The sequence below is a fragment of the Sporolactobacillus sp. STSJ-5 genome, assembly GCF_024385605.1.
GTDB lineage: Bacteria > Bacillota > Bacilli > Bacillales > Sporolactobacillaceae > Sporolactobacillus.
The window spans coordinates 57,672-109,735 of the sequence record NZ_JANFOJ010000009.1; the positions used below are offsets into that span (position 1 = coordinate 57,672).

Annotated in this window: 51 protein-coding genes (1 of these 51 only partly in view); 15 read left to right on the forward strand and 36 right to left on the reverse strand. The window is 43.7% G+C overall.

What is annotated here, in order from left to right; all coding sequences use genetic code 11:
- A protein-coding gene (locus NOM01_RS10150) for a heavy metal translocating P-type ATPase (RefSeq protein ID WP_139692311.1) crosses the window boundary here: on the reverse strand, window positions 1-2,321 show its 5' portion. 79 nt of this gene lie to the left of the window's left edge; only the first 2,321 of its 2,400 coding nucleotides appear in the window; it begins with the start codon at window positions 2,319-2,321; its stop codon lies beyond the left edge, outside the window.
- 545 nt (window positions 2,322-2,866) lie between these two features.
- Between NOM01_RS10150 and NOM01_RS10155 the strand changes: the two genes are divergently transcribed.
- Both NOM01_RS10155 and NOM01_RS10160 read left to right on the forward strand, forming a co-directional pair.
- A complete protein-coding gene (locus tag NOM01_RS10155) occupies window positions 2,867-4,537 on the forward strand; it encodes a multicopper oxidase family protein (protein ID WP_155217833.1) in 1,671 nt (556 codons plus the stop codon).
- A 60-nt stretch (window positions 4,538-4,597) separates the two neighbouring features.
- Window positions 4,598-4,837: an SHOCT domain-containing protein gene (locus NOM01_RS10160; protein WP_155217831.1), complete on the forward strand. Its 240-nt coding sequence runs from the start codon at window positions 4,598-4,600 to the stop codon at window positions 4,835-4,837.
- Between the two features lie 174 nt (window positions 4,838-5,011).
- Here NOM01_RS10160 and NOM01_RS10165 read toward each other — a convergent pair whose 3' ends face one another.
- Complete coding sequence (locus NOM01_RS10165) at window positions 5,012-5,578, reverse strand: YdhK family protein (RefSeq protein ID WP_010027048.1); 567 nt, start codon at window positions 5,576-5,578, stop codon at window positions 5,012-5,014.
- A gap of 167 nt (window positions 5,579-5,745) precedes the next feature.
- Here NOM01_RS10165 and NOM01_RS10170 point away from each other — a divergent pair, with 167 nt between their 5' ends.
- The gene (locus NOM01_RS10170) at window positions 5,746-6,015 is read left to right on the forward strand and encodes a hypothetical protein (RefSeq protein WP_155217829.1); all 270 of its coding nucleotides are present in this window, start codon (window positions 5,746-5,748) and stop codon (window positions 6,013-6,015) included.
- Window positions 6,016-6,238: 223 nt separating this feature from the next.
- Here NOM01_RS10170 and NOM01_RS10175 read toward each other — a convergent pair whose 3' ends face one another.
- From NOM01_RS10175 to NOM01_RS10250, 16 genes are all read right to left on the reverse strand, one after another.
- Window positions 6,239-7,135 (reverse strand): conjugal transfer protein, encoded by an 897-nt coding sequence (locus NOM01_RS10175; protein WP_255748380.1) that lies wholly within the window; start codon window positions 7,133-7,135, stop codon window positions 6,239-6,241.
- Between the two features lie 17 nt (window positions 7,136-7,152).
- Entirely contained in the window at window positions 7,153-8,160 is a 1,008-nt protein-coding gene (locus tag NOM01_RS10180) for a bifunctional lytic transglycosylase/C40 family peptidase (RefSeq protein WP_255748381.1), read from the reverse strand.
- A complete protein-coding gene (locus NOM01_RS10185; protein ID WP_370646042.1) occupies window positions 8,157-10,433 on the reverse strand; it encodes a CD3337/EF1877 family mobilome membrane protein in 2,277 nt (758 codons plus the stop codon). The genes NOM01_RS10180 and NOM01_RS10185 overlap by 4 nt, the downstream gene beginning before the upstream one ends.
- A complete protein-coding gene (gene tcpF, locus NOM01_RS10190) occupies window positions 10,434-12,884 on the reverse strand; it encodes a conjugal transfer ATPase TcpF (RefSeq protein ID WP_255748383.1) in 2,451 nt (816 codons plus the stop codon). It abuts the gene before it with no gap.
- Complete coding sequence (locus NOM01_RS10195) at window positions 12,853-13,260, reverse strand: conjugal transfer protein (protein ID WP_010023712.1); 408 nt, start codon at window positions 13,258-13,260, stop codon at window positions 12,853-12,855. The genes tcpF and NOM01_RS10195 overlap by 32 nt, the downstream gene beginning before the upstream one ends.
- Before the next feature lie 36 nt (window positions 13,261-13,296).
- Window positions 13,297-13,797 carry an antirestriction protein ArdA gene (locus NOM01_RS10200; protein WP_010023710.1) on the reverse strand — a complete coding sequence of 167 codons (501 nt, stop codon included), beginning with the start codon at window positions 13,795-13,797 and terminating at the stop codon, window positions 13,297-13,299.
- 186 nt (window positions 13,798-13,983) lie between these two features.
- Window positions 13,984-14,205 (reverse strand): hypothetical protein, encoded by a 222-nt coding sequence (locus NOM01_RS10205; RefSeq protein WP_010023708.1) that lies wholly within the window; start codon window positions 14,203-14,205, stop codon window positions 13,984-13,986.
- A 64-nt stretch (window positions 14,206-14,269) separates the two neighbouring features.
- Entirely contained in the window at window positions 14,270-15,472 is a 1,203-nt protein-coding gene (gene mobT / locus NOM01_RS10210) for a MobT family relaxase (protein WP_010023706.1), read from the reverse strand.
- Between the two features lie 190 nt (window positions 15,473-15,662).
- Window positions 15,663-17,063 carry an FtsK/SpoIIIE domain-containing protein gene (locus tag NOM01_RS10215; RefSeq protein ID WP_188804623.1) on the reverse strand — a complete coding sequence of 467 codons (1,401 nt, stop codon included), beginning with the start codon at window positions 17,061-17,063 and terminating at the stop codon, window positions 15,663-15,665.
- Window positions 17,064-17,093: 30 nt separating this feature from the next.
- Window positions 17,094-17,462, reverse strand: a complete 369-nt coding sequence (locus NOM01_RS10220) for a YdcP family protein (RefSeq protein WP_093674659.1) — start codon at window positions 17,460-17,462, stop codon at window positions 17,094-17,096.
- A 12-nt stretch (window positions 17,463-17,474) separates the two neighbouring features.
- Entirely contained in the window at window positions 17,475-17,789 is a 315-nt protein-coding gene (locus NOM01_RS10225; RefSeq protein WP_093674660.1) for a YdcP family protein, read from the reverse strand.
- Window positions 17,790-18,199: 410 nt separating this feature from the next.
- Complete coding sequence (guaA, locus tag NOM01_RS10230; RefSeq protein WP_255748384.1) at window positions 18,200-19,741, reverse strand: glutamine-hydrolyzing GMP synthase; 1,542 nt, start codon at window positions 19,739-19,741, stop codon at window positions 18,200-18,202.
- A 180-nt stretch (window positions 19,742-19,921) separates the two neighbouring features.
- A complete protein-coding gene (locus tag NOM01_RS10235; RefSeq protein ID WP_255748385.1) occupies window positions 19,922-21,202 on the reverse strand; it encodes an ArsB/NhaD family transporter in 1,281 nt (426 codons plus the stop codon).
- A gap of 273 nt (window positions 21,203-21,475) precedes the next feature.
- The gene (locus NOM01_RS10240) at window positions 21,476-22,636 is read right to left on the reverse strand and encodes a cation:proton antiporter (RefSeq protein WP_255748386.1); all 1,161 of its coding nucleotides are present in this window, start codon (window positions 22,634-22,636) and stop codon (window positions 21,476-21,478) included.
- 203 nt (window positions 22,637-22,839) lie between these two features.
- On the reverse strand, window positions 22,840-24,189 hold the full coding sequence (locus NOM01_RS10245) for a TrkH family potassium uptake protein (RefSeq protein ID WP_255748387.1): 1,350 nt from the start codon (window positions 24,187-24,189) through the stop codon (window positions 22,840-22,842).
- Between the two features lie 4 nt (window positions 24,190-24,193).
- The gene (locus NOM01_RS10250; RefSeq protein ID WP_255748388.1) at window positions 24,194-24,850 is read right to left on the reverse strand and encodes a potassium channel family protein; all 657 of its coding nucleotides are present in this window, start codon (window positions 24,848-24,850) and stop codon (window positions 24,194-24,196) included.
- A 380-nt stretch (window positions 24,851-25,230) separates the two neighbouring features.
- Here NOM01_RS10250 and NOM01_RS10255 point away from each other — a divergent pair, with 380 nt between their 5' ends.
- Window positions 25,231-26,007, forward strand: coding sequence for a carbon-nitrogen family hydrolase (locus NOM01_RS10255; protein ID WP_255748389.1), 777 nt, complete (start codon window positions 25,231-25,233; stop codon window positions 26,005-26,007).
- A 425-nt stretch (window positions 26,008-26,432) separates the two neighbouring features.
- Window positions 26,433-27,830 carry a GH25 family lysozyme gene (locus tag NOM01_RS10260; protein ID WP_255748390.1) on the forward strand — a complete coding sequence of 466 codons (1,398 nt, stop codon included), beginning with the start codon at window positions 26,433-26,435 and terminating at the stop codon, window positions 27,828-27,830.
- A gap of 371 nt (window positions 27,831-28,201) precedes the next feature.
- Here the strand turns inward: NOM01_RS10260 and NOM01_RS10265 are convergent, their stop codons facing one another.
- A complete protein-coding gene (locus NOM01_RS10265; RefSeq protein WP_255748392.1) occupies window positions 28,202-28,897 on the reverse strand; it encodes a DUF3298 and DUF4163 domain-containing protein in 696 nt (231 codons plus the stop codon).
- Window positions 28,898-29,027: 130 nt separating this feature from the next.
- Here NOM01_RS10265 and NOM01_RS10270 point away from each other — a divergent pair, with 130 nt between their 5' ends.
- Together NOM01_RS10270 and NOM01_RS10275 are read left to right on the forward strand one after the other, a co-directional pair.
- Window positions 29,028-29,321 carry a putative quinol monooxygenase gene (locus tag NOM01_RS10270; RefSeq protein WP_255748393.1) on the forward strand — a complete coding sequence of 98 codons (294 nt, stop codon included), beginning with the start codon at window positions 29,028-29,030 and terminating at the stop codon, window positions 29,319-29,321.
- Between the two features lie 95 nt (window positions 29,322-29,416).
- Complete coding sequence (locus NOM01_RS10275; RefSeq protein ID WP_255748394.1) at window positions 29,417-29,587, forward strand: hypothetical protein; 171 nt, start codon at window positions 29,417-29,419, stop codon at window positions 29,585-29,587.
- A gap of 96 nt (window positions 29,588-29,683) precedes the next feature.
- On the opposite strand, the gene NOM01_RS10280 is transcribed toward NOM01_RS10275, so the two are convergent.
- The gene (locus NOM01_RS10280) at window positions 29,684-30,040 is read right to left on the reverse strand and encodes a hypothetical protein (protein WP_255748395.1); all 357 of its coding nucleotides are present in this window, start codon (window positions 30,038-30,040) and stop codon (window positions 29,684-29,686) included.
- A gap of 383 nt (window positions 30,041-30,423) precedes the next feature.
- Between NOM01_RS10280 and NOM01_RS10285 the strand changes: the two genes are divergently transcribed.
- Entirely contained in the window at window positions 30,424-30,816 is a 393-nt protein-coding gene (locus tag NOM01_RS10285) for a hypothetical protein (protein ID WP_255748396.1), read from the forward strand.
- Window positions 30,817-30,950: 134 nt separating this feature from the next.
- On the opposite strand, the gene NOM01_RS10290 is transcribed toward NOM01_RS10285, so the two are convergent.
- Both NOM01_RS10290 and NOM01_RS10295 read right to left on the reverse strand, forming a co-directional pair.
- Window positions 30,951-31,301 (reverse strand): YolD-like family protein, encoded by a 351-nt coding sequence (locus tag NOM01_RS10290; protein WP_255748397.1) that lies wholly within the window; start codon window positions 31,299-31,301, stop codon window positions 30,951-30,953.
- Entirely contained in the window at window positions 31,298-31,474 is a 177-nt protein-coding gene (locus tag NOM01_RS10295) for a hypothetical protein (RefSeq protein ID WP_255748398.1), read from the reverse strand. Before NOM01_RS10295 ends, NOM01_RS10290 begins: the two co-directional genes overlap by 4 nt.
- 208 nt (window positions 31,475-31,682) lie before the next feature.
- Here NOM01_RS10295 and NOM01_RS10300 point away from each other — a divergent pair, with 208 nt between their 5' ends.
- Entirely contained in the window at window positions 31,683-32,216 is a 534-nt protein-coding gene (locus tag NOM01_RS10300) for a flavodoxin family protein (protein ID WP_255748399.1), read from the forward strand.
- Window positions 32,217-32,247: 31 nt separating this feature from the next.
- On the opposite strand, the gene NOM01_RS10305 is transcribed toward NOM01_RS10300, so the two are convergent.
- From NOM01_RS10305 to NOM01_RS10315, 3 genes are all read right to left on the reverse strand, one after another.
- Window positions 32,248-32,775, reverse strand: coding sequence for a hypothetical protein (locus NOM01_RS10305; protein WP_255748400.1), 528 nt, complete (start codon window positions 32,773-32,775; stop codon window positions 32,248-32,250).
- 178 nt (window positions 32,776-32,953) lie between these two features.
- Window positions 32,954-33,343, reverse strand: a complete 390-nt coding sequence (locus NOM01_RS10310) for a hypothetical protein (protein WP_255748401.1) — start codon at window positions 33,341-33,343, stop codon at window positions 32,954-32,956.
- A gap of 176 nt (window positions 33,344-33,519) precedes the next feature.
- Complete coding sequence (locus NOM01_RS10315) at window positions 33,520-33,717, reverse strand: hypothetical protein (protein WP_255748402.1); 198 nt, start codon at window positions 33,715-33,717, stop codon at window positions 33,520-33,522.
- A 434-nt stretch (window positions 33,718-34,151) separates the two neighbouring features.
- Between NOM01_RS10315 and NOM01_RS10320 the strand changes: the two genes are divergently transcribed.
- The gene (locus NOM01_RS10320; RefSeq protein ID WP_255748403.1) at window positions 34,152-34,787 is read left to right on the forward strand and encodes a LysE family translocator; all 636 of its coding nucleotides are present in this window, start codon (window positions 34,152-34,154) and stop codon (window positions 34,785-34,787) included.
- A gap of 567 nt (window positions 34,788-35,354) precedes the next feature.
- Here the strand turns inward: NOM01_RS10320 and tnpA are convergent.
- Window positions 35,355-35,786 (reverse strand): IS200/IS605 family transposase, encoded by a 432-nt coding sequence (gene tnpA / locus NOM01_RS10325; protein ID WP_255748404.1) that lies wholly within the window; start codon window positions 35,784-35,786, stop codon window positions 35,355-35,357.
- Between the two features lie 380 nt (window positions 35,787-36,166).
- Complete coding sequence (locus tag NOM01_RS10330) at window positions 36,167-37,408, reverse strand: IS110 family RNA-guided transposase (protein WP_255748405.1); 1,242 nt, start codon at window positions 37,406-37,408, stop codon at window positions 36,167-36,169.
- Between the two features lie 348 nt (window positions 37,409-37,756).
- Here NOM01_RS10330 and NOM01_RS10335 point away from each other — a divergent pair, with 348 nt between their 5' ends.
- On the forward strand, window positions 37,757-38,071 hold the full coding sequence (locus tag NOM01_RS10335) for a hypothetical protein (RefSeq protein WP_255748406.1): 315 nt from the start codon (window positions 37,757-37,759) through the stop codon (window positions 38,069-38,071).
- A gap of 212 nt (window positions 38,072-38,283) precedes the next feature.
- On the forward strand, window positions 38,284-38,463 hold the full coding sequence (locus tag NOM01_RS10340; protein ID WP_255748407.1) for a hypothetical protein: 180 nt from the start codon (window positions 38,284-38,286) through the stop codon (window positions 38,461-38,463).
- Window positions 38,464-38,863: 400 nt separating this feature from the next.
- On the opposite strand, the gene groL is transcribed toward NOM01_RS10340, so the two are convergent.
- Window positions 38,864-40,489, reverse strand: a complete 1,626-nt coding sequence (gene groL, locus NOM01_RS10345; protein WP_255748408.1) for a chaperonin GroEL — start codon at window positions 40,487-40,489, stop codon at window positions 38,864-38,866.
- A gap of 63 nt (window positions 40,490-40,552) precedes the next feature.
- Window positions 40,553-40,837 carry a co-chaperone GroES gene (gene groES / locus NOM01_RS10350; protein WP_255748409.1) on the reverse strand — a complete coding sequence of 95 codons (285 nt, stop codon included), beginning with the start codon at window positions 40,835-40,837 and terminating at the stop codon, window positions 40,553-40,555.
- Window positions 40,838-41,113: 276 nt separating this feature from the next.
- On the opposite strand from groES, the gene NOM01_RS10355 reads away from it, so the two are divergent.
- On the forward strand, window positions 41,114-41,776 hold the full coding sequence (locus tag NOM01_RS10355) for a CPBP family intramembrane glutamic endopeptidase (RefSeq protein WP_255748410.1): 663 nt from the start codon (window positions 41,114-41,116) through the stop codon (window positions 41,774-41,776).
- Between the two features lie 117 nt (window positions 41,777-41,893).
- On the opposite strand, the gene map is transcribed toward NOM01_RS10355, so the two are convergent.
- Both map and NOM01_RS10365 read right to left on the reverse strand, forming a co-directional pair.
- Window positions 41,894-42,649 carry a type I methionyl aminopeptidase gene (map, locus tag NOM01_RS10360; RefSeq protein ID WP_255748411.1) on the reverse strand — a complete coding sequence of 252 codons (756 nt, stop codon included), beginning with the start codon at window positions 42,647-42,649 and terminating at the stop codon, window positions 41,894-41,896.
- Window positions 42,650-42,762: 113 nt separating this feature from the next.
- Window positions 42,763-43,407, reverse strand: coding sequence for a redox-sensing transcriptional repressor Rex (locus tag NOM01_RS10365; RefSeq protein ID WP_255748412.1), 645 nt, complete (start codon window positions 43,405-43,407; stop codon window positions 42,763-42,765).
- A gap of 280 nt (window positions 43,408-43,687) precedes the next feature.
- On the opposite strand from NOM01_RS10365, the gene NOM01_RS10370 reads away from it, so the two are divergent.
- Window positions 43,688-45,637, forward strand: coding sequence for an ABC-F family ATP-binding cassette domain-containing protein (locus NOM01_RS10370; protein ID WP_255748413.1), 1,950 nt, complete (start codon window positions 43,688-43,690; stop codon window positions 45,635-45,637).
- 350 nt (window positions 45,638-45,987) lie between these two features.
- On the opposite strand, the gene tsaD is transcribed toward NOM01_RS10370, so the two are convergent.
- From tsaD to NOM01_RS10395, 5 genes are all read right to left on the reverse strand, one after another.
- A complete protein-coding gene (gene tsaD, locus NOM01_RS10375) occupies window positions 45,988-47,016 on the reverse strand; it encodes a tRNA (adenosine(37)-N6)-threonylcarbamoyltransferase complex transferase subunit TsaD (protein WP_255748414.1) in 1,029 nt (342 codons plus the stop codon).
- Complete coding sequence (gene rimI, locus NOM01_RS10380; protein ID WP_255748415.1) at window positions 47,013-47,468, reverse strand: ribosomal protein S18-alanine N-acetyltransferase; 456 nt, start codon at window positions 47,466-47,468, stop codon at window positions 47,013-47,015. The genes tsaD and rimI overlap by 4 nt, the downstream gene beginning before the upstream one ends.
- A 2-nt stretch (window positions 47,469-47,470) precedes the next feature.
- Window positions 47,471-48,160, reverse strand: coding sequence for a tRNA (adenosine(37)-N6)-threonylcarbamoyltransferase complex dimerization subunit type 1 TsaB (tsaB, locus tag NOM01_RS10385; RefSeq protein ID WP_255748416.1), 690 nt, complete (start codon window positions 48,158-48,160; stop codon window positions 47,471-47,473).
- Complete coding sequence (gene tsaE / locus NOM01_RS10390; RefSeq protein WP_255748417.1) at window positions 48,141-48,608, reverse strand: tRNA (adenosine(37)-N6)-threonylcarbamoyltransferase complex ATPase subunit type 1 TsaE; 468 nt, start codon at window positions 48,606-48,608, stop codon at window positions 48,141-48,143. The genes tsaB and tsaE overlap by 20 nt, the downstream gene beginning before the upstream one ends.
- Window positions 48,609-48,912: 304 nt before the next feature.
- Complete coding sequence (locus NOM01_RS10395) at window positions 48,913-50,586, reverse strand: alpha-keto acid decarboxylase family protein (RefSeq protein ID WP_255748418.1); 1,674 nt, start codon at window positions 50,584-50,586, stop codon at window positions 48,913-48,915.
- A gap of 235 nt (window positions 50,587-50,821) precedes the next feature.
- On the opposite strand from NOM01_RS10395, the gene NOM01_RS10400 reads away from it, so the two are divergent.
- Window positions 50,822-51,283, forward strand: coding sequence for a MarR family winged helix-turn-helix transcriptional regulator (locus tag NOM01_RS10400; protein ID WP_255748421.1), 462 nt, complete (start codon window positions 50,822-50,824; stop codon window positions 51,281-51,283).
- Window positions 51,284-52,064: the final 781 nt, after the last annotated feature.

Here is a 52,064-nt window from a genome sequence, read left to right on the forward strand (position 1 = left end):
CAAGGCGCAAGCAGGCCGAGTGCGGCCACTGGAATGCCAACCGTATTATAGAACAGTGCCCAGAACAAGTTCTGACGAATGTTCCGCATCGTTTTCCGACTCAAATCAATCGCTTTTGGAATATGAAGCAGATCGCCACCGACCAATGTGATATCAGCTGCCTCAATTGCCACGTCTGTTCCAGTGCCAATTGCCATGCCGATATCTGCTGTAGCCAATGCCGGAGCGTCATTTATTCCATCACCAACCATGGCTACCTTCAGTCCCTTTTCTTGAAGAATTTTCACTTTAGCTGCTTTTTCCTCGGGAAGGACCTCGGAAAACACATGGTCAATGCCTGCCTGTCTGGCAATCGCCTGAGCCGTCCGCTCATTATCGCCCGTAATCATATACACCGAAAGACCACGTGTCTTTAATTCTTCAATGGCTTGCTTCGAAGATTTCTTGATCGTGTCTGCAACGGCAATGATCCCCTGAAGTTTGCCATCGTAGGCAACAAACATTGCCGTTTTCCCTTCAGATTCAAGCTTCTTCATCCGTTCCTCAGTCTCAGAATAAGAAATGTCTCCCTCTTTCATCAGCCGCCGTGTGCCGATTGCTATTTCCTTCCCGGAAACAGTTGCTTTAATACCATAACCGGCAAGAGCTTTGAACTGATCCGGTGATGGGAGATCCGGGCTGCTTTGCTTTCCATAGGTAACAATCGCCTGCGCCAGCGGATGTTCACTGGCTGATTCTGCTGAAGCAGCAAGCGTTAAGAGTTCTTCTTTTGCTGCGCCATTCAGTGCAATAATGTCAGTAACTTCAGGTTTACCATTAGTAATTGTCCCCGTCTTATCGAACAGAATAGCCTGCAGACTTTGGGTTGTTTCGAGATATTCACCTCCTTTAAAAAGAATGCCGTTCTCAGCCCCCTTGCCGGTTCCAACCATGATGGATGTCGGCGTTGCCAAGCCTAAAGCGCAAGGGCAGGCAATCACAAGGACACTAATAGCCGCAATCAGTGCTGGGGCAAACTGACCGGGAGTGACAAACAGAATCCAGACAAGAAATGCCAGCACCGAAATACCGATCACAATCGGGACAAAGATACCCGAGATACTGTCAGCGAGCCGCTGGATCGGTGCTTTTGATCCCTGGGCTTCCTCAACAATCTTGACAATCCCGGCAAGTGCCGTATCTTTCCCTACTTTTTCAGCCTTCATGGTCAGCGTTCCATTTGCATTCACCGTTGCGCCGATTACTTTGTCATCTTTTCCTTTTTCGACAGGGATGGATTCACCAGTAATCATTGATTCGTCAACAGAAGAACGGCCGTTGACAACGATACCATCTACAGGTATTTTTTCTCCAGGTTTGACACGTAACAAATCACCGACAGCAACCTGATCGATCGGTACTTTTCGTTCCTTCCCGTCCTCAATGATTGTCGCCTCTTTGGCCTGCAGTCCCATCAGTTCAGTAATCGCCGCAGTCGTCCGCCTTTTTGCACGTGATTCAAAATATTTACCCAACAGGACAAGCGTAATTAAAATCGCACTCGTTTCAAAATACAGCTCAGGACTGGTGAGTCCGCCAAACTGATAACGGAGTGTCTCGAACGCGCTATAAAAGTAAGCAGCACTCGTACCCAGTGCAACCAGAACATCCATATTGGCACTCTTATTTAATAGAGCCTTTGTACCACTGATATAAAACTGGCCGCCAATGTAGAACTGCACAATACCAGCCAAGATGAGCTGGAACCATGGATTCATCAGCAACTGAGGGATCGGTAGGCCTGTGTTAAAGGGCAAGTGTGCAATCATGGTGTAAAGCAACGGCAGCGAAAGAACAGCGGACAAGACCAGTTTCTGCAGCTTTCTTTTAAGTTCCTTCTCTTTTTCGTCCGTCGCCTGTTCTTGTTTCGGGACAGCCTTGTAACCGAGTTTCTTGACTTGATCATAAATCGCAGTAGGTTCGGTGATCCCGGGCTGAAAGATCACAGTTCCAGACTCAGTCGCTAGATTAACCTGGGCTGATACTACACCTGCCATACGGCTCAATCCCTTTTCAATACGCGCGGCACAAGAGGCACAGGTCATACCAAGAATATCCGTATCCAACCTTTGCGTTCGCACGCCGTAACCCAGCTTTTCAATCTTTTGTACAATGTCCGTGGGTTTTGCTTTTTCCTCATGGATGGTCACCTTCGCTTTTTCCAATGCGAGGTTGACATTCGCTTCGACGCCATCCATCTTATTGAGCGATTTTTCAATCCTTGTCGAGCAGGAAGCACAGGTCATCCCTGTAATCCCAATCTGCATTGCCTTTGAACTCATCCATTTCATCCCCTTATATCCGTTCATCCAGAAGTCAATGTGAACCCCCAGAATAAATGATTTGTATTTATTCCAACTAAAGATTCAGGTTAGCAGCTCCTGCCATCTTCTTTCAGCTTTATTATACCCATGGGGGGTATACGTGTCAAATGATAAATTGAGCGATCTGTTATACCTAGTCGTGGGGCTTTTCGTAATTAAATGAAGGCACTGCTTATCCCTTGGTCTCATTTATTCTAATAAACAGATGTGTAGTTTTTGTTAGGATATGAAAAATATCATATCTTTTTTGAAATCATTTGCGAACAAGCACGAATAGAAATGGAAAATCAGAGAAACATCAGGTTTCCTTATTCCCTCAGTTCTAAGGAATGATACGATCTCTGCCTTTTATATTTAACATTTAATAGCTATAGATTTCTTGATCATTACGATCTCTAGATACATTGATTTAAACTTTATTTTTATTGAGTATTTATAAATCTTCACAGTTTCTCCACATTTGTTCGATACACTTGTGGAAACGAGATAAGGAGAGTGTACCCATGAAAAAGTTTCTTTTCGTCGCACTGGCAATTTTCACACTACTCATCATTACTGCGTGCTCTGCGACTACAGAAAATAGCAACAAAACAGCCAACAAGCAGGCTGCGAGCAGCGAATCAGCTGCTTCAGAATCACCCAAAATATTGAGAGGGCCAAATATTACGCTTGTTGCCGAAAAAGGGACACAAAAATTGAGCAACGGCGTTACTGTCCCAGTTTGGACGTTTAACGGATCAGCACCCGGACCGGAAATTCATGTACAAAAAGGCCAGAAAGTGCGTGTCACCTTAAAGAATGAGCTTTCTGCACCCGTTTCGATTCACTGGCACGGTTATCCAGTTCCTAATAAAATGGATGGTATCCCAGGTGTCACACAAAACGCGGTAGCCCCAGGAAAGAGCTTCACTTATGAGTTCGTTGCTGACAAAGCAGGCACTTATTGGTATCACTCTCACCAGGATTCAGTGAATCAGGTGGACCGAGGGTTATATGGAGCCTTCATTGTTGAAGATCCTAAAGAAAAATATGATAAGGATTACACCCTAATGCTGGACGAATGGATGACCGATAAAAATCAGATCAACAGTCAGATTAAAGCGATGACACCTGCGGGTCAAAGCAATAAAAACAACGGAGATTCCGGAATGGGCAGCATGCCCGGCATGGATATGGGCGGTTCAGATCAAGGCAGCTCAAATAGTGGTGGCAGTAGTGGAATGAATATGGATAATATGGACAACAGCAGTTCAGATAGCGGAAACAGCAACGGCATGAATATGCCCGGGAATATGATGGCCGATAATATGAGCATGTACGACTTGTACACGATTAATGGAAAAAGCGGCAGTCTGGTTAAACCTCTGACGGTCAAGAAAGGGGATAATGTTCGGCTGCGTTTCATTAATGCCGGCTACCTCCCGCATAACATTCATATCCATGGTCACAACATTAAAGTAATTGCAACTGATGGTCAACCTATAAACAATCCGCTGGCCGTTAAAAACCAGGTCATTTCCATCGCACCAGGTGAACGATATGATGTAGCCTTTACTGCGGACAATCCGGGAAAATGGTATATCGAAGATCATGGAACAGCAAAGGGTACGAACGGGATGAAGGCCTTAATTGACTATGAAGGTAGCAAGGCTACAACCGATCAACCTAATGCAAGCACACAATTGCCGGCTATAAACTTTGCTGACTACGGGTCTAAAACAAAACCTGAGTTTACGCTGAATCAAAAATACGACGTCACCTATACCATGAACCTTAATGCAGGTATGAACAATAATGGGATGATCTATACGATCAATGGGAAAACCTTCCCAAATACAGATCCGATTAAGGTTAAAACGGGTGATCGCGTGAAGGTCAAGCTGGTCAATCGTGATCATATGAATAACCATCCAATGCATCTCCATGGCCACTTTTTCCAGGTTTTGAGCAAAAATGGCAAACCGGTCAGCGGTTCCCCCATTTACAAAGATACGTTGAATGTAAAACCGGGTGAAACTTATGAGGTTGCCTTCCTGGCCGATAATCCGGGTAACTGGCTGTTTCACTGCCACGATCTGCATCACGCGAACGCAGGGATGATAACCGAGGTCCAGTATACAGATTTCCATTCAAGTTATGTTCCAAGTTCTTCGAGTAACAATAAACCAGAGTAAGTATTCTTAAAATAGAGGCTAAACGATCATGTTACAATAGTCTCAGAGGTGGTGGTAGATATGATGGGATGGAATGGTGGTATGATGAATGGTTTTGGTTTAGGTATGGGTTTTATCGGATGGCTTGTGCAACTATCACTGTTTATTGCCGTGATCTATCTAGTAGTTACCCTAATTAAAAAATTGAATCACCATTCAGACACCAATAAACAAGGGTACGTGATTTTAAAAGAACGATTTGCCCAAGGTGAAATCACAGAGGATGAATACAAAAAAATGAAAAAGATTTTGGATGACTGAACATGTGATAGGTCTTAAATAAGTGTAAGGGGGAAAGTCAATATGACTTTCCCCCTCACTTTATTGCATGAGTAGCTACTAATTCATAGAAAAATTAAAATCTGCAAAATGAGCATCGGTATACCTTGAATAAAAGGAGAGGAAAGAACGAATAATGATCAAAATATAGATGAATTATCGAGATATCAATTCATCTTCAGTCACCCATTTATGGTTTTTTATCACTTTTCCAGTCTTAGTATCGGTATAATTGACCATATAAATATTCGTTTGCTTAGCACTGTCAATTGTTGCTTCTGCGCCCATCATCCCTGGCATATGGCTGGCATTTAGCTTAACCTTTGTCCCCGTTTTGAGAAGTCCTTTGTTGTGAGTCTGTAACTCTTGCTGGATAACCCACTTATGATTTCTAACCACCTTCCCACCATTAGTTGGATGATAAGTAACAGTATACACATTAGTAGTATAAACTCCGGCAACCGTTCCTTTAGCATTCATCATACCGGACATATGATCTGTTTTCAGCGTCACTTTACTCCCCTTTTTAAATTCAGGATTCATTGTTGCCACAAGGCCCTGTGGAACATCGCGATCCGACATAGCGTGCTGATCATGATCTCTATTCATATCATGGCTCATGGAGCTTGAACTGTCATTTGTTCCCTGGTTTGTGCTACACCCAGTTAACGCTACAACAAGAACTAATAAAAAAAAGGATACGCAAAATTTTTTTATTGCCAAAGCTGATCACTCCTGACACAATAAAAATTAATCACATCAGGTAATATACCCTATAAGATGAAAATAAATCGTATGCCCTGTCAGATTTGGGAACTGCGATGTCCCCCCTTCCAGGGCTTGTACTTACGTTATAATAAGGTTATTGAGTTCCTACGGAGGTATGCCAGTTGGCTAGTAAAGAGCAGATAAAATCATTGAGGGATACAAATACATACGAGATGCGGAATCAGTTTATCAATGATGAACGCCTTAAAGCATTTCGTACCATAAAAAAAGCATTACTAAGGTGGTTACTGAAATTGAAAACAGTACCTTTGGCAATGATTTTAAGAGATACTTTAGTCCACCTAATAAAAGAAAAAAAGCCCGAAAGAAAAATGCATTCTCTCGTTTCCCCTCATATTTTTCCTGTCAAGACAAAAAGACAGCCCGAATAAACTCTTCTTTTATAATGCTACGAAGTTGAACCATTAAGACTGTATGAGAATATTTCACCGAGTCCTGAAAAAACCTACTGGCAGCCGGTGGGTTAATATTAGGCACTTATTGAAAAAAGTAATCAAGAAGCTAAACTTCTTTTTTTCATCCAATACTTCTACTGATATTTTTAGCTTTTCTGAGATAAATGGCTTAACTTCTTTGAACTAACCGAAATATTTTTTATTTAACAATCATCCAATTTTTATCTTTTTGCAGAGTCAAATCAAGCTGTGAAATCTGCGTCGCCTTTGTTTGCTGATCGAGATACTTCACGGATACTGAAACCTGCACTTGATTGCCCACTTTCCGATACACCGGATTGATCATCTCTGAAAAGACATAGTCCTTGCCAATCGGTTTCAGCACATTGTCTTTGACATAGTAGGACAGTTCTTCTTTACTTGCAGTAGGATATAGTTTAAAGAACGTTTTTAAAAATACGTTGATTTCTTCTGTCGTACCTCCATTCACCGTACCATCATTTTCTACTGCTTTTGGCTCATAACCTGACTTCACAGGAATCTCGCAAATGGTGGGATTTCTGACGATGACCATGTTTCCGGCTTTATCCATATAGACTCCCACCTCATAAGAGGCATTCACCGCCTTTTTTGTGTCGCCCTCCGTTATCAGCTGATCAACGGAAAAAATGACGGCATACTCGTGTTCATCGATTTGCCTTACCTTCCAGATTTCCACGTCGTTAACTGAAGAAGAGGTAGGAATGTCCCTGCGAATGGTGTCGATGTTTAAATCCTGTAATTCTTTAGTCAGATACCCTTTGAGAGCTTCTGTCCGTTGGTCGATTACATTCTGGTTGTTTTTCCATGAATAATAGACTTTGGCAAAGTTTTTGATGAAATTTTCGATCGGGTTGATATCTATCACTTGTTTTTCAATCACTTTTGTTTCATGAACCGTGTGCCTATTGATGGCGGTAAAATTTTTGTAGATGCCAAAAGCAACACTGCTTATCAGCAGAATCCACAGAAAAATGACCCATTTTCTGTGGATTCCGACTTTCATCACGTGGATCTTTGGGGACTTGAGCTGCTTTTCTTTTTTTCTTATTTTCATAGCTTAAATCTTCCTTTCTATTTGTTTTTGATCCGACCGGCGCTGACTAGGTGTTTCTGCCAGTATGAGGTTGTAAGATCGGCATACCCAATCGGATCACCAGCTTGATACATGCGATTGTTACCGACATAAATACCGACGTGTGTGATATAAGTAGCTGCATTATAGGTATCGTGAAAAAAAACCAAATCTCCCGGTTTCGCTTCCGATAGCGGAAGATGCTGCGTGACGTCATACTGTTCCTGAGCTGTCCGAGGCAGTCTAATGCCCGCTTTTCCAAAGCTCCATTGCGTCAATCCACTACAATCAAAGGACGTGTTGGGATTGTCTCCCCCAAACACATAGCGCCAGCCTTTATATTTCAAGGCTTCGTTCATGATTGCCTGAACGGTGGCATTGTCGAAATGTGCCACGGTCAAATATTGCGAAACCAAAGCGACATAGAACATATTCCCGTAACGGTATCGCCAGCCACTATTTTTCTTCAATGCAATCGGGTTTGTGTAAGAAACTTTTTCCCCATCGGATTTTTCTTTCGCAAAGTTCTCCGCAAGTTCAAAGGTGTATTTTTTACCGTGACTCGCCACGTAATCGATGAAATTCCCTCCATAGTTGTAAGACTGAATCACGGTATTGATGTCGCCTCCTTTTTTCCTAGAAGACTGTAGTAAAGCCGCAAAATATTTGCACCCTTGCTGAATCGACTTCTCCACAGTAAAGGAATGCTGAGGTTGTCCGGTCGAGGCCATCGACTGCATGACATCTGTGCCACGACCTCCGCTTTCCACCTGCATGATGGCAAGCAAATCACCGACATAGCGCTCGATTTGATATTTCTTGGCATACTTTTCCACCATTGGCTGGTGGGCCAGTACTTCCTGTGACAGATTAGCGCCTGCAAGATCGATCCCATTGCTGATGCCATCTCCATCCTCTTCATTTGAAATGAAAACAGCGACAAAAATTAGTAGGGAAATCAGCATAGCGAAGACGGCACCGAAGATTAGCCAAACGTTTAATCTCATTTTTGGCTTCCTCTCTGCCTACGAGTCACGCGTTGCCTTGTCTGTTGACCCGTTTCTGTCCGATTATGCCTGAGGGTTGCCTCTTGTTTTTTGATCATCGGGGCCAGTTGTCGGCTCTTTTTTGGTGTAAACGGTTGTCGCGTTGCGTTTGGATGAGTCGGTGCGTGCTCTTTCTGCGTCGCAACTGGGCTTCTCCTGTTAAGATCCTGCTTGGTGAGATCTTGGCGTACTGTAGAATCTGGCATCTGGACGACCGGACGATTGAGCTCGGTATTTTTTGCTTGGCTTTTTTTCGCCTGATCCTTGAATGAGTGGATTGAGTTTATCGTCCTTTTGTTTGTCTTCAGCGTGGAATCAGGCATTACAGACCGTGCAGGTGCCGAATGAGGCCTTGCCGTTTTTTGCTTCTTGGCTGGTTTATCTTTTGTTAATTTGGTTTTAGGCCGTTCAACGAAATCCTGTTCGGTTGCCTTTTGTTGACGGGTCCGGTTAAATTCCAGTCGGCGTTGCGCAATCGTCGGACGCTGCTGCATTTGGTTCTTTTCACGGTTCTGTTTTTTGTCCGCGATTTTTTGCACTGTACGACTTTTGGCGTCCTCTGTCTTTTTTGTCATCGTGTCGTGCTTTTCTGTCTTCCCATGAATCAAGACTTGGCGGGTATTCAAAGGTAAAGCCGCTGTTTGCTTCTTTCTTGGATTTGGGTTGTCCGTGCTTCGCTTTATTGTCTCTTTGCCCGCACCCGCTGACCGACCCGTACGAGGCTCAAGCTGGGATTTCTTTGATCCTTGTGTTGGACGTTGGCTGCGGGTTTGCGTCTGTTGGGAAGCTCCGGACCTCGAAGCTTTTGCCCTTGCCCCAGGGCCAGCTGCCGCACCGGTTGCTCCGGCCGTAAAAAAGCGACCCATTTTCCGCTTCCATCGCCGCGTCTCGCGATGTAAGAACCGATAAGGCCGTTGCAGGATTGGGCTTCCCATCTGCTGAGAATCACTCGCCTGCAAGTGGAATAGACCCATAAGGTCACCCAGTTTGGCGTAAATACCCGCAAAAGTCACAATCTGTAAAAAGGCAATCAGGAAAAACGGGAATTCTCCGGATAGGGCGTAAAGCATGGTGGAAATGGAAAAGGCAATCGTGACAATTAGCGTAATGCCTGCCCGTGTCATGATGACATTGAAAAGCTTCATGATGGCCTGTTTGCCCATGCCATTAAAGCCCGGGATCATGGAAAGCAGAAAACTGATGGGCAGGAAGAGGGCATAGATGATGAACAAGATCTGCGAGAAAATCATGATCCCCGAAAGTAGAAACACGAAGATGGAAATCCCGATATTGAATAGAAACAGGAAGAACACCATCCCCAAACGTGGGGTCGTCTTGGTGAGTGTCAGGTTCTTATTGCCTTCTTTTTCAATTTCCTCTTTAACAACCGCTTCCCGGTCTGCGCCGTTGTTTGCGTCCGGATCTGCGGACAGCAGCTTTTCCACCCGTTTCTGTCCGATTTTAGTCATATCAGAATTGCCATACTGTAGAAGCAGCCAGGGCTGCTGCACTTGTATCGAAAACAAGTTATCCCGGATGAGGGCTGCGCTGTCCTGACCATGACTTCCCGAGTGTGGCATCACCATTTTTGTCCCCAGCGACAGACTAGCCTTGCTGATGTCCGCCGAAAATCCATTGATTTTGCCGATATAGTCTGGGGCATAGGCAATAAAGGAAGCGGACAGAAGAAAAACCACCAAAAAGTTCATCACGGCGTGAATCACTTTGGTGGTCTCTCGCTTGATCAGCCCCACATAGGCCACATAGATCCCGAGGATTAAAATAAAAATCAGCAGGAACCCTGGATAAAAGCCAGAACTATGAAAGCCGCTGGGCGAAATACCTGCCAATGTTTGCATGTTTTTTCCAATCGCGTTTGCAGTCTTGGAAACGAAATCTAAGGAATAGGCTTCCTGTACGAGATACCCTGTCGCATTGGACAGGTAGAGGGAGAGCGTCCAGATAAAATTCGTGATGGCGTAGAGTCCATACATGACCTGTTTGCCAATACCATCGGTCCAATTCCACGGCAGCCAGTCCCATGAATTATCCACATAGAAATCGAGCTGGTAATTGCCCAAAGGATATTTAGAGTAAGCATTCTGAGCACTGACCGTATCATCGACAAGACCGGCCGCATGGGCAATCGTTCCAAGCAGTGCGAAGAAAAGCAGCGATCCAACCGTGACCAAAAGAACAGCCATGAAAATTTTACGTCTCTTTTTCAGGTGCATTTAGGTCACCTCTTTTCTGACCGGTGGACGGGTGTCAAAGGCATGGAGCAGTTCCTCAAAGACCGGATGAATCTGGATGACACCTACACGGCCATACAAGTCAGAGATAAGGCACTGGCCATTTTCAAGTTCACGTAATCGTTTCTGGTTTTGTTCATCCTCCTTGTCCACGCCGAAGAATTCCAGTGTCTTCTTGATTTCGTGTATATCCGTCGAACGAAATGCAAATTTCAGACCGATATTGTTTTTCATCTTCTCATCCAGTAAATCATCTGCGTTCTGGGTTACGAAATAAACACCGGCATTCATGGCGCGACCAGCCCGCACCAGCTTGTTGGAAAGGGTCTTCCCCTGTGCCACCTGCAAAAAGCTCCAGGCTTCATCCAAGTCCACCATTTTAAACACGCTGCGGTTGGAGTGAATGAAATCAAGGGCAAAGGTGCTGATGACAATTAAAATCGCCACACTTAAAAGTTCCACAGTCGTGTATTCCTTAAATTCGGTTTCAGCATCTGGAAGCACCAAGTCCGCCACTTGGATGATGTTCAGCTGCTTATCCAGGCTAATCGACTGAACGGTCATGCCATCAGAGAACAACAAGTGTCCCAGGTTACTGTCCTTAATGCTGTCGATATGGTCAGCCATGCTGCTCGCGACCGTAGTGCCTTCCTTGTAGAGCTCGTCAATCACGCATAAAAGACCTCGCCGGTTACTCTGCGTCACCCGACGGATGGCCTTACGAAGCGTTGGGAACTTCTCACCATCTCGACTTGAAATGCCCGTGAGAAAAGTCAGAATGTCGATGGCGAGGCTTTCTCCATCCTTCGTCTGCTTCATAATCACGTAGGGATCGAGCAGACCTTTATTCCGTTCTTCTCTTGTCAGATTAATGATGTTAATTTCCTCGACCATTTCCGGCAGCGTTTCCTTCCACCCACCACGCTCAGATTTGGGGTCGACGATCACTGCCTGTCCGCCGTAGAGGACGGCATAATAGACGAGTAGGTTGTTCGAAAAGGATTTGCCGCCGCCAAGGGAACCGAGAAAAGCGGCCGCAAGGGCGTTAGTGACGGAGCCCTTCACGCCTTGTGCCGCAAGGCTCGGCTTTAAGTAAACGTTGCGCCCGGTGTCAAGATTGTAGCCGATATAGATCCCCTCTGTTTCCCCAAGCATCTGCGCCGCACCAAAGCCTAAACCGGCGAGAAAATCACTGGTTACATACTGGATGTAGTCATTCATATACCGCTTGCTGGCAGGAAGGAACTCACCATGCAGCCCGATCATGTCCCCGAACGGTCGCACGAGTTTAATGCTTAAATCGTCGTAGAAGTCCATGACTTCGTTACACCGACGCTTTAATTCGTCCAAATCCGGGGCTGCTACCCGTATCACATAACTGAGTTTATACATCGCTTCCTTGGTCTGGTCGAGATTCGCTTCCAGCTCGCTGACACTATCCAGGGCTTCCATCACGTCGTTACCTGACTCATTGTTGGACTGCCAAGCATGGTTGTCTAAGTCTTTCAGCTCTTTTTTCTTGTTTCGAACCGTCGTTAAGGCTTTCTTATTCGTGACAATCTCCACATTCATTGACGTGTCAATCGGGAACGTAAATTGTTGTTGTTGATAGTAAAAGATTTCTGAGGAAGGGAAGTCCAGCTCCCGCACAATTGAATTGATCGTGAAATAGGAAACATAAGTTGTCTGATCTTCCTGTTCGATTTTCAAATACCTCTGATTTTCCTCGACGAGGCAGCGGGTCGGCTTGATCAGGTCATATCGTTTTACCAGCGTTTCCTGCTTCAACTTTTGGGTTGGCAAATGGTAGGTGTATGCCTCATAGGACGCACCCGTCTTCCCATAGAGATGTTCAATCAGATAGCCGAAGTCATCTTTATCAATTCTGCGGACTTTGAACCTACGGGAGATTTTGTTTTCCAACAAGCGTTCCATTTTCATAAACCGGTTAATCTCTTTCGTACTCATGCTGACGAAATCGCCCATCAGTTTGTGATTGACCTCGTAAAGGAAATCAGAAAAGGTCATCAGAATGGATTCACTGATCACCTTAAGGCTGACTTCCTGTTCGTTTAAAAGCAGTTTGAAGCCAATAAAAAAGCGATAGTCGATTTGGTTTTCACCAATCATTCCGACTAACGCTTCAGTCTGTTCATCAATTTTCCGGCAAGCAATGTCTCTCAATCTTCCAGAGATTTCTTTCTTGCTTCGCTCCTGCGTGGCCCGAATACTTGATTCTGTAGCAATCTGCAAGGCATGAATTTTCCCGTCACGGCTCTGGGCGACCAACTGACGAAAATGCTCATGCACCTGGTATTTTTCTTCTGGACTCAGAAAGGAGTAGTTGTAGGGAATCAGTTCATAATAGGCGAAACATTCCCCGTCGTGATTAAAAACGAGGTTATTTTCGATGTACTTGATCGGATACAGCATAACGTTCCCTCCTCACGGCGGTAATCGCTCCACCGACGGTCTCTTTTTTCAGCTTCACAGACTTTCCAGCATAGGTGACTTTGGGACGGAGCATATAGGAAAATACGGATTTCAGAAAGCCATAGGGCTTTTTCCCATCAAAGGTCTTCTGTGACATGAACCACGTGAAGCCAACCGGAAGACCCACATATTTCAGCAGGACGCCATGAATGAAAGACAACGGTGGCACGTTCGCAAAGAGCACCACCAGCAAGAGCGAGCAGACAAACCAAGCCATTTGCGTAAAAGTGACCGGAAAGGGTAGTTGGAAGTCATTGATGGCGTAGATCACCTTCTCCACGTTCCAGATGCTAGTATAGCTTCTGATTTTTTTCATCTGTCACTATTCCTTTCTGTTTAAGAGACTTTTTAGTTAACTGACGTATTCAAAAACACCGTGGGAAGTGACGAGAAAATTTCCTTCCAACTCCAAATCCCGTCCATAAGCTTCATAGTCAATATAGTTTTGCAAATGAGAAGGGACTTCACCAAGGGTACCTGACTCTTCCAATAGGTAACGGGCCACATTCTCCATATCATCACAATCGGGATAACAGATGATGTCATCCTTATGCTCCACCATTTCTTCAAAACTGCCAAAAAAGGCGTTCTGGATTTCTCTCATTTCCTCCTCAATCGGTGTTCCTTCTAATTCCTTCGCTAGAGAACACAGACGGTTGATTTCCTCAATGGGCGTGTATTCATCAATATCAAAGGGCAATTCGTAATCGTGGATGGCATATTCTTCATATTCATGATTCAATCCGATACGCTCCTTGACCTCCTCAAAGTCAACGGGTGGAGTGAACCATGCACCGACTAATTCGCCCTCATTGTACTTGCCAAGATTGGCTATATAGACTTTCATTTCCATCTATATATCACTTCCTTTTCCTAAAAATAGATACAAAAAAAGCAGTGGTTTTCGACTGCGCAATGGCTACCCATTAAATTTATTTAGATAAAAGTGCATTTCCCTGTCGCACTACCGTTTGACGTACCTGTTTTTTGGCATGCATAAGAAAAGCCCTTATACATGCCAAAAGAACAGGTGTTAAAGTTACGCACCCACGACTCTGTTAAACAGATTCAGTAAGACATCTTTGACACCTGCCGCATTGAAGACTAATCCCACGGCAATCAAAGCAATCACTAGAAAACCAATCAGCTTGGAAAATTCCCGTTTAAAACCGAGATAAAGCCCGATGACCACAATCGCCATCAAGACGAGAGACTGAGCATTATTTAAAAACCAAGTGTATAAATTCCGTCCAAAATTCATGAGCGATTTCTCCTTTTATACATCCAATTTGTGATTAAAATTTCGTTGATGCATTGTTTAAAGATCATTTTTGCCGATGATGATTCGTGACCATCTGTTCGGCAGCATCGGCCTGCTGCTGGACTATTTTTTCGTGGCGTTTCGTGAGCTTGGCATGCCGGATCATGTCATCAATGACGGTAGTATCTTTGATCTGGTCGAGCCAAAGCGCCACTTTTAATGTCGGGGCCACCTGTCGCTGTAACCAGCCTAAGGTCCGGTCAAAAGAATACGGCTCCGGTTGGGTGGTTAATTTCAATTTCTCCCGGTTTTTTCCGATAAACCAGGCCCAGTTTTCGTTCATTTTCCATGTGCTGCGTCGCTTATTTTCCACTTTGTCCACAAAACGCAGGTAACGGTTGATGATGGAAAAAGCCGTACGCTCCGCATCGTGGTAAGCCATCAGGTCAAGGATGGCGTGATCGGCACGTTCGTTTTTCAGGCGGATTTCAAATCGGTTTTTGACTTCGGCTTCGTCGATAGGGATGTCACTCTTTGCATACTGCTCGTAGTCCTTTTCATAAAGGCAGAAATAGATTTCACTTTTTAGAGAACCGATATAGAGCGTGTGCCCCATGGCTTCCTTTTCCTCTCGGCGGATGAGCTCGCCGCTACGGTAACTTTTAAAGCTGCGAAACACAGAAATACATTCTTCATGTCGGCATTTTTCCGTCAGCTGCGGAATATCCAAAATGTCTGCCTTGTCATTGATCGCTAAGTCCAGCCTCTTGAATACACCGCCCTCGCAGATGGCATCCATGAAAAAGTCGGTCCAGCTTCGGTGTTGGGCTAAAAGGAATCCCTCAAACTGGCGGCAGCCTCGTCCTTTCAGTTCCAGCAGCACACCTTTTTGTTCATCAGGAGAGACCATCACAAAAATATCTCCCAAAGCGTAATGTTCCGTGTAGGAATAGAAGCCATAGTCTTCATGAAGCATGTAGTTCATTTTCAAAAGCAGAATGTCTTCAATGACATGCTTCACATCCGTGGTTGGGAATCGTATCCGCACATAGTCAAACAGCATCTCAAGTGGTGCATCGGGATTGAGCCGTTCCAATGCTTTTAGTAACGCCGTTTTGATGTCATCCGATGGGGAAGCCCTGCTGTTTTCAATATCGTTGAGATACTGTCTGGTCATTCCGGCAACAACCGCCAGGCGATTTTGTGAAAGGCCGTATGAAAGCCGCTTTTCCTTCAGATGTTGTACCCATAAATCATTTTCGCTCAATGATTACCCTCCAATCAAAAAGAGGATGTCAACTGAAAGGGGCATAGTTGACATCCTCCAAAAATTCCAGAAACCTAGACAGAATAGGGTGTTTACTGGATTTTGAAACTGTTTTTTATTGTATTTGTGCCCCCCTGTTAGATACGGGGGGCTAAATCGCTGGCGTGGCTGACGCCACACCAGCAGCAGGCTAGTCCGTCCCTTCGGCTTTCGCTTCGCACGCCGCCTGTCCGTCCTGCCTGCTTCTTATCAGTGTTCCAATCTCTTTTATAAAATTGTGTCCTTTAGGGACTAAAGGGGTATAAAACTCTGAGATGACACTTGTCCCTGTATCCACATAACCTCGCCCTTTGATTTGTTTTAGGAAAAAATCCTTTTCCACCTCACCAAACATCATGCTGTAGCCCATTTCCGACATGCGTCCCAAGGCCACACGGAAGTTGAATTGGTCACGAATCCCATCGCCTAAAAATTTAGCGTCTGGACGCTGGCAGGCAAGGATCAGGAAGTACCCGGCCTGTCTCCCAAGCATGACGATCCGTTTCAACTTGGTTAAAACAACAGAACTCTCTTTCCCAAGCATTTCCATGAACGCCACGTATTCATCAAAGATGAGGAAGTGAGCGGGCAATCCCAGATAAGCATAGTTCTCTCCGGTCTTGTAGCCAGTCATCTGTTTCATGGCTTCACTGCGTTCCATCATACTGTCATAAAACTGGTTCAGACAGGCCATCATGTCTTCTTTCTGATGATGGACATTCGGCATGACTTCAGAAAGATCAGCAAGATCCGAATTTTTTGGGTCAAGGACATAAAGCATGGCGTTTGTGCGCGCTAAGGCTTCAATGAGTGAGAAGATGAAGTAGGTTTTTCCTCCGCCTGTTCCCCCAGCAATGAGCATATGAGGTAACTTATCATACTCCCAATAAACAGACTTCATCAGCTTTAAGCGCCCGTCTTTAGCAGTGACTTCTTCAATGGAAATACGATTCGCAATCGTATCATAGAGCAGGGTATATTCTAGATAAGAATCCTTGAGCTCTTTGTCCACCAGTTCACAGTACAAGCCACTTTCCAGCTTCTTTTCCAAGTGCAGGAGCTGATCCTGATATTTACCCAACGTAATTTCTACGTGGATGTGAATCAGTCCATCTTTGAGCCGGTAATACATCTTTGGGAAATGGCGGATTCTCTCCTTTGGCCTGCCGGATGGTAGGTCTTTAAAGAGCCCGTCATGTTGCACCTGTTCGGATTCATACCATTTATTTTCTAGGATCATTTTGGCTAGCTTTTGGCGGTGCACGAGCTGTTTCACTCTATCTCGATGAAAGTGGTAATAAAGGCCGGCCACAAGCATGCTTATTCCTGCAGCTACACTGACACTGAACATGAGATAGGGCGTGATAGCAAACTGCAAGCTGCCTTCATGCAAAAGTCGTACCTTCTTCCAGTCCATTAGCATGAGCCGCTTCCCATGAAAGGCCAGCAACACGAATAGGAAAACAAGAACGAGTGAGGTAGCAGCAAATCGAAAGACAAGATGTTGATCACCCGCTCGAATCCTTTTTCCTTTATAGATGAAATGTTTCATAAATGATCCTTTCCGGAAAATGAAATGGCATTACTTTCCTTTAGTTTGTGGCTGCGGATGGGGGACGGCTTGTTTATTTTTCAGCGCTATGTCCTCGGCCTTGATATACCAGTCCACATCCGCTCCCAAAAATGTGGCAGTCGCTACTGTATCCGCTACCGGGTTGATCAGTTCCACTTCGGCATTATAGTCAAACTCTTTTAACGGGACGGCAGCCGGAATACTGACCTGTATCATGCGTCCTTGTCCACGGGATTTAAGGTCATAAGTCCGTTCTTTAATTTCATCACTAACCGTCCCGTCCTCATTATTCACGCGCACTTCACGGCGGAGTGCGGAGAATTTCAGCGCACCAAATGTCTTGTCCTTATCAATCACAATGCCTTCAGCTAATCTCATTTTTTGCCCTCCTTATGCTTTCACCATATCGTCTGCATGGAGAATATAATTTGTAAAACCACGAGCACCAATTTTATAACCCTCTGCGGTAATTCGAGGATTGATCAATTTCACCTTGTCTTCTACTTCAAAATGCTTTTCACCCGCTTCCGGTGGTAACACCAAAACGATATCGTCCGCTCGCTGGATGTCGGAATACAAATTGTAGCTGCGGGAAAGGATCATCGTGCGACCATTAACCCGGCGCTGTTCTACATTGCCTTCTCCAGCATATTCGAGGTTTCCAAATGTCTTTTCAACGTTTGGAATAATGTGTTTCAGTTCCATAAATCATTTTCCTTTCTGTAAATAATTTTGTTTTGATTAATACGCTGATTCAAGCTTAAATTTTGTCGGGAAAAGAGCGAGATGCTCTGGTGAAAGCACATCCCTTCCAACACCAAAAACTTGAAATAAAAAGGCTGAAATGATTTCTCATCTCAGCACAGGATTGATTAAAATTTGTGACACAGTGATGGTACCTTTCGAAACAGAATGACTTGGCGGAAAAATAAAATAAAAAAGAAGGCATATTCTTCAAAATATACCTTCTGAACCTCGAACTGATACGGTTCTCTGACTCCGGTCCTTGGCGGAATTTTGGCGGAGATCCTTATCAATTTAAGTGTTTTTATCCATTTTACCTTTGCCAAAAATGCTGTTAAATCAACGTTTTGACACCAAACGAGGTATCTACTTTATTCCCACTCAATCGTTGCCGGTGGCTTGGAGGTAATGTCGTACACAATGCGGTTGACGTGTTCGACTTCGTTGACGATTCGGGTTGAGATCTTCTCGAGCACATCCCATGGGATGCGTGCCCAGTCGGAGGTCATGCCGTCGATCGACGTTACGGCACGGATCGCGATGCAGTGGTCGTAGGTACGGCCGTCGCCCATGACGCCGACGCTTTGGATGTTCGGCAGCACGGTGAAATATTGCCAGATGTCACGGTCGAGACCAGCCTTCTTGACTTCATCACGAAGGATCGCGTCGGATTCGCGAACGAGTTCGAGCTTGTCTTCACTGATTGCGCCGAGGACGCGGATGCCGAGACCCGGGCCAGGGAACGGCTGACGCCAAACGATGTCATCAGCAAGGCCGAGCTCTGTGCCGAGCGCGCGGACTTCGTCTTTGAACAGCGTGTTGAGCGGTTCAATCAGCTTGAATTTCATGTCTTCCGGCAGTCCGCCGACGTTGTGGTGCGATTTAATGTTCTGGGATGAGCCGCCGGCGCCGCTTTCGACAACGTCCGTGTAAAGCGTGCCTTGCACGAGGTAGGCAATATCCTCGAGTTTATTGGCTTCATCTTGGAACAAATAGATAAATTCATTGCCGATGATTTTACGCTTGCGTTCCGGATCGCTGACGCCTTCAAGCTTATCCAAGAAGCGTTTTTTCGCATCAACATGAATGAAATTCATATGGAAACGGTTTTGGAACGTATCAACAACGCCTTCAGCTTCACCTTTACGGAGCAGGCCGTGATCAACGAAGATACAGGTCAGCTGATCGCCGATTGCTTTGTGCACGAGTGCAGCGGCAACCGAAGAATCCACGCCACCGCTTAATGCGCAAATAACTTTTTGATCGCCAACGGTTGCGCGAATCTTTTCCACTTGCTGGTCGATGAAGTGTTCCATTGACCAGCTTTTTTCCGCACCGCAGACGCCGAACACGAAGTTGCTCAGAATCTCATTGCCGTGCACGGAGTGGCGCACTTCCGGATGGAATTGAACCGCGTACACCTTTTTCGCATCGTTTGCCATCGCTGCAACAGGGCAGGATTCACTGCTTGCTTCAATTTTGAAGCCTTCAGGAAGCGTCTTGACGCGATCGCCATGGCTCATCCATACCGTTTGCGTTTCAGGCAGGCTGCTAAAGAGTGCGTTATCTGTGTTCGCCGTGATCTCTGCTTTCCCGTATTCACGGTGTGTCGCACGTTCAACAGTCGAGCCGTAGTGCTTGCTGATCAGTTGCAAGCCATAGCAGATGCCGAGGATCGGAATGTCCAGGTCAAAAATAGCTGAGTCACACAAAGGCGCGCCTTCGTCATAAACACTGTTCGGTCCGCCGGAGAAGATAATCCCCTTTGGATTCTTTTCTTTAATTTGTTCCGCAGTCAGCGTATTCGGGAACAGCTCGCTGTACACGCCTAAATCACGAATTCGCCTTGCAATCAATTGATTGTACTGACCGCCGAAGTCCATAACAATAATCAAGTTATTCGGTTGTCCCATCCTTCTGCCCACCCCATCCGTTTTTAATCAAATTTCCTGTTTCATTCATCTAATAAACCATTTAAAAAGCCGGAGGCCACGTGGCTTCCAGTTTTAATTTACAGTATCCGTTTTCGCCAAGATTCAACAAATTGAACCGCTTTTCCTATTTTAACAATGAATGCAGCGCTCGGCAACCCATCATAATAAATACCTCAGGTAGACATAGATGGTCGAAATAACCATTGAAAGCAGCATCACAGGAACTCCCAATTTCATAAAACGAATAAATGTAATGCGGTGGCCGCCTCGTCCTGAAAGAGCGGCAACAACAAGATTTGCGCTTGCACCAATTAAAAGACCGTTTCCACCAAGACACGCACCCAAGGAAAGACTCCACCAAAGCGGTTCCAGATTCGTGATACCAAGTTCTCCCATATCTTTAATAAGCGGAATCATGGTAGCGACAAATGGAATATTATCAATAACTGAAGAAGCGATTGCGCTCATCCAAAGGATCAGAAAAGTAGTTGGAACAAGTTTACCTCCTGTCAGCGTAAGCGCTCCTTTAGCCACACTTGCAATAACCCCTGTCTCCACAAGTCCTGCTACGAGAACAAAGAGTCCCACAAAAAAGAATAAGGTCGTCCATTCAACACCCGCTAGAGCATCTTCCAAATAACGTTCTCCGGATAGCAAAAGTAAAAAGAACGCCCCGGCAAGTGCGATTGTTGCTGTTTCTGCACCAATAAACTCATGCAAGAAAAATCCAATAATAGTAAGAAACAAAACAACGAGCGCTTTGATCAGCAACGTTTTATCCTTGATTGCTTCACGTGCATTAAGTTTTGCAATTTTCATGCGCGCTTCTTTACTCCCTTTCAGTGAACGACGGTAAATTAATCCAAGCATCAAGAGTGTTGCCCCCACTATTAGCAATACGACCGGTGCCAGATTTGTGATAAAATCTAAGAAGCTGAGCTCCGGTACTGCGCTCCCAATCATAATGTTCGGAGGATCACCGATCATCGTTGCCGTGCCACCAATATTAGACATGAAAATCTCAGACATCAGGAAGGGTGTCGGGGAAATATCTAATTGTTTTGCAATGCTGAGCGTAACGGGTACAACCAGCAACACGGTCGTGACGTTATCAAGGAATGCCGAACCCACTGCAGTAATTAATGAAAAAACGATTAGTAACGCAAATGGCTGTCCGTTCACCATTTGTGCTGAGCGAATAGAGATATATTTAAATAATCCGGTTTGCGCAGTGATGGATACAATGATCATCATGCCGGTCAGAAGACCGATTGTATTGAAATCTATATGCTGAATTGCTGTATTTTGAGAGAGGACACCAAAAAGAAGCAATAAAGAAGCTCCAGTCATAGCCACTATAGTTCGATGAATTTTTTCTGAGATAATCAGTGCGTAGGCAGTGATAAAAATGATTATAGCAATTAATGCTTCACTCCGCATGTCCATCTTCCTTTAATATATTGTTTATTTTGGATTTTTATTTGATGTCTTTGTTTCATTATGTTTGGTCACAAGCTATTACATTGCAAAAGAACCGGATCTGTGCAGCAAACCGGCAGAATCCGGGGATTTTTTTTTATCTTAAATTTAACTTGCGAATTCCAGATTGTTTTGTAAAGAAATGAATTGAGATTTTACCCCATTTGTTTCCTGTTCTCTTGGCAAACTTCATTACGATTCACGATACCATTCGTTCAACTGTTTTTCCAACTGCTATTTATTTGCGCGTGCCGATGCCTCTTCTTTTTCAAACAAAATTTTCAGGAGCGGCGGCGTGATCAGTGTCGTCAGAATAACAACAAGGATGAGTGGTGTAAAATATTTTTGAGCCAAAAGATGCGCCTCTATACCGATAGAGGCGAGTATAAGTGCCACCTCACCTCTTGAAACCATTCCGGAGCCGATCCGAAATGAAGACAACGGTGAAAAACCAGTCATCCATGCTCCAAATCCGGATCCAATAAATTTGGTCAATACGGCAATCAGTGTTAAACCGATAATGAACCATATTTGGTCAAAAATACCATTGAATGTCACTTTTAGTCCAATGCTGACAAAAAAGACAGGAACAAAAATGCCATAAGCCACAGGTTCAATCTTACGCTCAATAGTTGCTTTGAATGATGTCTGGGCAAGCGCTGTGCCGGCAATAAACGAACCAATGATCCCTGCAACGCCAAGAAGATCTGCATACCATGCAAAAACAAGGCAAAGAACCAGTGCGAGAGCGATCACAGGTTCGGAAACCTTTAATCTGCCGAATAATCGAACGATCCAAGGAACACCTTTCCACGCTACAAAGACTGCCGAGGCAAAGAAAAAGATTTTTTCACCGACAACCCACCAAATTGACGTATCGGAGTCTCCAAATATACTCATAGCGAAAGCCAAAAGCACAATCACAATAACATCATCAAGCACAGCTGCGCCAAGTAATGTCATACTTTCCTTTGATTGAAGCTTGCCTAATTCCTTCAGTGTTTGGACGGAAATACTCACCGATGTAGCGGACAAGATCAATCCAAGAAAGATCGCATGACTTGTATCCATACCTAGTAGAGTGCCGGCCAGATAGCCAAATCCAAGCGGCAGAATTACACCACCCAAAGCTACCGCTGATGAAGAGCGGGCACTGTTTCTAAGATCCTCAAGGTTTGTTTCCAGACCGGCTATAAACATAAGCATGAGTACACCGATTTCACTAAAGACATGCATCATTTCAGAATCCGGTATCCACCCAAGAAGTGCCGGGCCAACCAAAATGCCGACGATTAGCTCACCGAGCACAGCCGGCTGCCCCAACCACCGAACACTTGCATGACCGGCTATTTTTGTTGCAACAATAACGACTGCTAACTGAATAATAAATGTCAATTCATGTCCTCCTTCTCCTCCAAAAAAACAAAAAGGGAGCCTATAATGACAGGCTCCTCCAAAAAACATTTCTTATTCACTTATTACATTAAGCTTACTTAATGAGCAGCTGAATTGTCAACCATTTGTTAGAAAAATAAAATCTAATCGTTCGATCTAGGACAAAAAGACTAGGACAAAAAGAAATAGATTGAACTCCACTCTTAGCCGATAAAAATATCTTCGTCCGGGTACCTTATATTTGCTTTCATACGTTTTAAAAAAGAGAATGCGATCGTGAGTGGACCAATTTTCCCCAAAAACATAACGCACATGATCACAAGCTTTCCACAAACAGTCAAATGGGCGGTTAGCCCCATTGACAATCCTACGGTACCGAAAGCAGATACAACTTCAAATAAAATACGCTCAAGTGAAGCTTGTTCAGTGATCGAAAGGGTAAACACGGAGACAAACACAAGAATCAGTGATGTCAGCGCAATGGTCAATGCACGCGCTACAATATGCCGTCCAATGGTTCTTTTACCCACCTCAACCTCAGGCCTTCCTTTGATGAAACTGATCATTTCTGCAGCGAGCACAATAAACGTTGTCAGTTTGATGCCTCCGCCTGTTGATGTACTGCCCGCACCGACAAACATTAAAAAAACCGTTAATAAGATGCCTGGAGTCGCCATGGCGCTATAATCAATGGTATTAAACCCAGCGGTACGAGGCGTAATTCCTTGAAAATAACCCGCCCATAATTTTTCGCCAAGCGGAAGTTTTCCCAATGTCCGGGCATTATGCCATTCGATTAGCAAAATGCCTGCAATTGCAATCACATTCAGTACAATCGTTCCGGTAATCATCATACGTGAATGCAGCGACATTTTTCGAAATTTCCGCTCTGAAAGCAGTTCGGCAAGAACTGTAAAACCAAGTCCTCCTGTGACAATCAAGCCGGAAATGGTTAAATTGATTACCGGATCGCCAACATATCGGATCAAGTTATCCGGGAACAATGCAAATCCTGCGTTATTAAAAGCACTGACTGCGTGAAAAACACTGTAAAAAAGGCCCCTACTCCAACCAAATTCAGGAACCAGTCGTGTTGAAATTAGGAGTGCCGCTACACATTCAATCGTTACAGAAAAGACAAGCAGCCACACCACGAGCCGAATAACACCACCGAATGATGGTTGATTAAGTGCCTCCTGCATCAATTGTCGTTGTCTGATCGAAACTTTTCCACCAAGCAAGATAACAAAAAAAACGGCAAAAGACATGATGCCGAGTCCTCCGATCTGGATCAGAAGCATGATCACCGTCTTACCGAACATCGTAAACGTCGTGCTGGGATCAATTGGTGCGAGTCCGGTAACGGTCGCTGCGGAAGTAGAAATAAAAAACGCATCGATCCACGAAATCGAATGAGTCGTTGCGATCGGAAGCTTAAGCATGAAGCAACCAACAATCACAAATGCAAGAAAAATAAGTACTAACAGCAAAGGAGGGTTAAACGTAATTGGCCTGATATCAAGCTGTGCCATCTTGCTTCTAAACCAAGTCATTCAGTCATACCCCTTCTTTTTCAAACCGTTCAAGATCTTCGCTTTTCCCAATAATCAGCAAAACATCGTTACGGTCAAGCTTTAAATCACCGATGTTACGTACAATGACCGAACGATTGCGACGGATCGCAATCACATTACAGCCGTAATTCGCGCGTACGTCAATTTCCATAATTGATTTTCCGATCAGCCGTTCTGTCACTTCGATTTCAATAATGCTATAGTCCTTTGACAATTCGATGTAATCAAGAATCTTATTTGCGGTCGCCAGATGCGCGATCCGGTACCCGATTTCCACTTCGGGACGAATGATCTTGTCCGCGCCAAGCTTTCTCAGGATCTTTTCGTGATAGTCGTTCTGAGCCTTCGCCCAAATTTCCTTCACACCGGATTCTTTCAGCAGCAGTGTCGTCAGGATGCTCGCCTGAATGTTGCGTCCAATCGCAACAATTACATGATCGAAATTGCGAATACCAAGCGCCAACAATACCTTTTCGTCCGTCGAATCCGCCTGCACAGCCTGCGATACGACATCCGAGTAATCGTTCACTTTATCCAAATCAATATCTATCGCTAAGACTTCGCAACCCATATTGCTCAGCTCGATGCTGACACTTGAGCCCAACTGGCCGAGACCGATGACAGCAAATTGTTTATTCATTAAAATCATTCCAATCTGTGATTGCCCCGTTATAAGAATTTACGGACCTGTTAATATGAGTGGTCATATATTGTTCACTCTATTTAAATGAAAGACCATTGTCAAACCAATCCGAAATATCATCGGGCATATTCGGAGAATTGAATTCAGAAGGTTAATTCATATCCCATTACAAAATAGTCAGAAATCGGCCTAAAAATGTAATTTTTCCCATTGAAGCGTTTTTAAAATAGGTACTCCTCTCCTCATTTTACATAATACAAAGCTGCTGTACGCTGCATTAATTGTTTGAACCGCGCCTTCTAGTGTGCGATAATAAATTGTGAAAATTATTATCGGAAAAATAAAAATTAAAGCTCAAAAAAGGAGTTTCAAGTCTCATGAAAATCGCATCGATTCAGCTTCAAATCAACGATGCACAATTGGCATCCGATCGCATAAAAAAAGCTGATCAATTGCTGGACAAATATGCCGGCTATGACTTTTTTCTTCTTCCGGAAATCTGGATGACCGGCTACAATACATTCGACCATTATCAGGATGAAGCTGAGCCTATAGATGGCCCATTCGTTGAACATTTTGCGCAAAAAGCGCGTGAGTTGAATGCTTATCTCTTTGCCGGAAGCTTCGTGGAAAAATCCAACGATCATTTTTACAACACCAGTATTCTGTTCAATCGTCAAGGGCAACTGATCGCATCGTATCGAAAAATTCATTTATTTACCTATGGATCAGAGGAAGGCGAGCTGCTGACACGCGGGACTGATCCTGTGACGGTCGACACAGAGTTCGGCAAGGTTGGACTCGCAACTTGTTACGACCTGCGTTTTCCGGAACAATTTCGTAAAGAACTTGATCACGGTGCTAAACTGTTTCTGATTACTTCAGCTTGGCCGCTCACGCGTCTGGCGCACTGGGAACTTTTTAATGCCGCTCGCGCCGTTGAGAACCATTGTTTTCTCGCTTCCTGCAATTGTGTGGGGATTAATCGAGGTGTCGTCCTTGGTGGACACAGCCGCATCGTTGATCCCCGGGGTAATGTAGTCGCTGCCGGTGATGAAAATGAATCCGTCGTTACGGCTGAGATTGATCTTGCAGCTGTTGATCAAATCAGAGAAGAATTTCCGCAGCTTAAACACAGGGTTCTATTCGAGTGACCGGCAGCTATGTGAGTCGTTCACGCGAATTATTGTACTTTATTTCTGTGTAAAAAAGTGTCTAACCAAGCCGAATAACGTGCCTGCTCGAATGATTGTTTGGATTAGTCGAAACAATAATCACCACCAATTGAAACATTATGTTCATTTTCTCCCCTTCTTCCTGAAAAAAACAAAGTGGAGCCCTTGTTGACAGGCTCCACCAAATTTCGTTCCCTATTCATTTCTTTAAGATTACTCATTCAACTACTCTGTTGTCAATCCCCATAATCATGAATTCCATTTTATTAAGGCTATGTAAAATTCTTGCAAACTCATTGAAGTCTACCCATACCACCCCGATAATTAGATTACGAGGAAAGTTGTCTCATTTGAACGAAAGGAGGTTCATACTGTCGGCAATTCATAACTAAGGGGAGAAAAAAGTGAATAAAACAGTCAAGATGCTGAGCGTTGCTCTTATCTTTTTCTCATTAACGATTGGAAGCATGATTGCACCATTCGAACAGTCTGCCCATGCAGCAGCAGCGAACTATAAGGCTTATGTTCGCTGCTATTCGCTGAATATCCGCAACAAACCAAGCAGTAAATATAAAACCGTGCGCACGGTTCATATGAACACACGGATCACTGTGCTTGTTCAGAAGAAAGGCTACGCCTATATTTATTCAGGCGGCAAAAGAGGTTATGTGCAGAACAAATGGTTAAAGGGCAAAATTGATTCAAAAAGAGCCCATATCACCGTCACCGCTGTGAACGCACGTTCCGGAGCAGGCAATCAGTACAAATCGGTGAAAAAATTGAAACACAACGAAAAAATCACCGTTTCCGGATATCATGGTGGCTGGTACGGATTTAAACATGGAAGAGTCACCTACTATATCGCTGCGAAATATGTAAAGATGGGCAATCCCCCAATAGCCAGCGCAGCCTCACCTGAAGTCGTCAAATTGAATTATTCACCAATCAATGCCTATACAGCGTATATCGGCTATGACAATCTCAAAATCTATCAAGACACAAATACAAAATCCGCCGTTGTCGCAACACTGAGAGAGAAAACAGCGGTTAACATCATTGGTCAAAACGGGGACTGGATACGGATTCGAACCAACGACGGTAAAGAAGGATTCGTCTATAAGGACAACGTGACAACAGATTTGAATCGATTTAATCCTCCCGCAGGTGCGAACGGTGTCGATCTTTCTCACTGGCAAAATGATCGTAGTGGCGGTACGATCGATTTTAACGCCATTAAAAATGCAGGAAACAGCTTTGTTATTGTTAAAGCAAGTGAAGGAAGCAACGGGTCGGATAACACATTCTCAGCAAATGCGCATCAAGCACAAAATGTTGGTCTTAAAGTCGATGCCTATCATTTCTTTAGGGCAGCAACTAGCGATCAGGCGATAGCTGAAGCCAATAATTTTGCTAATGTGCTGAATAACTCAGGATTCACTAATGACAATCTCGGCTATTTATTTGTAGACGTCGAAACAACAAATGGTATCGAGGGCAATGTCAAAGAAACCATAAGCGATAATGTTAATGTGTTCCTCAACCAAATGCGAAACAGAGGCTTTTCTAAGTTAGGCATTTATTCCGGAGCAAATTTCTATAAAACCTATATTGACATGAGCCGAATTTCACAACCTCAAAGGATGCTTATTTGGATCGCGCGTTATCGAGGTCAAGATACCAATAATGGTGTGGAAACAGGTTTTCAAGTTGATATCTGGCAATATACGAGCAATGGTACCGTTTCAGGTGTTAATGGTGCCGTAGATCAGAATGTTTCTTATTATGACCCTAATGCAATGTAATCCATCTTTTAGAGGCCTTCCCTTCCGAAGGTCTTTTTTTGCAAAAAAAGTGACGCCTGTGCTCAGGCGCCCAAGAGTTGTTCCTATATTAAAAAGGGGAGGTTAAACAATGCTTCATTGATTTAACATCCTTTATATTACAGGGAAATTATTAATTATTGATTAACAAAATGCTTAATGTTTTTCATAATTCGTTTTAGAAATAAAGCGCACGCAAAAAAATAAACCCTTTCGCAAGGGTCCAAATTAAAGATTATATAACAGGGGGAAGTCAACAAACACAATTTCATTTCACACATAAAGCATACCGAATTTCTTTAGAAATAGAGGAATATCGGTAAATTTTTGAAATAGATGTTATCCTTTTCATATTATTCCCGATCTTCAATGAACACATGATACGGAACCTTCAAATGAATGATGCCATTTGAATAGGGAGCGACCTCGTATTCCTGAAAAACAATGACAATTCCATGATCGTAGAAATAAAACTGTCCGTGTTTCAGATCAACGCTTTTGAACGAATCGAGAAAGAAATCATAGCGTCCCTCATTTTTCAGCTTGATCATTTGCTTTGTCAGATAGGCATTGACCTTCTTGAGTTCCTTCTTGGTGTGGATAATGTCGTTTAATTGATATTGTCTCCCACTGCGCGTATCGTAATTGTACACTTTTTCATAGTGCATACCGTGCGCGCCGCCTGTGTAAGATTCATCAATGAATGAAACACTAAGCAGGCAATTGCTGTTAAAACGTACTGTCGGTTGAGTATGGGCATAATAAGGCCCAGGCGTACCTATCAGCTGATCATGTGTGTACTGTTCTTTATATTTCTTGTCCGTTTTTTGCACATTCTCCGCATGTTTGCGAAAGACCCGGTTCATCTCATCCATGATCTGCTGATCATCAATCCCTGACGTAATCAGCGGATAGGAGATACCCTCAGACAGCTGTTGAATTTTGTATTTTACCGGAGGGCAGGTATTTGCTTTGGATACGGACGCAAAAATTATACCGGACAACAGACTGAAACAGACGATAAGCGGTACGATCCATCTTTTGTTCATGTATGACGAACTCCTTTCTTTTTCCTTAGTATGTCCTGACACCTTCAAGCTATGAACGGCGAAAAAATAGAACGTTTTCATTTCTGTTTTGCCTTCATATCGCGTAAAATAAGCAGTGAGGTGATGGAGAATGATCATCATACATGCGCTATTTAAAGTTAAATCGGAACAAAGAGATGCATTTCTTTCTGCAACCAAGCCACTTGTGGCTGGATCTCAGGCTGAAGGAGGAAACATCAGCTACAATTTATTGGAAAATACTCAGAGTCCCAATACCTTCATGATGATTGAGGAGTGGAAAGATCAGAAAGCAGTGGATGTTCATAATCAAACCAGCCATTTTGTTCACTTTGGCTCGATTTCCGCTCCATTCTTTGAGGTGCCGACAAGAGTAACCCTTTTTCAGGCAGAAAAAAAACAATAAAAGAGAAGCTCACCGCTTCCTATTTTTTCATCGTATCTTTTTCGTGAAACAACGGAAAATACTCATGCACCAAATAATTGAGGGAGATGAAACCAATGGGAAACGGTCATGCTTTCTGGTCTTTTTTAGCAGGATGCGGAGCAACAGCAGCTTTTTTCATGATGAGAAACAATCAGAAGAATATGCCTAAGTGGGCAAAAGAACCAATGGATCAAATGAGTAAAGCCGCTCATAATATGAGCGGTACGTTCAGTCCGCAAGGTTGAGGCATTACGATTTATCAAAAGGCTCTCTGCAGAACACATGCAGAGAGCCTTTTGACTTTTTCATAATAAAAATTCTAGAAGGCGCTGATACTGATATCAGACTGAAGCGCTTGAAGCAGCCGTTGTCGCATCCGTACTGTTATTCGCAGCAGATGAGAGCAAATTCCACAACAGGTCTTCCACTGAATTGGTGCTTTGAGTTGATGTATCCGAAATACCGGAAATACTGCTCGAATCATTAGAATCCGTATCAGTCAACTCACTGCCTGTTGATGATAAATCGCCGAGCATCTGAGATGATGAATCGTTCATTAATGAAGAAGCAAGCAATTGTGCAAACTCAGAAGATAATTCCTTTGTGTCTGTGCTACTCGTTGATGCTGTTGTAGCAGAATTTGAATTCTCAATTTGCGATAGATAATTGAGTAAATAGTTGTTCAACGAAACCGTCATTGTTACCTCCCCCTTTCCCCCATGATTGGAAAAACATTCTATAGTTTAACAAAGCAATCTTAAGAAATCATTAATTAGTTTTGCTCATCATTTTTTCTAAATTTCAGATAAAAATTGCTCGATATAGAAATTTTACTTTATATAAATAAAAAAACAGCGTTGTCATTTTCACAATATGGTAAAATAAGTTGTCTGCAGATAGACATGCGTTTTACGATTTATTCGTTTCTTTTAGATATCTGCTATAGGAACAAAATAGCACAAGAATTTCTGGAGAGAAGACAGAATCCACAACTTGAAAGCACCTCACCCTATCCTCTCCCCTGTTTCAATCGGTATTTTGCTGAAAAGCATGATATAGATGAGCATTAGGGGGAGTTTTCATGAAGAAACTTTTACGATTAATCACTGCAATTGCTTTGTCACTCGGCATTTTTTCAGGCGCTGCATTGCCGCAAGAAATCATTCCAGCAGCTCCGCAAAATGTTGCGTATGCTAAATCTTATCCAATTAAAGTTGTCAGCTCACATTTGAGTCTCCATCGCGGTAATGTCGCTTATGTCACAATTAAAGGTAAGCCGCGTGCACGAGGTACTATTTCTGTCATCTACAAATCTGGCCGAAGTACAGCCAAGGGATTGCAAGCTAAGGTATCCAATAAGAGCGGCATTATTACTTGGTCCTGGCTCGTTGGCGGCAATACCACAAAGAAAACTTATACTATTTATGTATCACTAGACGGACATACAAAGCCACTGAAACTTAATGTTCACTGATTGATTAGCCCAATTTGGGCTTTTGAATTCTAAAAACGGGTGGGTAGCCATGATTTATACAACACGCTGCTTTACAAAAAAAGTCCCCATGGCAACGCATGGGGAAACTGGAGAAGCATCAAACTATTCATTAATCATTGCGGACCAAATTGTGCGTCTATAACATCTCGAAAATCATAATTTTTCTTCATACCATAGGCATCACGGACAATCAGCTGCCTGCTGAATAAATCAAGACAGCTCGGGTAACAAATGGACTGCTTTATGAAACCGCCCTTGTAATAACTTAACTGAACGGGTGCACGCTCGTTAATCGCTGCTTGCAGCGTTCGTCTGATCTGCTCAGTCTCGTCCTCGGCAAGTATCGGCCGGTCTATTTTCGTGTTGTTTCGTACCTCATTTCTCATTCTTGTCTCCAGCATTGCGGACATACCCAAGTCGGACTCCGACTGCATACACGACGATTCTTCGGTTAACTTACTCATAGGTTAATTCCACCCTTGTCATTTGGTAACCGTAATAACTTCTCGATGGTATCCTCAATTTCCTGTCTGCTATGTCCGGTCCGTTGTTCCAACGCGTCCATATCTACCTTTCTGCCGCCGATGCTGTCGTTAAGAATAATTTGCCGCAGTTTTCGCTCGAAGTCAGATAGCATCAAATCACTCCTTTTGTCATCCATTATACACGAACATATGTTCTTTTTAAACTAAAAATACAAACTCACGTTCGATATAATTTAAGTAGACAAAACATGCTTCAACTTTGATGCATTCGAAAATTCGATTGATGGTATCGAATTATTCTTCTTTAATAGCCTTCTAAAAGTCATTATAGTTAAGATAACAACGATTGGAGATCAATTTATGAAAATCATTGCTTTTTATGGCTCTATAAGAGACAAAGGGAACTCAGAAACGCTTGCAGATTTTGCGCTTCAAGATTTAGATGTTACAAAAGTTTTTTTGAGAGATTATCACATTAATCCCATTTCGACTCAGAGACATGAAGATGGCGATTACCAAAAGCTGATCCGAAAACAAGTGCTCGCAGATATAATTTTATTTGTTACTCCGGTTTACTGGTATGGTATGTCTAGTTTATTAAAACTATATATTGATCGTTGGTCTAAAACCCTGAGGGATCCGTCAATGCCTAATTTCAAAGAAAAAATGAAAGCGAAAGAAGTTCATTTAATTACTGTGGGTGGCGATGAACCTTACATCAAAGCATTACCAATGATCCAACAAATGCAATTTATCTGTGACTTTTTACAAATGAAATTCGGCAGTTATGTCATTGGCAAAGGTGACAAAAAAGGGGACGTTCTAATAGATAAAAACGCCTTGAATTCTGCAGCCCATTTAAATCACTATTTTAAAAATCAAACTAATCATTGATCCTATTGGTCTGCCTTTAAAAATGATATGCTCACTCTTTTATGTCACTTTGCGATGCATTTCTGTAGAACATGAGCCAGTTGTTTTTTGTCCCGTCTTGTTCGAACTGAATGACGTGCCCATTATATTGATACTGAATCAGGCGTTTTCCATTTATTTTTGGCGACATGCGCATTTCTTTAACGATCTCTTCTCGAGAAGTCTTCAAATGCACGACGAAGCTATATTTAAAGCGTCTCTGATCCTTAAAGGCATCTGTTTCAATGTTGTCATCGATCTGAAACATTTGACCGTTTTTCTGATACACATAACTCTGCACTTCTTCACGATCAATGTGCCGATCCGGCTCTCCCCAAGCTTTTTTGACGTCCGTCAAACTAAATCCATCGTTCAAAGAAAGCGGTGTCCCACTGATTTTCCCATGCTTTAGATCTTTAACGAGTGCGGCATTTACTTGAACTTGCTTCGCATTTGTTGACTTCTTCACATGCGTGCACCCGGCAAATAGAACCAAAAGCAGAATACTCATTGCCAAAATTTTGTATGCCTTAATTTTCAATCACCTCTTAAAATTTTGCTAAATGATTATTTATAGGATACCTAAAAAGCTGCTGCTAATCAGTGTCATGTGAGTTTTTCCATCTCCTCTATTTTACCGATGAGTATAGACATGTTATTTTTTTCTATTCGCATTATTGATTTTAATATGTACACCCAGAAACCTGGGTGGTGGCGTTTTATTTTGCCTTGAGAACTGCTTGTTCAATCAATTGCGGAATCAGCGCTTTAATATTGCCAATCGCCTGCTCTCCGAGTGAGATCAATTCCGGTGCCTGAGCGATGACGGACTTGACTGCGTCATCTTTGACACGCGCAGCAAGTTCTGAAGTAAACGCTCCTTTGGCCTTGGCATCTGCAACAACTCGCTGATTAAAATCTGCAACGACAGTCTCAGCAATTGATGACAGTCCATCAAGAACTTTATTAGCTATATCAGCTTGAGACGAGCTCAGATGTTTGTCCGCTGCCGATTTAATCTTTGGCACGAAGGCTGTGATTAAGGCACCGACACCTGCCACTAATAGAGATAAAACTGCCGATAAAACCTGTACTCCTAAATCCTGCACAACACTCATCCTTTCAAAAGGTTAGTCTGCTTACGCTCATTAGCTTATTCACGGTTACTTTCCTTGCTTGAGCGATCTTCCACAGACTGTCGCCTTTTTTGGCAGTGCAGCTCTAAAAGAGGCCGAAGAAATAACGGTATTTACCCGTCATTTCCTCGGCCTCAAACTTTTTCTATTTAGTATACAAAAGATACGATAAAGGTCACTAACGATAGAACAAATAAAACTGAGGGAATCCATGCAAGACCAGTTTGATCACAGAAGTCCGATAGTGATGTGTATTTTTCTTTAAATGATAATTGATACAGAGCCTGTATAGCAAAAGTCATTGACGCACTGCTCAATAAAAAAAGAACGCTGATCAGTAAAAGCATATAGATTACCTCCTCACCATTCGTTTAGTATCAAACGAAAACAATTCCCTTTCATCATACTTTATTTAAGTAACCTCTGCCTGGATAAATCTGCATGTTAAGTTAATTATGCAAGCTAATCAAAAATATAGTATGCTATTTTTTCAGGCTATTGAGGTGACTATAGTATTGGTGTCTTGTCTTTGCACATTGGCAACATCATCTTCGAACTTGAGAAGCTCGTCCCCAAAACATCTGGCTTACATTGCCGCATCCATATTTTCATCTTCAATTCTCTTTTATGAGATAGCTATTTCTGCGATCTCCTGCACTTTCTCTTTGACTGCGGAACTGAAAAGGAATTGACGGGCATTAATCCTGTGCAGCAGGGTCAGAAAAATTCATGAATCCAGGTTCACTCAAAGCAAAGCAAGGTAATGGAAAGGGGTTTATTGATGCATCTTTTGTTCACGTACATAGTATTAGGTTTTTCTATTTCAGTTCCTGTTGGTCCGATCACCATTGGTATGACCAAGCAGGGATTAAGAAATGGCTTTTTATTTGGGTGGTGCGTTGGTCTTGGTGGAATGACCGTTGATTTTATCATGATTCTCTTCATCTATTTCGGCTTTTCTACAATTCTATCGATGCCGATAATTAAAAGTGTAATGTGGCTGTTTGGCTGTTTCTTTCTTATCTATCTAGCTGTTGACAGTTTTAAAGAGAGTAAAGATTTTATTCATGATGAGGAACAGAAACCTGTTCAGCGTTCGCTTCTAAAATCCTATTTGTCGGGTTTAATGGTAGCAATATCGCCGGGAAGTATTATTTTTTGGATTGGTATTTTCGGCTCCATCCTCACAAATTCATTAACCGCTTCTACATCACATTCTTTTCTTTATATTGCCTTAGGAATACTATTGGGAATTATTCTTCACGATATCGTTCTGCTCAGCGTCATACACATGACACGCCGATTTGTGAATCAAAAGTTTATGCGTTGGTTCTCTATTGGCGCAGGTTTTGTATTACTGGCATTTGGCATCCGGTTTGGGTATGAATTTATAAGATCTTTGACCACAGCATATTAAGCATCTTGCTGCCGACATCATTTGGGACAATGCCTCCGTATGGATACAAAAAAGAGGTCTCTCATCGATTTCAAAATCGGTTGAGAAACCTCTTTTTTTAATAAACTAATACTTGAAAATTGAAAAAATATTCCAACCTCTTGTCAGCTCTGCAGTCTCCATGAATAAAATAGGGAAAGATTCCGTTCTTACCAGCTGTTGAGGGCAGCTGGCAGGCAAACGTACTCATCGTGTGAACAGTGGATGCCAATACCATTCCTAATACCTTCTTAATTCAGCCTTAAGCTGTTTTTAACATTTGAGAGGTACAATAAATGTCAGTGAGGGTGGCCCCACCATCGCCATCAGTGTTGGCGATGGTGGGGCCAATACTATTTTTGTATAGCCGCAACCCATCATTTACCCGTGTCTAGCACTCCTAGAGCAATTGGCTGCATATCTCCTCTAAACGCCCACCTGCTAAAGCAGGTGGGTTCAGACATAAATGTCTGCGACTTAAAGTCGCCATTCAAGACTGAAGTCTTCTGAAAGTTCTTGTGCTCAATGCACACTGAATTCTGACTGAACTCAGTCATCAATCCTGAAAATGTCGTCCCTGACTTTATTTGATTGATTGGCAATATAAGTTCGGATGATTCCGTCTGTCACGGTGCCCACCGTTGCACAGAAATAGCCTCTGGACCATAAATGCTGACCCCAATATCGTTTTTTCAATTCTGGAAATTCATCCTGTAATAACCGGGATGAACATCCTTTCAAATACTGCATGACTTTACTTGGAGCCAAACTGGGCGGACAGGAAATTAGCAGGTGAATGTGCTCTTTACCTACGCTACCTTGCAGAATCGTGATCCCTCTGGCGTCACAACCTTGCCGGATCAGTTCCCGTAACCGGACAGCAACCTGGCCTCGCAACACTTTGTAGCGATATTTTGTCACCCAGATCACATGATACTTAATGTCATAGATCGCGTGACCATTTTTTTGATAACCGTCCATACTTTTCACCTCTGTAAAAAGTATGGACACGAAAAGATAAGGCTAAAAGCGGATACCGTCTAAAGACGGTGGGTTTAGACCCCGCTTTTGGAAACTAAAGCAAAATCAAAACAACCCCTGAGGGTGCCGCTTTCATTCATTCTCTATTATTTTCTGACATGATACGCCGCGTCTCCTTTAGCATCACATGCCATTTAATATGGTAAAATAGGGTATCGTTCGATCGAGACGAATCCCGATTTATTAAGTCTTGTGGTATTAAGTCAAGACCTAAATAAGATTAATTCCTTTACTTCTCACAGACATTTGAAAAAAGAGACAACACAAACCTAAGCCTTCAATAATTACCAAAATTTTGAAGGCAATAAGGAGGTGGATCTTTACTGATTATCGGCGACTTCACCTCCCTTCGGCGTGTAAATCAGGTGGTCGCGAAGCAGCACGTCCACCAGCCGAACCAGTTTTCTTGCTGTTAGTACGAGTGCGCGTTTATGACGAAACTTAGGAACTTCATTGAATTTCTTTTGGTAATAGGATCGATAAACCGGGTCACGTCGCTTTACTGAATTGGCAGCTTCAATCAAGTAGTAGCGAAGGTATTCATTACCCGTGTGTGTTCGTGGCGTGCGTTCTGCCCGAAAAGTTCCGGATTGGGAGACTTTCCAGTAGAGGCCGGCATATTTAGCGAGCTGAGCCTCATTGTCAAATCGATCAATCTGACCGATCTCGGCAATCAGACCGGCCGTGTAGACCGGACCGATTCCCGGAACACTCATGAGACTTCGCGCCTCGGAGATGATGACGCATAGAGACTCAATGCTCTTGTCCAGTGTCTGAATTTGTTTCTTCAGCCCGGCGATGATACGGGCATAGGTGGCAAGCACGACATCAATGGAATCCTGAAGGACTTTGCCAATGCGGTAGGAATCCCGTATTGCTTTCTGAATCGCTTTGGCCAGGTTTTCCGGATCACTGAAGCGTCCTTTTCCAGCCTTGTTTAGACGTTCGGCGAGGTCTTCCAATTTCATCTGGGAGATCTCATCGAGGGATAGGGAATCGCTTAGGATATCCATGATCGACGCACTGAACACAGAGGTCGGAATTTCCTGAGTCAAGGTGTTGCACGTGTAATACAGATTCTCTAGAAAGTGCTGTTTACATTCGGTCATTTGATGAATCAGCTGATAACGGGTTCGTGTCAGACGTTGGAGCGCGACATACTTCTCTTCTTTGATGACGGGTACCTGGTAACGCTCAATACGTAGAAAATCGGCAATCCGGAAGGCGTCAATCGTATCGGTCTTGTCCTCGTCAAATAGCCCTTTATAACGATGAATCATCGTCGGGTTGAGGGTTACGACATCGAGAGGTAGCGCCTTCAAGTCCGCATCTTCATGAAAAAACACCGCTGGATGAAAGCTGTAGATGGATGTGGACTCCATGCCGATCACCACCCGTTGATAGTGAGCGGCTGAGTGGAACTTCAACACCAGATCCTTAATGGCACCGGCACCGATCAGATTATTCGCTAAAGACTTTTGGATCAGCCTATTTTGATCACTGTCCAAAAAGCAAACGTCTAGTTTCTCTGAACTCACATCAATACCAACAAACAATTTCATTGGGAAGGACCTCCTTTCCTGATCAATTTTGGAATAAGCTCGGATACTCTGTGATGTCCCCTAATTACACCTGCATGAACGCGACCTCGCGATCAGTAGACCATGGCTGCGCGTTCAAAGCTGCCTCATCCTGCTTCTGATGAGTTGAGCCGCAGCCGCCACATCTTGTGCGTCAGCATATCTGGCAGTTGCCTGGGCGGCAGACTTAAAACGTAGTCGAACTACAGGAGCGATAAGCCTAGTCCAGTTGGATCCATTCCAATGAACAACTAGAGGATATCACGCAGTACCCGAGCTGAACAGGGGATTACATTAACTTCAAAACTTATAATACGAGGAGATGATTGGATGAAAAAGCCTTTTGTATTGCCTGCAATTATTGCACTGCTGACAATTGTGGCCTGCTTTTTTGGGTATGCGTTTCAAGAAATGGCCTACTGGACCAAAAACAGCATGTTTTGGTACTGGTTTGGCGCTGTGCTGGCTTATTTATTTTCTGCAGCAGCTATCACGTTTATCATTATCGACATAACGATCAAGAGAAACCTCGGAACCATCGAGCGCGTGATCGATGGATTAGTCATGGGTGGTGGGCTACTTGTCATCATCTTGACTATTCTTTGGACTACATTTATCATCATCGCTTGGCAGTCAGGAATGTAAAAATGCATGCTATGAAGAGTTCTACAGGAATTTTCCTTATTGCTGCTATTATCCTCAGATTTCACCTTAGCACCCTAAAAACTACTTGGTTCAGTTGTTTCCCCTTTCATTTTCAGTGTTCCTGATTTTGGATAAGAAGAAATGATTGGGTCGTGTCAAATCGCACATTTCTTCAACTCCTTACAATTTCATTCAATGAAAGGAAGTTTAAAATGAACTGGAAACTCTATACGCTGCTTGTTATCCCTGCCGTAATTATGATGTTCGTTTTTGGTTTTCTTTTTCCTCTTCCATCTAAATACTTTATCTGTATCATGATTATTCCAGCTGTTTTTTGGATTCTATACTATTCCATCGATTACGCTCAGAAAAGAGAAAAAAATCGCAATTAAAATTTATGCTCATGTCACTCAAAAAATAAGAAAAACCGGGCAAAAAGCGCCCGGTCCTTAATCTCCAGCCATGTGTGATTAGTTTGTGTCTTTACAGTGCTGAATCATCGCTTCGGTTGCTCGCATCAACTGAGCGCGACCGCGGGCGCACCGCGAGCCTCCTCAGTCAGGCAGAAATCTGCGGGGTCTCGCTGGCACCTGATCCCGCAGGCGTCTCGCACCTCCGCTTTGATTCTCGGTCAAGACACTGGTTTATTTGTTTAAATACGAGGCAAAATCTTATACTTTCTTTACTTGTGAAAAAACACTTCTCATGTATCCAAATGGATACATGAGAAGTGCCCTAAAAAACAATCTATTCATACTGAAAAACATTGTTAAATCAATGTTTTTTAGTTTATTACATCATACCGCCCATTCCTGGTGCTCCGGCTGGCATTTGCGGTTCCGGATGTTCTTCAGGCTTGTCGGCAACGACTGCTTCAGTTGTCAGCAGCATTGCAGATACAGAAGCCGCGTTTTGCAGTGCGGAACGTGTAACCTTTGTTGGGTCAACAATTCCGGATTCAATCATGTTTACCCATTGATCCTTGGCAGCGTCATAGCCGATGCCTGGTTTCTGGGATTTCAGTTTTTCAACGATGACAGAGCCTTCGAGGCCTGCGTTTTCGCCAATTTGACGAACAGGTTCTTCGAGTGCGCGGACAACGATGTTCACGCCGGTCTTTTCATCGCCTTCAGCTTCAACAGCTTCAACGTTCTTGATCACGTTAGCAAGAGCTGTACCGCCGCCGGCTACGATACCTTCCTGAACTGCAGCGCGAGTCGAGTTCAGAGCGTCTTCAATACGCAACTTGCGTTCTTTCAATTCAGTTTCAGTTGCTGCACCGACTTTGATTACGGCTACGCCGCCGGACAGTTTTGCAAGGCGTTCTTGCAGCTTTTCTTTGTCAAAGTCAGACGTTGTTTCTTCCAACTGTGCTTTGATCTGACCGACACGCGCGCCGATCTTGTCGGATGCGCCTGCACCTTCAACGATCGTCGTGTTGTCTTTCGTAACGATAACCTTGCCGGCTGTTCCGAGTTGATCAACCGTTGTTTCCTTAAGTTCGAGACCAAGGTCACTTGTAACGACCTGTCCGCCGGTCAGTACAGCGATGTCTTCGAGCATTGCTTTCCTGCGGTCGCCGAAGCCAGGAGCCTTAACAGCAACAACGTTGAATGTACCACGCAGTTTGTTCAGTACGAGCGTTGCCAACGCTTCGCCTTCAACATCTTCAGCGATGATCAGCATTGGTTTGCCTTGTTGAACAACTTTTTCAAGAACAGGAAGAATTTCTTGAATGTTTGAGATCTTCTTGTCGGTGATCAAGATGTATGGATTGTCGAGAACGGCTTCCATTTTATCCTGGTCTGTAACCATGTATGCGGAAGCATAACCGCGATCAAATTGCATACCTTCAACAACGTCAAGTTCAGTAACAAAGCCCTTGGATTCTTCAAGCGTAACAACACCATCGTTGCCAACCTTTTCCATAGCTTCGGCAATCAGTTCGCCGACTTTTTCGTCAGCTGCAGAAATAGCTGCAACTTGTGCGATTGATGCTTTGCCTTCAATCGGCTTTGAAATTTCTTTCAATCCCTCAACGGCAGCCTGAGTTGCTTTTTCAATACCGCGGCGAATGCCCATTGGGTTTGCACCGGAAGCAACGTTCTTCAAGCCTTCGCGAATCATAGACTGCGCAAGAACCGTTGCAGTTGTCGTACCGTCGCCGGCTACATCGTTCGTCTTGCTAGCGACTTCGGATACAAGACGTGCACCCATGTTCTCGAATTTATCTTCAAGTTCGATTTCTTTTGCAATTGTTACACCGTCATTCGTAATCAGCGGTGAACCGTATTTCTTATCAAGTACAACGTTGCGGCCTTTCGGTCCGAGCGTTACTTTTACTGCATCAGCTAAAACGTCGACACCGCGAAGCATCGAGCGGCGCGCTTCTTCACCAAATTTAATATCTTTTGCCATTGTGAATAGTCCCTCCTAAATTAAATTAGATCTGAGGATCTTCTGTTAAACGAGCATTGCAAGTCAGTCAATAACAGCGAGAATATCGTCCTGACGAACAACGAGATAGCTTTTGCCGTCATATTTTACTTCAGTGCCTGCATATTTTGAAAAGATCACTTTTTCTCCTTCTTTTACGTCCAAAGCGATACGTTCGCCTTTGTCGGACACCTTGCCGGCACCAACGGCAATAACGCGGCCTTCTTGCGGCTTCTCCTTCGCCGAATCAGGAAGTACGATACCGCTTGCTGTTTGTTCTTCTTTTTCTTGTGGTTCGATCACAATACGATCACCCAATGGCTTTAACATGTTGAAATACCCTCCTTAAAAATGTTAAGTTAAGTACCTTTGTTAGCACTCAGTTCGCCTGAGTGCTAATCCATTTAATATAATAATCAATTCCCAATAGATTTGCAAGTTTTTACTCGAAAATATATGTAACCATAAAAATGGTTCAAATAGTTATTAAAGGATAAAGAAAATCCGCTATGTTAAAATAGACAAAACAAGCAATAACCTTCTAGAATGCTTTCAGCTTTTCACAAATAATCCTAAATTATACAAATAGATATGAGGTGTCTGACTTTGGTTTTACGGTATATCCTGATCGTTCTTGTTTATCTTATCTGCTTTATATCTCCGCTGATTCCCGGATTTCCGAAAGGTGGATCGTCCTCCGGTGATGCATACGCAGCCGTCTTTTTCTTAACCTTAATTATTGTCTCACTGCTGCTAATACCCGAGCGTAGGTTGGCACGCGGTCCGGTTGCTTCTATCGGCGAGTCGATCGCTTGGGCAATTTGCGGTGTGTTCATCCTGTTCGTTCTTCAGATTGCGACAGCACTGATCAACAGCCTCATATTAGGTCAGCCGATCAGCTCGCAGCATACTCAGGATGTCGTCCAGATGACCCGCAAGGCGCCTTTGTTTATATTCGCAGTCAGCATCATCGGACCGATGCTTGAAGAAATTGTTTTCCGCAAGATTCTTTTCGGAAGTTTGAAAAAGGGCATTGGCTTCTTTTTTGCCGCGTTGATCAGTTCCCTAATCTTTGCTGCCGGCCATTTTGATTTTTCGCATCTGCTTATTTATGTTGTGATTGGCTTCTTTCTTTGCTATGCCTATCACAAGACCGGTCGCATTTGGGTGACCATGTTCATGCATGCAGCCATGAATGCCACTGTTGTTCTACTCAGCTTGAGTGTGCACATTCCGAATACAACCAGCTGGATTCACTGGTTTATGTAAAAGAGCGGTTGAAAAAATTTGGGAGACCAAGTCCTTTCTTTGATCTATTAAACGTTTTTTTGTATAAAAACAGCGGGGCCCGTTAATTGGGGCTCCGCTTCTTCTATCTCGTACTCTTTATTCTTCATCAAGTGCGGTCAGAATTTCCGGACCGTTTTTCGTGATCGCCAATGTGTGTTCGTACTGTGCAGACAATGAACCGTCGATCGTGCGTGCCGTCCAACCGTTATCATCAACCTTTGAACGCCAGTCACCAATGTTCAACATCGGTTCAATCGTAATCGTCATGCCTTCTCTAAGGCGAAGACCGCGACCAGGGCGGCCATAGTGTGCAACCGGCGGATCTTCGTGCATTGTCGGTCCGATACCGTGGCCGACAAATTCACGAACAACGCTGAGTCCGCGATCCTCGGCATATTTTTGAATAGCGTAGCCGACATCGCCGAGCCGGTTTCCGACAACCGCTTGTTTAATACCTTCATAAAGCGATTCTTCCGTCGTCTTCAGCAAATGCTTCGCCTCATCGGAAATTTCACCGACTGCATAGCTCCACGCTGAATCCGACATTGCGCCGTTCAGATTAACGACCATGTCGATCGTGACGATATCTCCATTTTTCAGAGGCTTTTTATTCGGAAAGCCATGGCAGATTTCATCGTTAACTGAAGCGCAGGTCGCATACTTATAGCCCTGAAATCCCTTTTCTTCAGGAATCGCGCCGTGCTTTTCAAGAAATTCATTAACAAACTCTTCGATTTCCCAGGTCGTCACACCGGGACGAATCATTTTTTTAATATGCTGATGCGCTCGAGCAAGCAGCTGACCGGATCTTTTCATTTCAGCAATTTCATTTTGTGATTTTAATTGAATCATTCCTGCATTCCACCTTATTTTTAAACCGCATAAGCGCGAACGAACTGCTCACTGTCCGCGCATGCGTTGATTCTTAACCAGTTAATGCTATGCACCTGTATTTTACCACTTAATCATTTAGAATTCCTTTCTTCCATCGAATGATTAAGAAAATAAATCAATGCCTGAAGCTCAACTGTCATATCCACATGACGGACATAAGCGTTTGCCGGCAGAGACAAGGTCGTCGGAGAAAAATTTAAAAATCCGTGAATGCCTGATGCAAGCGCCATTTCCGCTGCTTCCTGTGCATGTGCAGCCGGAACGGTTAATATGGCGGCTGTTATGTCGCTGTTGTCGTCGGTTGCTAATGTATCCATCGCATAAATCTTCGTGCCGCTGACAACCGTACCAGTGAGAGAAGGATCAATGTCATAAGCCTTCACGATCTTGGTATTGTTATTCTTTTGAAAGTTGTGATTGAGCAGTGCAGTGCCCAAATGTCCGACACCAATCAGAACCACTTTTGATAATTCATCCTGATAAAGTGTTTTCCTTAGAAAATCCATCAGATGCTGCGTGTCGTAGCCGTATCCTTTTCTTCCGAGCGCACCGAAATAAGAAAAATCCTTGCGAATCGTTGTTGAATCGATTTGCACAAGATCTCCGAATTCCGAGGATGAAATACGCGTTTTCCCCACTGCAACCAAGCCTTGCAGTGTTCGATAGTACAGCGGCAGCCGCTCGGCAGTCGCCTGAGGTACATTTTGGTTCGCCATGACCGGGTCTTCCCCCCAATTTTACAAAACGGGTCGTGTTGACGCCGTTTTCTTAAATCTCTAGTTCAACTATACTATAATCAACAATATTTTTGTTATTTATTTCACAATCACTATTAAATTCGTCCTAATTCTACATCGCATGCCTCCGCAGTTGCCGAATAATTTACGAGTAGGCTACAATGAACATATCTATCTTATTATGCGTACAGATTCCGAAGCAAACATCCTGCTTCCGGAAAATCGACCGCTATTCCTAATCTTTCTGAGGTGAAAATCTGTGTTGCTCTTACAAACCAATGAGATCAGTAAATCCTTTGTAACTGATCTTGTTTTATCTAATATCTCCATAGAAGTACAGCTTGGAGAACGCGTTGCGCTGGTTGGCCGTAACGGCGCTGGCAAATCAACGCTGCTTAAAATTATTGCCGGAGAAATGAGTGCGGACAGCGGTGAGATCATCATGCCAAAAGACCGTACAATGGGCTACCTGCCGCAGAATGCCACACTCGACTCGACGCGCGGAATCTATGATGAATTGCTGTCTGTGTTCGGGCCCCTTATCGCACTTGAGAAGAGAATGCGTAAGATGGAAGAACAGATGGCGGATCCCGGCAGCTTTGCTAATCCTAAAGATTACGATCAGCTGCTGAAGACTTACGATGCAATGCAAGCAGACTTCCGCGAAAAAGGCGGTTTCACTTACCAGGCAGAAACACGCAGCGTGCTGAACGGCTTGAATTTCGGTGGCTTTCCCGATGAGACGCCAGTAAGCAATTTATCCGGTGGGCAAAAGACTCAGCTTGCGCTCGGCAAGCTCCTGCTCATCAAGCCGGATCTGCTGATTCTTGACGAACCAACCAACCACTTGGACATTGAAACGCTATCATGGCTGGAAGGTTACTTGCAGCGCTACAACGGCAGTGTGCTTGTCGTCTCTCACGACCGATATTTTCTCGATAAAATTGCGACAAAGGTCTATGAAATTACCAGACATAAAGTGCGCAAATACACAGGGAACTATTCGCGTTATCTGGAAGTGCGCGCGGCAGAATTTGAAAGTGAACTGAAAGCCTATGATAAGCAGCAAAAAGAGGTAGCAAAACTGAAGGATTTTGTTCAGAAAAATATTGTACGTGCTTCGACGACAAAACGAGCGCAAAGCCGACGCAAACAATTAGAAAAAATGGATCTTATGGATCGTCCAATGGGCGACGCCAAATCGGCTACCTTTACCTTCGATATTGAACAGCAAAGCGGTCGTGATGTGCTCGCGGTTTCTCATCTTGATGTCGGCTACGACGATCAGAAACCCATGATATCCGATCTCAGCTTTCAGATCAGCCGAGGAGATCGCGTTGCATTAGTCGGCCCGAATGGGATCGGCAAATCAACGCTGCTTAAAGCGATTGACGGCGGCACAACGCTCCGTTCAGGTGAGGTGCGTCTCGGCAGCCATGTCAGCATCAGTTATTATGATCAGGAACAAAAGAGCCTCAATCCAACGAAAACCGTACTTAATGAATTATGGGACGATTATCCGTTAAAGCCTGAAGGCGATATTCGGACCGTGCTCGGCGGCTTCCTGTTTTCCGGTGATGATGTGTCAAAGATGGTTTCCCAATTAAGCGGTGGTGAGAAGGCACGTCTCATGCTGGCCAAGCTGATGATGCGCCATGACAATCTGCTGATCCTCGATGAACCAACCAACCATCTTGACTTGGACAGCAAAGAGGTCCTCGAAGGAGCCCTAATTGACTATCCGGGAACGATTCTGTTCGTTTCTCACGACCGTTATTTTATCAATAACATTGCCGATCGCATTTTCGAACTGTCGCGCGAAGGAATTACCGAGTATCTCGGCGATTATGATTATTATGTCGACAAGAAATTGGAACAGGAACAGATTGCAGAGCTTGAGGCACAGACGACAGCTGCACAAAAAAATGAGCCTGTGATCGGGGACGGAAAGGAACAATTTTTAAAAGAAAAGGAATTGAAAAAGAAAAAACGTCAGCTTGCACGTTTTATCGAACAAGCAGAGACTGATATTAGCAAGCTGGAAGAACAAATTGAGCAAAATCAACAAGCACTGCTCGATCCGGAAGTCTTCAGCGACTCAAAAAAGTCAAGAGAAACTCAGACGCAAATCGAACAGGATGAAGCGAAAGTCGCTAAGATGATGGAAGACTGGGAATCCGCTCAGCTCGAATTAGACGAATTAGATTGATAATGATGTTATCCACACTAAGAAGAGGACATATCCACAAACATATGTGGTTATCCCCAATTTATTCAGTTAAATCAGGGAGTTATGCACAACCATTGTGTATAACTCCCTGATTGCTATTTTCAAAACAACTTATCCACCTGTGCATAAGCTATTTTTTTGGATTTATCCACGAACAATCAACAGGCATTCGTATTTCAAATTTTTGTGATCTGCTCAACCTGCACGAAATAAAAAAATAAAAAAAGAGCAGGAATCTCTCTCTGCTCTTGATGTGAACCCTCAATGTTGGATCTTCATTGCCCAATTTCAGGAGTTTAGTTCATCTCCGCTTTTGGGTTACTGTTTAGTTAAAAGTCTTCAATCGCCAGGTTTGCTTTCCCATTCAGTGACAGGTCGGCGCGCGTCCCTTTCAGAAACCCGATTGTTCCGGATGCTGCAATCATTGCTGCATTGTCTGTACACAGCTTCAGCGGTGGAATAATCAGAGGAATTCCCCGAGTACGTGCGGCCTGTTCCATTTCAGTTCTAACTGCACTGTTCGCAGAAACACCGCCTGCAACAAGAATTTGTTTCGCATGAACCCGTTCCGCTGCGATCAGTGTTTTCTTAACGAGTACATCACTGACACTGGCTTGAAAGCTGGCCGCAATGTTGGCGGAATTCAAGTCATGACCACGCTGCTGCTCGTTGTGGACATAATTGATGACTGCAGATTTCAATCCGCTGAAGCTGAAATCCAGCGAACCTTCCTCCAGCCATGCCCTCGGAAAATCAATGACCGGCTTGCCTGCCTTAGCCAAACGGTCAATTTCCGGTCCGCCGGGATAGGGTAGCCCGAGCGTTCGCGCAACCTTGTCAAACGCTTCGCCTGCGGCATCGTCTCGTGTTGTACCAATGACTTCATACGAGCCGTGTTCCTTCATGTGAACGAGCTCGGTGTGTCCGCCTGAAACAACCAGTGCAATCAGCGGAAATTCGAGTTCACGAACAAAACGATTGGCGTAAATATGCCCGGTTATATGATGAACCGGGACAAGAGGCAGACAATGCGCATATGCCAGTGCCTTTGCACCGTTCACACCTACGAGCAGTGCACCGATTAATCCCGGCCCCTGGGTCACCGCAATCGCATCCAGGTCGCCCCAGGATACTCCGGACTTATCCATCGCTTCCTCACAAATAACCGTGATCTGATCCACATGATGACGGGATGCCACCTCAGGAACAACACCGCCGAAACGTCGGTGGATATCAATTTGTGAGGCAACCGCGCTTGAGCGGATGATCGTACCGTTCTCGACAACGGCAGCTGCCGTTTCATCGCAGCTCGTTTCAATTCCCAAAATTAATGTCTTTTGATTCATATCTATTTTCATAGTCTCACCCACATGACTAGCGCATCTTCCCCATTGTTTGAATAATAGTTTTTACGGATACCGCCGTTTTTAAATCCGACCTTACGATACAAATTCTGTGCAATCTCATTGCTGACACGTACCTCAAGACTCATGGAACGTGCCTGCTGGGATACCGCATAGAGAATAACCTGGCGCAGCAGCGATTCGCCCACCTTGAATCCACGATAACCTTCAAGTACCGCTAAATTAGTTATATGCGCTTCGTCAACGATAACCCAGACTCCACAATAACCAATGATCTTCCCGGCAAGCTCGGCAACGAAATAAGCAGCAAAATGATTGCTGCTGATCTCATTTTCGAAGGCCTGTCTTGACCACGGCACATCGAAAGCACTGTACTCCACGACCATAACCTGATCAATATCCTCCGCGGTCATCGGTCGGATGTTTACTGATTCTAGATCCGGCATGCTTATCGCTCCTGTTTCGCCAGCCACTTCGCTTCAGCCTCAGCTAAGCGAAGATATGCCGGCAGAAAATGATGTATATCGGATACCGGCTCTTTTTTTGCGCCAATTCGGGCAAGTTCTGCCGCCTTAGGCACATTCTGAGTGATATCTCCAAGTTCCGCGTAGGCTTCAGCGGATACTAATTCACCCCATTTGTCTAAATCATTGCTGAGAAAAAGTATCGGTTTGCCCAATTTTCGTAATTCAGATATCCAATCATTAATCATTACAAGCTGATCGGGAACAACTGAAACAATTTCGCCATTTTTCTCTTCATACAACCCGGCAAACACTTGACCGCGCCGCGCATCAAAGAACGGTGCGATATAGCCCTCAAAACCACGTCCATTTTGAGCAACCACTTCAAGGCTTGAAACGCCGACCAGTTCTTTTTTCAGTGTCCAAGCCAGCATTTTTGCAATGGTTGCGCCTATACGAAGTCCTGTGTAGGAACCCGGGCCTTCAGCCACAACGATACGATCGATGTCTGCCGGCTCAAGCCCGGCTGCCTTAATCATCTGCGCGATGGCAGGCATCAGACGCTCCGAATGATTTTTACGGCTGTTCGTCGTCAACTCGCCAAGCACTTTCTGTTCCGTTGTCACGGCGACACCCATCACTAAATTGGATGAATCAATCGCTAGCACGTTCATCGTTTGATATCTCCTCATTTATATGCTCAGATCTGCTGCCGCTTGCTTTGCATGTGATCCTTCGCTCCTGTTCGTTCACACGCTCAATTGTAACAGATAAAAGATCATCGGGAAGCCACGAAGGGATGTTCTCCGCCCACTCAATCACGGTCACCCCATCCTGATCAAAATAATCCTCCAGACCGATATCCTCCTCATCGCTTATCCGGTACACATCCATATGAAAAAGGGGCAAGCGCCCACTCTGATATTCTTTAACAATAGTAAATGTCGGGCTGTTCACCATCTCTTGGATACCGAGGCCCTTGGCAAGACCTTTGGTAAAAACAGTCTTACCCGCGCCGAGATCTCCTGACAAGGTCAAGACATCACCAGGTCTTAGGAAAGTCGCCAGACGCTCGGAAAAACTCATGGTCTCTTCAGGAGAATGTGTGATCCATTGATGCATAACGTTCACCTTTTCAATAGCTTTATGCCATAATATTAATTTTAAAATGACTGGCATCCTTCACCAAATATATTTTAAGTGTACCATAATTAAACAACAATTTCTTTCTTCACAACGATGTCTGTAAGGAATAATCCTAACAATAGAGCAGACTATAGTTAGTCAAATTTCACGGTCATTTGTGGATTTTTTCAAATCGAATAGTTTAATCCCGAAACATACGTAATTTTAAAGGGCGTTTCGTAGTCAATAGACTTTTGAAACGCCCTCTTTTTATTACCATCTTTATTGAACACTATTAAATTCAGTCATTCTGAGCAGCAAAAACTTTACCGAGGGTGGTCAATAATTCTGGCATATCCATTTTCTGAGTAACGACCTCGACAAATCGCAAAACATCCGGTGATTCAGCTATGTCCTTAAGGGCATCAGCAAGTTCGCCTTCTGTATTCGTTTTGTAGCTTTTAAAATTCTTATTTCCACCGAGAACAGCCGGAATATCTGCATAGCGCCACATTTTAATATCATTGTATGGAGCTTCAGGTCCGTGGATTGAGCGTTCAACAGTATAGCCGTCATTATTGATCACGAAAATGATCGGATGAAGATTTTCGCGTAACATGGTCGAAATTTCCTGAAAAGTTAATTGAAATGCGCCGTCACCAATCAGCAAAAGATTACGTCGTGATAGATCAGCAAGCTGTGTGCCGAGTGTCGCCGGCAATGTATAGCCGATTGATCCCCATAACGGCTGTCCAATATAGGTAACATTTTCTTTAAGAGGGACCGTCTGAGCACCAAAAAATGAAGTGCCTTGATCAGCAACAACCACATCATCTTTCTGGATGAAAAGTCGAATCATTTCCCAGAAACGTTTCTGTGTCAGCGCCTGATTCTCTTCTACATAGAAAGGCTCTACTCTCTGCTGTTTTGTAACTGGAATAATATTCAGATCCGGAAAATCATGTTTTTTTAGAATTCCTGCCAATTGATTGAGCGATTCATCCATAGGTATTTTTGAAAATGTTCTATTCAAATAGTTTACATTCTTGGGTGATATGTGGATGACAACATTCTCATTGAAGCCTTGTGAGAAGCCTCCAGTAATCGAATCGGTGAACTTAACCCCAATACTTAGAATACAGTCTGCGTGATCAATCCGATTTCGTAAATAATCGGGACTTGTTTTTCCACTATAGACGCCAATAAATTGAGGATGCTCTTCATTAAAAACACCTTTTCCCATGCTCAGTGTTGCGATAGGGAAACCAGTCGCTTCCACAAATTTTTTCAATGCTTCTTGAGCATGAAACCGGGAAACTTGATAGTCAGCCAAAATGACTGGTGACTTTGCCTTCTCAATTACAGGAACAAGTGTTTCGAGCATCTCGCTAATCGTATGGGCGGATGCTGCGGGTTCTTCTTTAAGCAAAGGTTCTTTTGGCTGCTCCGCCGGAAGTGCATGTATATCTACCGGAAGATTAATATAAACCGGTGCCTTTTCGTACCAGCAAACTCTTAGCACCCGGTCAATTTCTTCTGTTGCATTCTTTGCTGTTAGTGTTGTCTGGGCGGCAGTGACTTCCTTATACATTTTCGAAAAATGATTAAATTCACCATCACCTAATGTATGGTGAACAAGACGACCTTCTTCTGCAATCTTTGATGCAGGAGATCCTGTAATCTTAACCACTGGCACCTGTTCAGCTCGTGAACCTGCAATTCCGTTCACAGCACTTAATTCACCAACGCCGAACGTAGTTACCAGTGCGGAAATTCCGTGTATGCGCGCATATCCATCTGCAGCATAAGCTGCGTTCAATTCGTTGCAGTTTCCTACCCAGTCAAGTGCCGGATGCTCAATGATTGTATCAAGAAATGAAAGATTGTAATCCCCGGGCACACCAAAAATATGTCGAATGCCGAGCTCACCTAGTCTGTCGACTAAATAACGTCCAATCGTATACGTTGTACTCATTTCTTCCGATCGCCTCACTTTTAAATATAAAAATAATCTTTGATGAAAGATTATTAGGTCAATATTATTGACCTTTATAGGAAGTATAGTCTGGGGCGCCCAATAAGTCAACCATGTTGTCCTATTTAAAAATTGAGTGAGACATTGGTCCTTATTTTATGCTATACTACTAGGTCAGAACGAAAGGAGTTAGAAAAACGTGAATGAGGAAGAACAGCAGCTGAATAAGGTTCTTATGCTATTCTATTTCGGATATCGAACTTTTACTGAGAAACCGGACCAAATAATTGAAAAATATGGTATACAGCGTGTGCACCATCGCATTCTTTATTTTATTGCTCAGGTCCCAGGGATTACCGTGAACGATCTTCTTTCGATCCTCGAGGTTTCAAAGCAAGCGCTTAATGCACCGCTCAGAGTGTTATCGGAAAAAAATCTGATTACGATGGTTCAGGCGGATTATGATAAACGCTACAAACTGCTCTATCTGACGGAACAAGGCAAGCAGCTTGAAAGCAAACTTAGTCATGTGCAAAGAGAGCAGATGAAGACAATCTTTAATTCTCTCGGACCTAATTATCAAGAAGCGTGGATTGATGTCATGAACGCCCTTGCAAAAGTCCGTCCGGGGCAGCAGCAATTTAATGCACAATTTAAAAGTAGAGCTATTGATCAAACTCAAGGCAAAACTCACTAATGGACACTATAGGTATGCTTAGAGCGCACTATTCTCCGTACGAGCAATCCGTTCACTATCGCTTTAACGCCACAATACGAGACTCTCACTTAGTGAAGATTGCCTGGTTATCGGTGCTGTCTTTTACATTTTGAGCATTAAACGAGGTGTGTTCGTTGAATAAAAATAGGGAACCTGGACGAAGGAAGATTTCCTTAAAAATAACTATTTAAATTTAACAACAGAATCTTAGAAAAACCGGACAAAAAGCCCTCGGTGCATACTTCCGCAGAATGCGGTGCATACAGGATGTACTCTCACAGGATCACAGGATGTGATGGCTTTTGCGTTGCATACAGGACGTATGCGTATTTAACGAAAGCTCCTTTACACTTGCGAAGGTTCCCTTACATATGAAAGCTCCTTCATCCTACCTCTGTTTCATTAAGCATTCTGGTCCTTCATTAGTTAACGGGTATAATAAGCGGAGATTTTCCGGTTATATGCACCATGGGGCTTGTTTCGCCGGTAAATAAGGGTAATTTTTCCGGTTATGCAAAGAAAAAACGTCCATTTTCACGTTTTTCGATTTAATAAGCGGAATTTCTCCGTCTATTTAAGCTATTTTTTCGTTCATTTTCTAATTAAGCGGAGTTTTTCCCTCTATTTATCAGATTAGGCACTTAACTGATCGCCCAACCGATAAGTGCGGATTGGGAATAAGCAACGTATCACCTTATCGTCGTACCAGTGGGGCAAGCTCTTAAACCTTGTACATACATGTAAAAGCAAAAACACGCAC

Coding starts and splice junctions, on each gene's coding strand:
- NOM01_RS10270 (WP_255748393.1), top strand. CDS start 29,028: ATGATCATCATACATGCGCTATTTAAAGTTAAATCGGAACAAAGAGAT.
- NOM01_RS10300 (WP_255748399.1), top strand. CDS start 31,683: ATGAAAATCATTGCTTTTTATGGCTCTATAAGAGACAAAGGGAACTCA.
- NOM01_RS10365 (WP_255748412.1), bottom strand. CDS start 43,407: ATGGCGAACCAAAATGTACCTCAGGCGACTGCCGAGCGGCTGCCGCTG.
- rimI (WP_255748415.1), bottom strand. CDS start 47,468: ATGCCGGATCTAGAATCAGTAAACATCCGACCGATGACCGCGGAGGAT.
- NOM01_RS10330 (WP_255748405.1), bottom strand. CDS start 37,408: ATGAAATTGTTTGTTGGTATTGATGTGAGTTCAGAGAAACTAGACGTT.
- tsaE (WP_255748417.1), bottom strand. CDS start 48,608: ATGCATCAATGGATCACACATTCTCCTGAAGAGACCATGAGTTTTTCC.
- NOM01_RS10315 (WP_255748402.1), bottom strand. CDS start 33,717: ATGCTTTTACTGATCAGCGTTCTTTTTTTATTGAGCAGTGCGTCAATG.
- NOM01_RS10335 (WP_255748406.1), top strand. CDS start 37,757: ATGAAAAAGCCTTTTGTATTGCCTGCAATTATTGCACTGCTGACAATT.
- NOM01_RS10245 (WP_255748387.1), bottom strand. CDS start 24,189: ATGACTTGGTTTAGAAGCAAGATGGCACAGCTTGATATCAGGCCAATT.
- guaA (WP_255748384.1), bottom strand. CDS start 19,741: ATGGGACAACCGAATAACTTGATTATTGTTATGGACTTCGGCGGTCAG.
- NOM01_RS10275 (WP_255748394.1), top strand. CDS start 29,417: ATGGGAAACGGTCATGCTTTCTGGTCTTTTTTAGCAGGATGCGGAGCA.
- groES (WP_255748409.1), bottom strand. CDS start 40,837: ATGTTAAAGCCATTGGGTGATCGTATTGTGATCGAACCACAAGAAAAA.
- NOM01_RS10340 (WP_255748407.1), top strand. CDS start 38,284: ATGAACTGGAAACTCTATACGCTGCTTGTTATCCCTGCCGTAATTATG.
- NOM01_RS10285 (WP_255748396.1), top strand. CDS start 30,424: ATGAAGAAACTTTTACGATTAATCACTGCAATTGCTTTGTCACTCGGC.
- NOM01_RS10290 (WP_255748397.1), bottom strand. CDS start 31,301: ATGAGTAAGTTAACCGAAGAATCGTCGTGTATGCAGTCGGAGTCCGAC.
- NOM01_RS10250 (WP_255748388.1), bottom strand. CDS start 24,850: ATGAATAAACAATTTGCTGTCATCGGTCTCGGCCAGTTGGGCTCAAGT.
- tnpA (WP_255748404.1), bottom strand. CDS start 35,786: ATGGACGGTTATCAAAAAAATGGTCACGCGATCTATGACATTAAGTAT.
- NOM01_RS10155 (WP_155217833.1), top strand. CDS start 2,867: ATGAAAAAGTTTCTTTTCGTCGCACTGGCAATTTTCACACTACTCATC.
- NOM01_RS10180 (WP_255748381.1), bottom strand. CDS start 8,160: ATGAGATTAAACGTTTGGCTAATCTTCGGTGCCGTCTTCGCTATGCTG.
- NOM01_RS10225 (WP_093674660.1), bottom strand. CDS start 17,789: ATGGAACTGAAACACATTATTCCAAACGTTGAAAAGACATTTGGAAAC.
- tsaD (WP_255748414.1), bottom strand. CDS start 47,016: ATGAAAATAGATATGAATCAAAAGACATTAATTTTGGGAATTGAAACG.
- NOM01_RS10160 (WP_155217831.1), top strand. CDS start 4,598: ATGATGGGATGGAATGGTGGTATGATGAATGGTTTTGGTTTAGGTATG.
- NOM01_RS10320 (WP_255748403.1), top strand. CDS start 34,152: ATGCATCTTTTGTTCACGTACATAGTATTAGGTTTTTCTATTTCAGTT.
- NOM01_RS10200 (WP_010023710.1), bottom strand. CDS start 13,797: ATGGAAATGAAAGTCTATATAGCCAATCTTGGCAAGTACAATGAGGGC.
- tsaB (WP_255748416.1), bottom strand. CDS start 48,160: ATGAACGTGCTAGCGATTGATTCATCCAATTTAGTGATGGGTGTCGCC.
- NOM01_RS10400 (WP_255748421.1), top strand. CDS start 50,822: ATGCTATTCTATTTCGGATATCGAACTTTTACTGAGAAACCGGACCAA.
- map (WP_255748411.1), bottom strand. CDS start 42,649: ATGATTCAATTAAAATCACAAAATGAAATTGCTGAAATGAAAAGATCC.
- NOM01_RS10235 (WP_255748385.1), bottom strand. CDS start 21,202: ATGCGGAGTGAAGCATTAATTGCTATAATCATTTTTATCACTGCCTAC.
- NOM01_RS10175 (WP_255748380.1), bottom strand. CDS start 7,135: ATGAAAATAAGAAAAAAAGAAAAGCAGCTCAAGTCCCCAAAGATCCAC.
- tcpF (WP_255748383.1), bottom strand. CDS start 12,884: ATGCTGTATCCGATCAAGTACATCGAAAATAACCTCGTTTTTAATCAC.
- NOM01_RS10215 (WP_188804623.1), bottom strand. CDS start 17,063: ATGAAACATTTCATCTATAAAGGAAAAAGGATTCGAGCGGGTGATCAA.
- NOM01_RS10220 (WP_093674659.1), bottom strand. CDS start 17,462: ATGAGATTAGCTGAAGGCATTGTGATTGATAAGGACAAGACATTTGGT.
- NOM01_RS10185 (WP_370646042.1), bottom strand. CDS start 10,433: ATGCACCTGAAAAAGAGACGTAAAATTTTCATGGCTGTTCTTTTGGTC.
- NOM01_RS10395 (WP_255748418.1), bottom strand. CDS start 50,586: ATGAGTACAACGTATACGATTGGACGTTATTTAGTCGACAGACTAGGT.
- NOM01_RS10205 (WP_010023708.1), bottom strand. CDS start 14,205: ATGAATTTTGGACGGAATTTATACACTTGGTTTTTAAATAATGCTCAG.
- NOM01_RS10255 (WP_255748389.1), top strand. CDS start 25,231: ATGAAAATCGCATCGATTCAGCTTCAAATCAACGATGCACAATTGGCA.
- NOM01_RS10265 (WP_255748392.1), bottom strand. CDS start 28,897: ATGAACAAAAGATGGATCGTACCGCTTATCGTCTGTTTCAGTCTGTTG.
- NOM01_RS10195 (WP_010023712.1), bottom strand. CDS start 13,260: ATGAAAAAAATCAGAAGCTATACTAGCATCTGGAACGTGGAGAAGGTG.
- NOM01_RS10280 (WP_255748395.1), bottom strand. CDS start 30,040: ATGACGGTTTCGTTGAACAACTATTTACTCAATTATCTATCGCAAATT.
- NOM01_RS10295 (WP_255748398.1), bottom strand. CDS start 31,474: ATGCTATCTGACTTCGAGCGAAAACTGCGGCAAATTATTCTTAACGAC.
- groL (WP_255748408.1), bottom strand. CDS start 40,489: ATGGCAAAAGATATTAAATTTGGTGAAGAAGCGCGCCGCTCGATGCTT.